This window comes from Microvirga yunnanensis, from assembly GCF_025460875.1.
The window spans coordinates 1-56,756 of the sequence record NZ_JAMXFI010000042.1 but is presented as its reverse complement, the minus strand read 5'-3'; the positions used below and the strand labels follow the sequence as shown (position 1 = coordinate 56,756).

General features: G+C 60.7%; 50 protein-coding genes, 1 tRNA gene and 2 pseudogenes (1 of these 53 running past the window's edge). 21 read left to right on the top strand and 32 right to left on the bottom strand.

All coding sequences use genetic code 11. The features are described 5' to 3' along the window. On the top strand, nt 1-347 hold the 3' end of the coding sequence (gene gcvA / locus NF876_RS20630) for a transcriptional regulator GcvA (RefSeq protein ID WP_262270508.1). It extends 586 nt beyond the left edge of the window; the window shows 347 of its 933 coding nt (coding positions 587-933); its start codon lies beyond the left edge, outside the window; its stop codon occupies nt 345-347. Between the two features lie 6 nt (nt 348-353). Here gcvA and olsA read toward each other — a convergent pair whose 3' ends face one another. The 14 genes and pseudogenes from olsA to fabA all read right to left on the bottom strand — a co-directional run bounded on the left by olsA (nt 354) and on the right by fabA (nt 14,946). Further along, a complete protein-coding gene (gene olsA, locus NF876_RS20625; protein WP_262270507.1) occupies nt 354-1,124 on the bottom strand; it encodes a lyso-ornithine lipid O-acyltransferase in 771 nt (256 codons plus the stop codon). Continuing rightward, nucleotides 1,121-1,495 carry a Fur family transcriptional regulator gene (locus NF876_RS20620; RefSeq protein ID WP_373371355.1) on the bottom strand — a complete coding sequence of 125 codons (375 nt, stop codon included), beginning with the start codon at nt 1,493-1,495 and terminating at the stop codon, nt 1,121-1,123. The genes olsA and NF876_RS20620 overlap by 4 nt, the downstream gene beginning before the upstream one ends. Nucleotides 1,496-1,626: 131 nt before the next feature. Further along, a complete protein-coding gene (locus tag NF876_RS20615; protein WP_262270505.1) occupies nt 1,627-2,112 on the bottom strand; it encodes a GNAT family N-acetyltransferase in 486 nt (161 codons plus the stop codon). A gap of 23 nt (nt 2,113-2,135) precedes the next feature. Continuing rightward, complete coding sequence (gene tsaB / locus NF876_RS20610; protein ID WP_262270517.1) at nt 2,136-2,819, bottom strand: tRNA (adenosine(37)-N6)-threonylcarbamoyltransferase complex dimerization subunit type 1 TsaB; 684 nt, start codon at nt 2,817-2,819, stop codon at nt 2,136-2,138. A 90-nt stretch (nt 2,820-2,909) separates the two neighbouring features. Then, nucleotides 2,910-3,425, bottom strand: a pseudogene (locus NF876_RS20605) (malonic semialdehyde reductase); the annotation flags it as partial. A gap of 318 nt (nt 3,426-3,743) precedes the next feature. Further along, nucleotides 3,744-4,304: a NifU family protein gene (locus tag NF876_RS20600; RefSeq protein ID WP_262270504.1), complete on the bottom strand. Its 561-nt coding sequence runs from the start codon at nt 4,302-4,304 to the stop codon at nt 3,744-3,746. 173 nt (nt 4,305-4,477) lie between these two features. Beyond that, nucleotides 4,478-4,975, bottom strand: coding sequence for a universal stress protein (locus NF876_RS20595; RefSeq protein WP_262270503.1), 498 nt, complete (start codon nt 4,973-4,975; stop codon nt 4,478-4,480). Between the two features lie 174 nt (nt 4,976-5,149). Further along, entirely contained in the window at nt 5,150-6,190 is a 1,041-nt protein-coding gene (trpS, locus tag NF876_RS20590) for a tryptophan--tRNA ligase (RefSeq protein WP_262270502.1), read from the bottom strand. 203 nt (nt 6,191-6,393) lie between these two features. After that, a complete protein-coding gene (murJ, locus tag NF876_RS20585; protein ID WP_262270501.1) occupies nt 6,394-7,917 on the bottom strand; it encodes a murein biosynthesis integral membrane protein MurJ in 1,524 nt (507 codons plus the stop codon). Between the two features lie 365 nt (nt 7,918-8,282). Further along, on the bottom strand, nt 8,283-8,909 hold the full coding sequence (locus NF876_RS20580) for a thioredoxin domain-containing protein (RefSeq protein ID WP_262270500.1): 627 nt from the start codon (nt 8,907-8,909) through the stop codon (nt 8,283-8,285). Nucleotides 8,910-9,017: 108 nt separating this feature from the next. Continuing rightward, a complete protein-coding gene (locus NF876_RS20575) occupies nt 9,018-11,657 on the bottom strand; it encodes a bifunctional diguanylate cyclase/phosphodiesterase (RefSeq protein WP_262270499.1) in 2,640 nt (879 codons plus the stop codon). A gap of 215 nt (nt 11,658-11,872) precedes the next feature. After that, nucleotides 11,873-12,703, bottom strand: a complete 831-nt coding sequence (fabI, locus tag NF876_RS20570) for an enoyl-ACP reductase FabI (RefSeq protein WP_315974411.1) — start codon at nt 12,701-12,703, stop codon at nt 11,873-11,875. Nucleotides 12,704-12,982: 279 nt separating this feature from the next. Continuing rightward, complete coding sequence (gene fabB / locus NF876_RS20565) at nt 12,983-14,206, bottom strand: beta-ketoacyl-ACP synthase I (protein WP_262270498.1); 1,224 nt, start codon at nt 14,204-14,206, stop codon at nt 12,983-12,985. A gap of 218 nt (nt 14,207-14,424) precedes the next feature. Next, nucleotides 14,425-14,946 carry a 3-hydroxyacyl-[acyl-carrier-protein] dehydratase FabA gene (gene fabA / locus NF876_RS20560; RefSeq protein WP_262270497.1) on the bottom strand — a complete coding sequence of 174 codons (522 nt, stop codon included), beginning with the start codon at nt 14,944-14,946 and terminating at the stop codon, nt 14,425-14,427. A gap of 238 nt (nt 14,947-15,184) precedes the next feature. On the opposite strand from fabA, the gene irr reads away from it, so the two are divergent. The 3 genes from irr (at nt 15,185) to NF876_RS20545 (ending at nt 17,156) form a co-directional block, all read left to right on the top strand. Then, entirely contained in the window at nt 15,185-15,655 is a 471-nt protein-coding gene (irr, locus tag NF876_RS20555) for a Fur family transcriptional regulator Irr (RefSeq protein ID WP_262270496.1), read from the top strand. 47 nt (nt 15,656-15,702) lie between these two features. After that, nucleotides 15,703-16,581 (top strand): EamA family transporter, encoded by an 879-nt coding sequence (locus tag NF876_RS20550; protein ID WP_262270495.1) that lies wholly within the window; start codon nt 15,703-15,705, stop codon nt 16,579-16,581. A gap of 125 nt (nt 16,582-16,706) precedes the next feature. Beyond that, nucleotides 16,707-17,156 (top strand): GNAT family N-acetyltransferase, encoded by a 450-nt coding sequence (locus NF876_RS20545; protein WP_262270494.1) that lies wholly within the window; start codon nt 16,707-16,709, stop codon nt 17,154-17,156. Here the strand turns inward: NF876_RS20545 and NF876_RS20540 are convergent. Then, nucleotides 17,146-17,292 carry a DUF3096 domain-containing protein gene (locus NF876_RS20540; protein WP_173948792.1) on the bottom strand — a complete coding sequence of 49 codons (147 nt, stop codon included), beginning with the start codon at nt 17,290-17,292 and terminating at the stop codon, nt 17,146-17,148. The two genes, NF876_RS20545 and NF876_RS20540, sit on opposite strands and share 11 nt — an antisense overlap. Nucleotides 17,293-17,365: 73 nt before the next feature. Beyond that, nucleotides 17,366-17,899 (bottom strand): SH3 domain-containing protein, encoded by a 534-nt coding sequence (locus NF876_RS20535; protein ID WP_262270493.1) that lies wholly within the window; start codon nt 17,897-17,899, stop codon nt 17,366-17,368. A gap of 276 nt (nt 17,900-18,175) precedes the next feature. Between NF876_RS20535 and NF876_RS20530 the strand changes: the two genes are divergently transcribed. The 3 genes from NF876_RS20530 to NF876_RS20520 all read left to right on the top strand — a co-directional run bounded on the left by NF876_RS20530 (nt 18,176) and on the right by NF876_RS20520 (nt 20,396). Continuing rightward, nucleotides 18,176-19,168: a 2-hydroxyacid dehydrogenase gene (locus NF876_RS20530; RefSeq protein ID WP_262270492.1), complete on the top strand. Its 993-nt coding sequence runs from the start codon at nt 18,176-18,178 to the stop codon at nt 19,166-19,168. 209 nt (nt 19,169-19,377) lie between these two features. Beyond that, nucleotides 19,378-20,103 carry a Crp/Fnr family transcriptional regulator gene (locus NF876_RS20525; protein ID WP_262270514.1) on the top strand — a complete coding sequence of 242 codons (726 nt, stop codon included), beginning with the start codon at nt 19,378-19,380 and terminating at the stop codon, nt 20,101-20,103. 14 nt (nt 20,104-20,117) lie between these two features. Beyond that, nucleotides 20,118-20,396: a hypothetical protein gene (locus tag NF876_RS20520; RefSeq protein ID WP_262270491.1), complete on the top strand. Its 279-nt coding sequence runs from the start codon at nt 20,118-20,120 to the stop codon at nt 20,394-20,396. Between the two features lie 6 nt (nt 20,397-20,402). Here the strand turns inward: NF876_RS20520 and NF876_RS20515 are convergent, their stop codons facing one another. Further along, nucleotides 20,403-21,656, bottom strand: coding sequence for a flavin monoamine oxidase family protein (locus NF876_RS20515; protein ID WP_262270490.1), 1,254 nt, complete (start codon nt 21,654-21,656; stop codon nt 20,403-20,405). A 92-nt stretch (nt 21,657-21,748) separates the two neighbouring features. Between NF876_RS20515 and NF876_RS20510 the strand changes: the two genes are divergently transcribed. Continuing rightward, entirely contained in the window at nt 21,749-22,480 is a 732-nt protein-coding gene (locus NF876_RS20510) for a sulfate transporter family protein (RefSeq protein WP_262270489.1), read from the top strand. 42 nt (nt 22,481-22,522) lie between these two features. Here NF876_RS20510 and NF876_RS20505 read toward each other — a convergent pair whose 3' ends face one another. Further along, a complete protein-coding gene (locus tag NF876_RS20505) occupies nt 22,523-23,629 on the bottom strand; it encodes a complex I NDUFA9 subunit family protein (protein WP_262270488.1) in 1,107 nt (368 codons plus the stop codon). A gap of 177 nt (nt 23,630-23,806) precedes the next feature. Here NF876_RS20505 and NF876_RS20500 point away from each other — a divergent pair. Both NF876_RS20500 and NF876_RS20495 read left to right on the top strand, forming a co-directional pair. Continuing rightward, nucleotides 23,807-23,891, top strand: a tRNA-Leu gene (locus NF876_RS20500). Between the two features lie 79 nt (nt 23,892-23,970). After that, nucleotides 23,971-25,728, top strand: a complete 1,758-nt coding sequence (locus NF876_RS20495) for a site-specific integrase (protein ID WP_262270487.1) — start codon at nt 23,971-23,973, stop codon at nt 25,726-25,728. 59 nt (nt 25,729-25,787) lie between these two features. Here NF876_RS20495 and NF876_RS20490 read toward each other — a convergent pair whose 3' ends face one another. From NF876_RS20490 to NF876_RS20480, 3 genes are all read right to left on the bottom strand, one after another. After that, a complete protein-coding gene (locus NF876_RS20490) occupies nt 25,788-26,327 on the bottom strand; it encodes an HNH endonuclease (RefSeq protein ID WP_262270486.1) in 540 nt (179 codons plus the stop codon). Nucleotides 26,328-26,949: 622 nt separating this feature from the next. Next, nucleotides 26,950-27,210, bottom strand: a complete 261-nt coding sequence (locus NF876_RS20485) for a hypothetical protein (RefSeq protein ID WP_262270485.1) — start codon at nt 27,208-27,210, stop codon at nt 26,950-26,952. 983 nt (nt 27,211-28,193) lie between these two features. Continuing rightward, nucleotides 28,194-30,326, bottom strand: coding sequence for a hypothetical protein (locus NF876_RS20480; protein WP_262270484.1), 2,133 nt, complete (start codon nt 30,324-30,326; stop codon nt 28,194-28,196). A gap of 261 nt (nt 30,327-30,587) precedes the next feature. On the opposite strand from NF876_RS20480, the gene NF876_RS20475 reads away from it, so the two are divergent. After that, complete coding sequence (locus NF876_RS20475) at nt 30,588-31,244, top strand: recombinase family protein (RefSeq protein WP_262270483.1); 657 nt, start codon at nt 30,588-30,590, stop codon at nt 31,242-31,244. 299 nt (nt 31,245-31,543) lie between these two features. Here the strand turns inward: NF876_RS20475 and NF876_RS20470 are convergent, their stop codons facing one another. Then, nucleotides 31,544-32,818, bottom strand: coding sequence for a radical SAM/SPASM domain-containing protein (locus NF876_RS20470; RefSeq protein ID WP_262270482.1), 1,275 nt, complete (start codon nt 32,816-32,818; stop codon nt 31,544-31,546). Nucleotides 32,819-33,208: 390 nt separating this feature from the next. Here NF876_RS20470 and NF876_RS20465 point away from each other — a divergent pair, with 390 nt between their 5' ends. Further along, nucleotides 33,209-33,469, top strand: coding sequence for a recombinase family protein (locus tag NF876_RS20465; protein ID WP_262270481.1), 261 nt, complete (start codon nt 33,209-33,211; stop codon nt 33,467-33,469). Nucleotides 33,470-34,033: 564 nt separating this feature from the next. Here NF876_RS20465 and NF876_RS20460 read toward each other — a convergent pair. After that, complete coding sequence (locus NF876_RS20460) at nt 34,034-34,501, bottom strand: calcium-binding protein (RefSeq protein WP_262270480.1); 468 nt, start codon at nt 34,499-34,501, stop codon at nt 34,034-34,036. A 2,095-nt stretch (nt 34,502-36,596) separates the two neighbouring features. On the opposite strand from NF876_RS20460, the gene NF876_RS20455 reads away from it, so the two are divergent. Together NF876_RS20455 and NF876_RS43190 are read left to right on the top strand one after the other, a co-directional pair. Beyond that, nucleotides 36,597-37,889: a site-specific integrase gene (locus NF876_RS20455; RefSeq protein ID WP_262270479.1), complete on the top strand. Its 1,293-nt coding sequence runs from the start codon at nt 36,597-36,599 to the stop codon at nt 37,887-37,889. Nucleotides 37,890-38,037: 148 nt separating this feature from the next. Beyond that, the gene (locus NF876_RS43190) at nt 38,038-39,060 is read left to right on the top strand and encodes a calcium-binding protein (protein WP_315975059.1); all 1,023 of its coding nucleotides are present in this window, start codon (nt 38,038-38,040) and stop codon (nt 39,058-39,060) included. 316 nt (nt 39,061-39,376) lie between these two features. Here the strand turns inward: NF876_RS43190 and NF876_RS20440 are convergent, their stop codons facing one another. The 3 genes from NF876_RS20440 to NF876_RS20430 form a co-directional block, all read right to left on the bottom strand. Beyond that, nucleotides 39,377-42,370, bottom strand: coding sequence for a bifunctional diguanylate cyclase/phosphodiesterase (locus NF876_RS20440; RefSeq protein ID WP_262270478.1), 2,994 nt, complete (start codon nt 42,368-42,370; stop codon nt 39,377-39,379). A 399-nt stretch (nt 42,371-42,769) separates the two neighbouring features. Next, nucleotides 42,770-43,399 carry a 2-hydroxychromene-2-carboxylate isomerase gene (locus NF876_RS20435; RefSeq protein WP_262270477.1) on the bottom strand — a complete coding sequence of 210 codons (630 nt, stop codon included), beginning with the start codon at nt 43,397-43,399 and terminating at the stop codon, nt 42,770-42,772. Between the two features lie 66 nt (nt 43,400-43,465). Further along, nucleotides 43,466-44,548 carry an adenylate/guanylate cyclase domain-containing protein gene (locus NF876_RS20430; protein WP_262270476.1) on the bottom strand — a complete coding sequence of 361 codons (1,083 nt, stop codon included), beginning with the start codon at nt 44,546-44,548 and terminating at the stop codon, nt 43,466-43,468. Between NF876_RS20430 and NF876_RS20425 the strand changes: the two genes are divergently transcribed. Beyond that, nucleotides 44,529-44,978 (top strand): hypothetical protein, encoded by a 450-nt coding sequence (locus NF876_RS20425; RefSeq protein ID WP_262270475.1) that lies wholly within the window; start codon nt 44,529-44,531, stop codon nt 44,976-44,978. The two genes, NF876_RS20430 and NF876_RS20425, sit on opposite strands and share 20 nt — an antisense overlap. A gap of 34 nt (nt 44,979-45,012) precedes the next feature. On the opposite strand, the gene NF876_RS20420 is transcribed toward NF876_RS20425, so the two are convergent. The 3 genes from NF876_RS20420 to NF876_RS20410 all read right to left on the bottom strand — a co-directional run bounded on the left by NF876_RS20420 (nt 45,013) and on the right by NF876_RS20410 (nt 48,153). Then, a complete protein-coding gene (locus tag NF876_RS20420) occupies nt 45,013-46,698 on the bottom strand; it encodes a sensor histidine kinase (RefSeq protein ID WP_262270474.1) in 1,686 nt (561 codons plus the stop codon). A 153-nt stretch (nt 46,699-46,851) separates the two neighbouring features. Beyond that, the gene (locus tag NF876_RS20415; protein ID WP_262270473.1) at nt 46,852-47,304 is read right to left on the bottom strand and encodes a Fur family transcriptional regulator; all 453 of its coding nucleotides are present in this window, start codon (nt 47,302-47,304) and stop codon (nt 46,852-46,854) included. A 198-nt stretch (nt 47,305-47,502) separates the two neighbouring features. Next, complete coding sequence (locus tag NF876_RS20410; protein WP_262270472.1) at nt 47,503-48,153, bottom strand: HAD hydrolase-like protein; 651 nt, start codon at nt 48,151-48,153, stop codon at nt 47,503-47,505. Between the two features lie 297 nt (nt 48,154-48,450). On the opposite strand from NF876_RS20410, the gene NF876_RS20405 reads away from it, so the two are divergent. Together NF876_RS20405 and NF876_RS20400 are read left to right on the top strand one after the other, a co-directional pair. Further along, entirely contained in the window at nt 48,451-48,657 is a 207-nt protein-coding gene (locus NF876_RS20405; protein WP_262270471.1) for a GlsB/YeaQ/YmgE family stress response membrane protein, read from the top strand. Between the two features lie 191 nt (nt 48,658-48,848). Next, nucleotides 48,849-49,346: a GNAT family N-acetyltransferase gene (locus NF876_RS20400; RefSeq protein ID WP_262270470.1), complete on the top strand. Its 498-nt coding sequence runs from the start codon at nt 48,849-48,851 to the stop codon at nt 49,344-49,346. On the opposite strand, the gene NF876_RS20395 is transcribed toward NF876_RS20400, so the two are convergent. Then, complete coding sequence (locus NF876_RS20395; RefSeq protein ID WP_262270469.1) at nt 49,331-49,540, bottom strand: hypothetical protein; 210 nt, start codon at nt 49,538-49,540, stop codon at nt 49,331-49,333. The two genes, NF876_RS20400 and NF876_RS20395, sit on opposite strands and share 16 nt — an antisense overlap. Before the next feature lie 239 nt (nt 49,541-49,779). Here NF876_RS20395 and NF876_RS20390 point away from each other — a divergent pair, with 239 nt between their 5' ends. The 4 genes from NF876_RS20390 to NF876_RS20375 all read left to right on the top strand — a co-directional run bounded on the left by NF876_RS20390 (nt 49,780) and on the right by NF876_RS20375 (nt 55,381). Beyond that, entirely contained in the window at nt 49,780-50,241 is a 462-nt protein-coding gene (locus NF876_RS20390) for an IS1096 element passenger TnpR family protein (RefSeq protein WP_262270468.1), read from the top strand. A gap of 151 nt (nt 50,242-50,392) precedes the next feature. Beyond that, nucleotides 50,393-51,931, top strand: a complete 1,539-nt coding sequence (locus NF876_RS20385) for an IS630 family transposase (protein WP_262270467.1) — start codon at nt 50,393-50,395, stop codon at nt 51,929-51,931. Between the two features lie 103 nt (nt 51,932-52,034). Next, entirely contained in the window at nt 52,035-54,866 is a 2,832-nt protein-coding gene (gene tnpC, locus NF876_RS20380) for an IS66 family transposase (RefSeq protein ID WP_262270466.1), read from the top strand. After that, nucleotides 54,863-55,381 (top strand): DUF6398 domain-containing protein, encoded by a 519-nt coding sequence (locus NF876_RS20375; protein ID WP_262270465.1) that lies wholly within the window; start codon nt 54,863-54,865, stop codon nt 55,379-55,381. Before tnpC ends, NF876_RS20375 begins: the two co-directional genes overlap by 4 nt. A 64-nt stretch (nt 55,382-55,445) precedes the next feature. Here the strand turns inward: NF876_RS20375 and NF876_RS20370 are convergent. Together NF876_RS20370 and NF876_RS20365 are read right to left on the bottom strand one after the other, a co-directional pair. Beyond that, a pseudogene (locus NF876_RS20370) lies at nt 55,446-56,555 on the bottom strand (pyridoxal phosphate-dependent decarboxylase family protein); the annotation flags it as partial. After that, on the bottom strand, nt 56,556-56,756 hold a 201-nt coding region (locus tag NF876_RS20365), incomplete at its 5' end, for a hypothetical protein (RefSeq protein WP_262270464.1).

The window sequence follows — 56,756 nt, the reverse complement described above, 5'->3', positions numbered from 1 at the left end:
ACGAAGCCGTCGGCGGGGTGCCGGACTACACCACCTGGGACCGCTGGCTCGCGGCTCTCGGCGTCACGGGTGTCGACACCTCCCGCGGCCCGCGCTTCACCCACACCTATCTCTGCCTGCAGGCCGCCGCGTCCGGCCAGGGCGTGGCCCTCGCCACCAACGTGCTGATCGGCGACTACCTGCAGGCCGGGCGCCTGGTTCAGCCCTTCCCGCAGCAGGTGAAGGGGGCCTACCAGTATTACGTGGTCTGTCCCGAAGCCACCGCCGACCGGCCGGCGCTGGCCGCCTTCCGGGCCTGGCTCATGGAGGAGGCGAAAGCGTCCGGCGTGGAGGCGACGCGGGGGTGAACGGCCTCAAGCCGCCTTCAGGGCGCGGCGCACCTCGGCCTCGGCGGACGCGGTGGCCTGCTTGCGGTTGCCGTTGAACGGGATCGGCTCGCCCCAGGTGACCACCACGTCGAGGGGGACGCCTTGGACGAACAGCTTCAGGTGGGGCGCGAGATCCATGTCGCCGTACCAGGCGATGAAGGGGCGCTCCCGCCGGGTCACGGGCAGGCCGTTGCGGCGTGTATACGCGATGGCGAGCGGCTGGAGGAACACCCGCTCGACGTCGTCATGCATGAGGGCCGTCTGGGCCGCGCCCACCAGGGACGAGCGGAAGGGCAGGAGGCGGTTGCCGTCGCTCGTGGTGCCCTCCGCGAACAGCACGATCACCTCGCCCTTGACCAGCCGGTGGGCGAGCGCGTCGTTCACCTCGGCGGTGGCCTTGCGGCGCTGGCGGTCGATGAAGACCGAGCGCTGGAGCCGCGCGAACAGGCCGACCACCGGCCAGCCCTCGATCTCGGATTTCGCGATGAAGGAGAGCGGGTGGAGGGAGCCGATCACCGGAATGTCGAGCCAGGAGACGTGGTTCGACAGGACGATGGTCGGCGCATCGGTCGGCGGTGTTCCCCGCTCGATCACGCGCACGTTGAAGATCGTCAGCAGCGCCCGGTGGAACCACACGGGCAGCCGGTGCAGCATGGACGACCATCCGAAGCGCAGAGCCAGCATCTGCCAGGGCACGAGCACGAGGCTGCACAGGCCGAGCAGAAGGAGCCGGAAGACGACGCCGGGTCTCGTCACGCGTCGTCCTTGTCGAGCGGCACCGCGTAGAGCTCGAGCCGATGATAGACGACCCTGTAGCCGAGCCGCTTGGCGATCTCGTTCTGCAGCGCCTCGATCTCCTCGGACCGGAACTCGATCACGGCGCCGGTTTCCAGGTTGATGAGGTGATCGTGGTGCTCCCGCGCGGCCTGCTCGTAGCGCGAGCGTCCGTCGCGGAAATCGAGCCGCTCGAGGATTCCCTCCGTCTCGAAGAGTTTCACCGTGCGGTAGACCGTGGACAGGGAGATGCGGTCGTCCACCTCGGCGGCGCGCCGGTGCAGCTCCACCACGTCCGGGTGGTCCTCGGCCGAATCGAGGACCTGCGCGATGATCCGGCGCTGGCCGGTCATGCGCAGGCCCTTGTCGCGGCAGGCGCGCTCGATGGCGTCCGACCGGCGCGTTTTGGCGGATATGCTGTTCCGTGTGACCAAGGCTCGAATGACTCCTTGCGGAGGCTTATAGGCGAGGGAAGCGAGGCGGGCTATAGGTCCAGGGCCATGGTCAGCGCGGCCACCGTCGTTCCATCGGCTTTCCGATAATAGCCGTCCCTCCGTCCGATGTCTCGAAAGCCCAGGCGGCGGTAGACGGCGAGGGCCGGCGCATTGCCTTCCTCGACCTCCAGGTGGATCCGGGCCACCCCCCGGCGCGCGAGCGCGTCGAGGTGGCGGGAGAGCAGCGGGCGGGCATGGCCCTTCCCCCGCGCCTCCGCGGCGATCGCCACCGTGATGATCTCCGCCTCGTCGAGCACGATCCGCGACAGGGTGAAGCCGACCGGTTTCGCCGTGCGTCCGAGAAAGAGGCCGTCGGCCACAACGCCGCGCTCGCCGAGCAGGCGCTCGAAGTCGAGGGTGCTCCAGGGGCGCGCGAAGGCCGAAGCGTGGATCGCTGCCAGACGGGCGGCCGCCTCGGTCCCGACGGCTTCGATGCGCGGGGCCGGCGGATGGATGAACCGGTCGAGAATGCTCATGGGGGGATGCTATGGCGGGGATGCTATTGCCGGGCGATCCGGGCCCCATCCTGCGGCTTGGCGTCGGGCTCGCGCAGGTAGAGGGGCTTCGGCAGGGCCTGGTTCGGATCGGCCAGCGCGCCGAGGCGGGCCACCCAGGCGATGTCGGGAAAGCCCGCGATGTCATTGATGTGGGCCTCGACCCCCTGAGCGCGGGCTTCGGCCGCCAGCATGGCCGAGGCGGATCCGGCGACGAGGATCGGGCCGGATCCAAGGAGCCGGATCGCATCGCGGTAGGTCATGAGACCCGGCGGGATGATCGTGCGCCCGCCCGGCGCGATCGCCTGGATGTAGATGTGGCCGTGCTTGGCGTCGATGGCCGCGGTGAAGAGCCCGCGTCGGTCGCCCACCATCAGGGGCGCCAGGAAGGCCGACAGGGTCGCGACCCCCACCACGGGAATGCCGGCCGCCAGGCCGATGCCGCGGGCGGCCGCGATGCCGACCCGGAGGCCCGTATAGCTGCCGGGCCCGACCGTGACGGCGACCCGGTCCAAGCTCTCGAAGCCACCCTCGACCTGGGCCGAGAGCCGGTCGAGCAGCGGCATCAGGGCCTCGGCATGGCCGCGGTCCATGGGGATGGTCTCGGCGGCGAGCGGCACGGGCTGCCCGGCTTCGACGATGCAGGCCGAGCAGGCGCCGAGGGCGGTATCGATGGCAAGGACGCGCAACATTCGTCTCCGTCAGGTCTGCGCCTTTCTTTAGAGCATGAGTCGGAGAGGAGGGAACCCGGTTTCTTGCCGCTCGACCGTCATGGTCCGTCAGGCGATGGCGCAGAAATCCTCGAAGGAGAGGCGCGGCTGGCGCGGATGGAGCTTCTCAGGGATGCCGTAGCCCAGATTGACAAGGAAGTTGGACTTGGCTTTCCCGTCCGGGAAGAACGCCTCGTCGACCCCGTGGCGGTCGAACCCGCCCATGGGGCCGCAATCGAGCCCGAGCGCGCGGGCCGCCATGATGAGATAGGCGCCCTGGAGGCACGAACCCTGGAAGCCCGCCCGTTCGATGGCTTCGGGCTTGCCGGCGAACCAGCCACGCGCCTCGGGGCTGTTGGGCGCCAGGGTGGGGAGCTTCTCGTAGAACGCCGTGTCGTAGGCGACGATCACGGTGGCGGGCGCGCTCATGGTCTGACGCACATTGCCCTCATCGAGATGAGGCCTCAGCCGCTCCTTGGCCTCCCGCGACACCACGAAGACGAAGCGGCCGGGCGAGGCATTGGCGCTCGTCGGGCCGAGCTTCGCAAGATCGGCGACCGCGCGCAGGGTCTCCTCCGGGATCGGGCGGTCCTGCCACTAGCGCATCGGACGGAAAAGTGGACCCGGTATTCACTAGCGTGGCCCTTCGGGTCACTTGCGCGGCCCGCTGGGTCCGCCTCATCCGATGCGCCGGTCAAGAGTGGGAGCCTCGGATGAATCCCAAAAGTGATGTCCACTTTTCACGTCCGAGGCCCTAGCGATGGGTGCGGGCCTGGCGGAAGAGCCGGTCGAGAGCGGGATCGGGCAGGGCGGGCAACGGGAGACTCCAAAGAAAAAGCGCGGCCGACGCAGCCGCGCTTCGAGGACTGAGTGTGCTTCAAGAGCTGAATGTCTTGGGCTGGATCAGACGGCCTGCACCTCGCGCACGTCCGGCAGGAAGTGGCGCAGCAGGTTCTGGATGCCGTGGCGCAGGGTCGCCGTCGAGGACGGGCAGCCCGAGCAGGCGCCCTTCATGACGAGGTAAACGGTGCCGTCCTTGAAGCCCCGGAAGGTGATGTCGCCGCCGTCGCCCGCCACCGCCGGGCGGATGCGGGTCTCGAGCAGCTCCTTGATGGTCTCGACCGTGGCGGCATCGGCATCGTCGAAGAACTCCTCGCCGTCCTCCTCCGTGGCCCCGTAGCCGTTGGCGAAGAGCGGCGCGCCGGTCATGAAATGCTCCATGATCGCGCCGAGGATGGCCGGCTTCAGGTGCTGCCACTCGCCGTCCGCCTTCGTGACGGTGACGAAATCGTAGCCGAAGAACACGCCGGTCACGCCCGGAACGGAAAAGAGCCGCTGGGCGAGGGGCGAGATCTCGCCCTGCTCGGGCGTCTTCGCCTCGAACGTGCCTTCCGGCATCACGACGCGGCCGGGCAGGAACTTCAAGGTGGCGGGATTGGGGGTCGCTTCGGTCTGGATGAACATCGCTTCTCTCGTCCTCTGCGCCGGTTCAAGGCCGGCCGAGTAGGGGTGTTAGAATCGTTCTAACAGGTTCCATGTCCAATGTGGAATGGATGCCGGCGGATTCCAAGGGGAGAATGGGTGTCCGGGCGGCATGCCGGGGCTGCAGGATCCGGCCGTGCGGCAGCCGGCGAAGGTCAGCCTGCCAGCGCGTCGATCTCTTCATCGGTCAGGCTGCCCGGCACGATCACGATGGGAACCGGGAAGGAGGCGGCCGAACGGCCGGCAAGGGTCGAGACCAGGGGGCCGGGTCCTTCCTTGGCGCTGCCCGCAGCCAGCACCAGGAAGGAGATGTCCTCGTCCTCGTTGATGAGCTTCATGATCTCGTCGGCCCGAACGCCCACCCGGATCACCTGCTCGGGATCGACGCCGGCGGCGCTGCGGGCCTCGCGGGCGGCCGCATCGAGCTGCTTCTGCGCCTCCTCGCTTGCCTCCTCGATCATCGCCTCGCCGACGCCGAGCCATTCGAAATTGTCGGGCGGATCCACGACCGCCAGCATGATCATGCTGGCGCCGGTGCGGGCCGTTCGCCGCGAGGCGAAATGGACCGCCCGGGCGCATTCCGGCGTCTGGTCGACCACCACCATGAATTTCGGGCGATGGCCCGATTCGTAGGATCGACGTTTGCCGCTCACAGCCAGCTCTCCTGCATCACCAGAGCATCGGCCCAAAAGTGGAAGGCACTTTTGGGATCGAATCCGATGCTCCATCTGTTCGCTGGCGCATCGTTTCCGCGGAAAACCGGATCCACTTTTCCGCACGATGCGCTAGATGCTGCCCTGCCGTCATGGCGAGAGCAAGCCCGACCATCAGCGCGCACGCACGAAGCCGACGATATCCTTGACGGCGTCCATGGTCACCGACGCAATGGCCCGGGCCCGGGCCGAACCGTCCGCGAGCACCGCATCGATATGGCCGGGATCGGCCATGAGACGGCGCATCTCGTCGGCCACGGGGGAGAGCTTCGTCACGGCCACGTCCACGAGGGCGGCCTTGAAGCCGGAAAACTGCGAGCCGCCATGCTGGCGCAGCACCTCGTCCGGCGTCGTGTCCATGAGGGCCGCGTAGATCGCCACGAGGTTCTCGGCCTCGGGCCGGGCCTTCAGGCCCTCGACCTCGCTCGGCAGCGGCTCGGGATCGGTCTTCGCCTTGCGCACCTTCTGGGCGATGGTGTCGGCGTCGTCGGTCAGGTTGATGCGCGAGTAGTCGGACGGGTCCGATTTCGACATCTTCTTGGAGCCGTCGCGCAGTGACATGACGCGGGTGGCGGGGCCCTGGATCATCGGCTCGGTCAGCGGGAAGAAGGCATCGCCGAAACCGTTCGCGGCAATCGATTCCGCCCAGTCGTTGTTGAACTTCTGGGCGATGTCGCGGGTCAGTTCCAGGTGCTGCTTCTGGTCCTCGCCCACCGGCACGTGGGTGGCCCGGTAGACCAGGATGTCGGCCGCCATCAGGTCCGGATAGGCGTAGAGGCCGACCGAGGCGTTCTCCCGGTCCTTGCCCGCCTTGTCCTTGAACTGGGTCATGCGGTTGAGCCAGCCGAGCCGGGCCACGCAGTTGAACACCCAGGCGAGCTCCGCGTGCTGCGGCACCTGGGACTGGTTGAACACGATGTGGCGCTTGGGATCGATGCCGGCGGCCAGGAACGCGGCGGTCACCTCGCGGATCTGGCGGGTGAGGTCGGCCGGGTTCTGCGGCACGGTGATCGCGTGCATGTCGACGACGCAATAGATGCAGTCGAAGCTCTCCTGCATGGCGACGAAGCGCTTGATGGCGCCGAGGTAATTCCCGAGATGGAGATTGCCGGTGGGCTGAACGCCCGAGAACACCAGCTCCTTGAACTGCGCCATCGTGTTGAACTCCGACAGAGGGCAGGCGCGGGTTTCAGAGTCAACCGCCAACCGCCCCGGATAGGTCTGACTTCTTGTCCCGGAGCGACGTGCGGGTCTTCCGCGTCCGATCGCTCCATCGAGGCGCGCCTTATGACAGGGCCGTGCCACGATGCAAGGGTTCTCGTGATGTTTTCCGGGTTCTCGTGATGTTTTCCGGGTTCTCACGATTGTTTCGTGAGCGCGGTCCAATCGTCCCGGGTCAGGGCGCCGGTCGCCACGGCGGCAAGGCCGTAGACCGCGAGGCCCGCCAGGCAAAGCCCCGCGAGGGACAGGGTGCCGATCTGCGGGAGGACGCGCGTGGCGGCCTCGAGTCCGAGGCCCATCGCGGCCGCCGCCGCGGCGATCCGCACCACCCGCCCGGCCAGGGCCCGGTCGGGCGACCAGAGGCTGTATCGGCGAAGGCCGACGGCCACGGCGGCTGCATGGCCCAGGCAGCCGATGCTCACCCCCAGGGCGATTCCGGCCGGGCCCAAGGGCCAGGCGAGGGCCAGGGCGGCCGCGACCGTGACGGCGAGGCCGAAGGCCGCCGCCGCGACGGCGGCCTTCAGGGAGCCGCGGGCGAACAGGGTCTGGCTCAGCACCTTGGCCGCGGTGGCGAAGGGCAGGCCGACGCTCAGGGCCATGAGCACCAGGGCGGTGCCCTCGGCGTCGGCGGATCCGAACGCGCCGCGCTCGAACAGCACGCGGCTCATGGGCCCGGCCAGGATGATCAGGGCGGCGCTCGCCGGCAGGGCGAGCAGAAGGGAGACCTCGATCGCCCGGTTCTGCGCCGCCACGACGGCCCGCATCTCGCCGGCCCGATGGCGGCGGGCCAGTTCCGGCAGGAGCAGGCTCGACCCGAGAGCCGCCATCAGCCCGAGCGGCAGCTGCACGACCCGCTCGGCGTAGTAGAGCCAGGACACGCCCGAAGGCCAGAACGAGGCGATCTGGGTCGCCGCGAGGAGGAAGAGCTGCACGGCCCCGCTGGCCGCCAGCACGGGAAAGCCGGCGAGAAGGAGGCTCTTCAGCAGCGGCGACCGGCGCGGCCTGCGCAGGCGCACGAGCCGGACACGGCCGCTCCGCAGGGCCGCAGCCACGAGAGCGAGCTGGATCAGCCCCGCGAGGCTCGACGCTCCCGCGAGCCAGGCGGCCTTCCGCGCGAGCGGGAGGGGCGCGACGACCTCCAGGGCCAGGAGCGTCAGGATCAGGCCGCCGTTGACGGCGAGCGGCGCGAGGGCCGTCGCGACGAAGCGTCCGTGCAGGTTCAGGATGGCGGCCCCGATGGACGCGAGGGCCGCACAGGGCACGATCGGGAAAGCCAGGCGGGTATAGAGCGCCACCAGGGCCAGGGTTCCGCCGTCCTCGTGCAGCCCCGGCACGAGCAGCAGGGCGAGCGCCCCCGCGCCGAGCTCCACGAGGGCCGTGAGCCCGACGAGCGCCAGCCCGAACACGCCCAGCACGTCGCCGGCCGTGACGGCGGCCTCCTCCGGCTCCAGGCGTCCGAGGGCCGGGATCAGGGCCGCGTTGAGCCCGCCCTCGCCCACGGTACGGCGGACGAGGTTGGGCAGGCGAAAGGCCGCGAGGAACGCATCCGCCACGGGCCCCGCGCCCAGGGCCTGGGCGAACAGCATGTCCCGGACGAAGCCGAGGACGCGCGAGGCCACGGAGCCGAGGCCGACCAGGAGCGAGGAGCGGATGAGCGACATGCCCGGGGCTTAACGGGTCCACCGACCGGCCGCAACTTTCCCCGCTCCGACGCGGGAAGGCGTGGTGCAGCCAACGGAACCTCCGCGTATGGCCCCCGCCCGTCCCGACGTCCTGACACCCTCCGCACGTCATCACCGGCCCTGTGCCGGCCATTCCGATCCGGTGAGGGTCGGCGCTTCAATCCATCGGGATCACCGGGACAGGCCCGGTGATGACACGGAGGGGCAGGGTCGAGTGGCGCGACTCTTCCCTAATCATGGCCGGGCTCGTCCCGGCCATCCCGATCCGGGAAGGCGCTGCGCTTCGAACGATCGAGATCACCGGGACGAACCCGGCGGCGACGGGAACGGGGACGCAGCGTTCGCTACCCTCTGGCCCGGGCGATGGCGTCGCGCTTCTGCTCTAGGCTCATGCCGCCGATATAGGCCTGCGTGCCGATCAGGAACGACGGAGTCGCGACGAGCCCGAGATCGTTGCCGGTCGCGAAGGCGTCCTTCATCCAGCCGGTGGTCGTCTCGCTGTCGGCGAGTTCCGTCATGCGCTTCATGTCGCCGCCGAGGCGCTCGGCCTCCGCCAGGGCCCGGGCTCCGTCGACCGTGCCGCGCAAGGAGAACAGGGCCAGGTGCAGCGGCAGGTAGCGCCCGGGGCCGGCGAGCTGCAGATAGGCCAGGGCCGCCCGGGTGGCGGCGACCGATTGCGGGCTCAGCACGGCGAAATTCACCAGCACGTAGGAGAGCTCGGGCTCGGCCTTGAGCAGTTCGGGCAGGGCCTGCGCCGAGCGTTTGCACCAGGGGCAGTTGTAGTCGAAATACTCCACCATGATCACGTCGCCATGCGGGTGGCCGAGGCGCACGGCCGAGGGCAGGCTCAGGGCGTTCTCTATCAGCTCCACCGGGATCAGCTGCGGCTCCGGGGCGGCTTGCGCGAGGACGGGAACTTTCGTGCCGGACAGGGCGAGGCCGGCGAGAACGACGCGGCGGGACAGGATCATGGGCGGAACTCACGTAAGGAAAGTCTCTCGTGCCGTCCGATCATGGCGCTGGCAAGGCCAAGGTTGGCTTTCTCGCGCCGCCGTGAAGCAGGGTGCCCGGGACGATCCTCACACGCCCACCCACGAGGTGACGAAGTGCGGCACGTTCCCGGCCGGCATGGGGCGGCCGAAATGGTAGCCCTGCACGAGATCGCAGCTCATGCGCTGCAGGAGCGTCGCCTGGAAGGCGGTCTCGACGCCCTCGGCCACCACCTCGATGCCGAGATTGCGGCCCAGGCTCAGGAGCGCCCGGACGATGGCGGCGTCGTCCGCATCGGTCTCCAGGCCGCCCACGAAGGTCCGGTCGATCTTGATCGCGTCGACCGGGAAGCGCTTGAGGTGCGACAGCGACGCGTAGCCGGTGCCGAAATCGTCGAGGGCGATCGTCACGCCCTCCGCGCACAGGGCCCGCAGGGCGCGCTCTACGTATTCGGCGCCGGAATCGAGAAACACGCTCTCGGTGACCTCCACCTCGAGGCAGCGGGCCGGCACCTCCATGCGTCTCAGGTCGTCGAGCACCCGCTCGGCATAATTGTCGCGCCGGAACTCGGCGGCCGACACGTTGATCGCGATGCGCCCGACATCGAGGCCCGCATCGAGCCAGCCGCGGATGTCTCGGAAGATGCATGAGCGCATGCGCTCGCCGATGGCGGTGCCGAGCTCGGTGTCGTTGAAGGCGGGCGCGATCATTTCCGGCGACTGGATTCCGCCGTCCGGATGATGCCAGCGCAGGAGCGCTTCGAACCCGCTCAGCGCGCCCGTGGCCAGCATCACCTTCGGCTGATAGAACGGCACGATCCAGTCCGATGCCACCGCCCGCACCGCCACGTCGAGGGCCGAGGCGGTCCGTTGCGACTCCTCGCGCATGGTCGCGACGAACATCCTGAACGAGCCGCGTCCTGAGGTCTTGCTGCGGTAGAGCGCCAGATCGGCCTGCTTCTGGAGCTCTTCCGGGCTCATGCCGGTGCCGACCGAAACCGCACCCCCGATGCTGGTGCGGCAGTCCAGCAGCTTGCCGTCTCGCTTCAGGGGCTCCTGCATGCGGGCCAGGATGGTGTCGGCCATCCGGGTCACGTCCCCCTCGCCGGCGATCTCCGGCAGGATGACGGCGAACTCGTCACCGCCGAGACGGGCGATCGTGTCCGCGGAGTCTGCGACGCTGCGCAGGCGCTGGGCGAACTCCTTCAGGAGAGCGTCCCCGGCATCGTGACCGAACCGGTCGTTGATCTGCTTGAGGTGGTCGAGGTCCATCACCAGAAGGCCTGTCGCCCGGGACGGACCCGAGGTTCCGTCGAGCGCCTGCTGCAGGCGCTCGCGGAACAGCCTGCGGTTGGCGAGGCCCGTGAGATCGTCGTGGTGGGCCGCCCAGCGGAGGGTTTCCTCCGTGAGCTTGCGGTCGTGGATGTCCTCCACCGTCCCGTACCAGCGGATCACGGTTCCGTCCCCGGCGCGCCGGGCCGCCGCCCGGGAGCGGAACCAGCGATAGGTCCCGTCCGCCATGCGCAGGCGATAATCCACGTCGAGCTCCTGGCCTGTCGCCAGGGAACGGGACCACCGGTCCAGGGTGAGGGGCAGGTCGTCCGGATGAAGCGACCGGGTCCAGCCGGAGCCGAGCGCATCGTCCATGGCCGTGCCGGTGCGATCGCACCAGCGCGACGAGACGTCGAGGAGATTGCCCTGCGGATCGGCCGTCCACGAAATCTGAGGATTGAGCTCGACGGAGTGGCGGTGATGCGCCTCGCTTTCGCGCAGGGCCGCGTCGTCCCGCTGCCGCTCCAGGGCCAGCGCGGCCAGATGCAGCACGGCCTCCATGCGCTCCATTTCGTCGCAGGTCGGGGTGCGGGGCTCGTCGTAATAGGAGGCGAACGTGCCGAGCACGTCGCCGGACCGGGAGACGATCGGCTTCGACCAGCAGGCCCGGAGATGGTGGGACAGGGCGAGTTCGCGCCAGGGCGCCCAGAGGGGGTCCGACGCGATATCGGTGACGATGACGCTGCTGCGGGTGTGAACGGCCGTCCCGCAGGATCCCGCCACCGGACCGGTCCTCAAGCCGTCGACCGCGGCATTGTAGGCGGCCGGCAGGCCGGGGGCGGCGCCGTGCCGGAGCCGTCCATGCTCCGGATCGTGCAGCAGGACCGAGCACCGCGCGCCGGGCAGCTGCGCTTCCGCCAGCCGGCAGAGCGCGGCCAGGATGTCCCCGAGCGCCTGGCCGGCGGCAACCATCTCCAGCACGCGGGCTTGACCCTGGAGGGTCAGCTCCGCCTCCTTCCGGTCGTGGATGTCTTCCGTGGTGCCGTACCAGAAGGCGATCGCCCCGGTGTCGTCGCGCCGGGCCGCCGAACTGGAGCGGCACCAGCGGAAAGCCCCGTCGGCCGTCCTGATCCGATATTCGCATTGATAGGGCGACCCGCTGGCGAGACTCTCGCGTCTGGACTGGAGCAGCCGGGGCAGGTCGTCGGGGTGGACCAGCTTCACCCAACCGTTGTCGACCAGCTGCTCGGGCGGCAGACCGATCCACTCGGCCCAGCCGGGCCCGACCTGAACCACCTTCCCGTCCGAATCGGCCAGCCAGGGAATCTGCCGGCTCAAGGCGAACGCATATTGATACAGACTATCGTCGATGCTCGGATTAATCCTCTGCGTCAGGAGCAAATCTTCCCGAGATGTCTCACGTGCCGAGGCGAGTCCGACGTCCTCATTCCAATGCATAGGGCAAACCAGGATGCCGCAAATATCGAATAAATTCTTGGCCTATATTGTGAGTCCTGTCCATCAGGGCGAACGGCGCGATCCGCCCTCTCCAGGGAGCTGGAGAAGCTGAACTCGACTGATGCTTTACAGGTAAGGTTAAGCGCGCGTCCGAGACCGGGGACGCCCAAGGCGGGAAGGCCAGCCGGAGCCCTTCCGCCCGTCGTCCGACCGCCTCAGCCCTCTTCCCCGGTCACGCCCGCGGCATCCTGGGCCTTGAGCACCTCGGGGCGCGGCATCGAGATGATGTTGTAGCCCGAATCCACGTAGTGGATCTCGCCGGTCACGCCGTTGGAGAGGTCCGACAACAGGTAGAGGGCCGAGCCGCCGATATCCTCGATGGTCACCGTCCGGCGCAGGGGGGCATGGGCCTTCTGGTAGGTGAACATGAGGCGGGCGTCCGAGATGCCCGCGCCGGCCAGCGTTCGCACGGGGCCGGCCGAGATCGCGTTGCAGCGGATCCCCTGGGGGCCGAGATCGGACGCGATGTAGCGCATGGAGGCTTCCAGGGCCGCCTTGGCCACGCCCATCACGTTGTAGTTGGGCATGACCCGGGTCGAGCCGCCATAGGTCAGGGTCAGGAGCGACCCGCCGTTCCTCATCCTCTTGGCGGCGCGCTGGGCGATTTCCGTGAAGGAGAAGCAGGAGATCACCATGGTGCGCGAGAAGTTCTCCCGGGTGGTGACGTCCACATAGGAGCCCTTGAGCTGCGACTTGTCGGAGAAGCCGATCGCGTGGACGACGAAATCGAGGTTCTCCCACTGCCGGTCCAGGGTCTCGAACACCGCATCGACGGAGGCGATGTCCTCCACATCGCAGGGGATCACCAAGCTGGAGCCGAGCGACTGCGCCAGGGGAGCGACCCGCTTGCCCAGAGCCTCGCCCTGATAGGTGAAGGCGAGCTCCGCCCCGTGCTGGGCCAGGGTCTTGGCGATGCCCCAGGCGATGGAATGGTCATTGGCGACGCCCATGATGAGGCCGCGCTTTCCTTGCATCAGACCGGTCACTTGGGTCCCCCTATGCATCGGCTCCATGGTGCGACGCCAATTGTTATGAAAGTGTGCATCGCGAGCCGGAATGTCGGTATGATTCAGCGTGTCCATGCGAGGTCCCCTTGGGTTCGTTGGGGCATCGCATGCAGCTGTCTCAGGTTTATGACGGTAGAGCATCGGACCCAAAAGTGGAAACCACTTTTGGGATTCATCCGATGCCCCCTTTTGAAGAGCACATCGTCCGAGCGGACCCGAAGGGCCACGTCAGTGACCCGCTTTCGTCCGCATGATGCTTTACCCGTTGAACCGGCTGAAGACGAGTGTGGCATTGGTGCCGCCGAAGCCGAAGGAGTTCGACAGGACCGTGTCGATCCTGGCATCGTCGATCCGCTTGCGGACGATGTTCATGTCGGCGAATTCCGGATCGAGCTCGTCGATATGGGCGCTCTCGCAGATGAAGCCGTTGTTCATCATGAGAAGCGAGTAGATCGCCTCCTGCACGCCGGTGGCGCCGAGCGAGTGGCCGGTGAGCGATTTCGTCGCGGAGATCGGCGGGCACTTGTCGCCGGCGCCGAAGACCGTGCGGATCGCCTCGATCTCCTTCTGGTCGCCCACCGGGGTCGAGGTGGCGTGCGGGTTGATGTAGTCGACCGGATTGTGGACCTCCTTGAGGGCCATGCGCATGCAGCGGATCGCGCCCTCGCCCGAGGGGGCCACCATGTCGTAGCCGTCCGAGGTCATGCCGTAGCCGACGATCTCGCCGTAGATCCGGGCGCCGCGCGCCTTGGCGTGCTCCAGCTCCTCCAGCACCAGCACGCCCGCCCCGCCGGCGATGACGAAGCCGTCGCGATTGGCGTCATAGGCCCGGGAGGCGCGGGACGGGGTATCGTTGTACTTGGTCGACATGGCCCCCATGGCGTCGAACAGGTTGGACATGGTCCAGTCGAGGTCCTCGCAGCCGCCGGCGAACATCACGTCCTGCTTGCCGTACTGGATCATCTCGTAGGCGTTGCCGACGCAGTGGTTGGACGTCGCGCAGGCGGACGAGATCGAATAGTTCACGCCCTTGATCTTGAACCAGGTCGCCAGCGTGGCCGATGCCGTGGACGACATGGCCTTCGGGACCGCGAAGGGGCCGATGCGCTTGGGGCCCTTCTCGCGGGTGATGTCGGCGGCTTCCATGATGATGCGGGTGGACGGACCGCCCGAGCCCATGATGATGCCGGTGCGCTCGTTGGAGATGTCGCTCTCCTCGAGGCCGGCGTCCCGGATCGCCTGGTCCATGGCCACGTGGTTCCAGGCCGTGCCCCGGGCGTGGAAGCGCATGGCGCGCCGATCGACGATCTCCTCAGGGTTGAGGCTGGGAGCCCCGTGAACCTGGCAGCGGAAGCCGTATTTCGTGTAGTCCTCGGCCTTGCTGATGCCGGACTTCGCTTCACGCAGGGAGGCCAGAACCTCCTGCGTGTTGTTGCCGATGGACGACACGATGCCCATTCCGGTGACGACGACCCGCCTCATAGCCTAACCTCTTCAAAGGATCTTCACTGCCAGCCTCAACCATTTCACACGTAAGGCCGAGGATGCGCATTCTCAACACTGAGCCATGCGAATGGGATGAAAGCGTGGTCCCAGGCTCGAAGGCCCTGCCGTGGCACGGCAGGGCCGGTTCTTTAAAAAAGAATGCGCTTTGTCAATACGATGGGACGCCCGTTGACGGTCGGTGAGCGCCAAAAGGCCTAGCCCCCCGCGGCCGCCTCCGCCTGGAACAGGCCGACGCGCATGTCCTTGGCCTCGTAGATCCGGCGCCCGTCGGCCTCCAGCCAGCCATCCGCGATGCCCAGCACCAGCTTCGAGCGGAAGACGCGCTTGAGATCGACCCCGTAGACGACCTTCTTGACGGTGGGCAGCACCTGATCGCTGAACTTCACCTCGCCGACGCCCAGCGCCCGGCCGCGGCCGGGGGAGCCGCCCCAGCCCAGGAAGAAGCCCGTCATCTGCCAGAGGGCATCGAGTCCCAGGCAGCCCGGCATGACCGGGTCGCCCGCGAAGTGGCAGGGGAAGAACCAGAGGTCCGGCCGCACGTCGAGTTCCGCCAGCACATGGCCCTTGCCATAGGCGCCGCCATCCTCGCCGATCGACGTGATCCGGTCGAACATGAGCATGGGCGGAAGCGGCAGCTGCGCGTTGCCGGGGCCGAACAATTCTCCGCGCCCGCAGGCGAGAAGCTCTTCATAGGTAAAGCTGGACTGGCGGGCCATGCCGGATGCCGATCCTTTCATCGCGTCGTCACAAAAGGCAGCCCCGGGGGACTCCCGAGACCTGATTGCCGGCTCTGGTAGCACAGGCTTGGCCATCCATCCAAGGGACCCGAGCCGGGATTCTTCCGTCGTGTTCGAGGAGCATGTCAGCCGTCATCGCAGGGCAGCCTTGCAGTCACCCTCTCGCTTTCTTATGATTGTGATGTTAGAAGCGCCCATCCCTCATTCAGTTCCGCCGATGACCGATCCTTTGTCCGCCTATATCGAGTCCACGACCACTCCGGCGTCCCGGAAGGGGTGCCCCGTGTCCGAGTTGCGGGACAAGCTGCGTCGCGTCGGCCTGCGCCCGACCCGGCAGCGCGTCTCTCTGGGCTGGCTCCTATTCGGCAAGGGCGATCGGCACATCACGGCGGAAATGCTCTTCGACGAGGCGTCCCGCGCCCGCGTCCCGGTCTCCCTGGCGACCGTCTACAACACCCTGCACCAGTTCACGGAAGCCGGCCTTCTGCGCCAGCTCGCCGTCGACGGCGCCAAGGCCTATTTCGACACCAATCCGACCGAGCACCACCACTTCTTCCTGGAGGACGAAGGCGAGCTGGTCGACATGCCGTCCTCCGGCCTCAGCGTCGCCGACCTGCCCGAGCCGCCGGACGGCATGGAAGTGGCCGGCGTCGAGGTGATCGTGCGCCTACGCCGCAAGGGCACCTGACGTCCCGCAGCCCGGCCTTCGAGCGAGCGGCCTCCCGGTCTTGACACATGCCGCTCACCCATAGCCTCGCCGCCCTTTTCGTCACGGCCCTCTGGGGCCTGAGCTTCGTCGTCATCAAGCTCGGGGTCGGCACCACGCCGCCGCTGCTGCTGGCGGCGCTGCGATTCCTGTTCGCGGCCCTTCCGGCCGTCTTCTTCGTCCCGCGGCCCAGGACCGATTGGCGCAACGTCGTCGCCTACGGGTTCTTCCTCGGCGTCGCCCAGTTCGGGCTGCTGTTCGCGGCGCTCGCCATCGGCATGCCGGCGAGCCTCGCCTCCGTGGTCATGCAGGCGCAGGTCTTCTTCACGATCCTCTTCGCGGCTCTCGTCATGGGAGAGCGGCCCGGGCCGCACCAGGTGATCGGCGGCCTCGTGGCGAGCCTCGGCCTTGCGCTCATCGCCGTGCCGCGCATGACCGGCGGAGGCGCCGTTCCGTTCCTGATGACCGTGCTCGCGGCCGCCTCCTGGGGCGTGGCCAACATCGTGTCGAAGCGGGCCGGCCGGGTCGACATGCTGGGCTTCATCGTCTGGTCGAGCCTCGTGGCGCCACTGCCGCTGGTCGGCCTGTCGCTCTGGCTCGACGGGCCCGGCCGGGTCATCGCGGCGCTGGCGCAGATCGACGGCGGCACCCTGGCGGCGGTGATGTATCTCGCCTATCCGACGACCATCTTGGCGTTCGGCGTCTGGGCCTATCTCCTGTCCCGCCACCCGGCCGCCACGGTGACGCCCTTCGCCCTGTTCGTCCCGGTGGCCGGGATCCTGGGCTCGGCTCTCATTCTCGGAGAAGCCATGCACCCGATCGAGGCCGTCGGCGGGGCCGTGATCGTCCCGGGCCTGGCGGTGAACGTCTTCGGGGCGAGGCTTCTCCGGCGCCTGCATCCGCACTAGCGCATCGTGCGGCCCTCTGGGTCCGCGCCGAACGATGCACCAGCCAAGCCTAGAGCATCGGACCCAAAAGTGGGTCCACTTTTGGGTCCGATGCTCTAGGCTTGATCGAGAAGGAGCGTCCGGGAATGAGCGTGTTGCAGATCGAGATCGCGTCCGCCGGGTCGGCCGAACTGGTCGAGCCGGTCAACCGGCTGCTCCCCCAGCTGACCTCGGCGCCGAAGGCCTTGGGCAGGGAGGATCTCGACGCGATCCTGGCCTCGTCCTCGTGCCTGCTCATCCTGGCCCGCTGCGATGGGCACGTGGCCGGGATGCTGACGCTCGGATGGTTCCAGGCCCCGACGGGCGCGCGGGCCTTCATCAACGACGTGGTGGTGGACGAGCACCATCGGGGCCGGGGCATCGGCGAGGCCCTCGTCCGGTCGGCGCTGGATCAGGCCCGTCGCCTGAACGCCAAGACCGTCGACCTCACGTCGCGCCCCGCCCGCGAGGCCGCGAACCGTCTCTACCGGCGGCTGGGCTTCGAGCAGCGGGAGACGAATTCCTACCGCTACCGCTTCGATGCGGTCAGCGGATGAAGCCGAAGCCCACAAGCGCATAGGCAATCAGGAAGATCGCCACGAAGACGTTGAGGAAGCGCGGCGCGACGATCGACGCGATGCCGAGGACCAGGGCCAGGATCGGCAGCAGTTTGAAGCTCAGGTTGAGGCTCATCGAGGCAGGCTTTCGGATGAATGGAAACGATATTGCCTTCTAGCGCCCAAAAGCTTGCCAAATCGGAAACGGGCTATTCCACGGTCTCGTTGGGATAGACGCCCCAGAGCTTCTCCTGCTGGATGAACCCGTCCACGTCGCGGGCACCGTCCATCACGATGGTGACGTGGCACCACCTGCCGTCGCAGCCCTTGATGTTGGTGATCACGCTCGGCTGCAGATGAGCCACCACGTTGCCCTTGTCGTCGGACCGGTCGAACAGGCTGATCGGCGGCTGGTTGCCCTTCGCCCACGGCATCACCAGGGCGGTGCGGCGCCCGGACAGGAGCGAGTGGAGGACCCATCCTTCCGTGCCCTCCGAATCGCGGATGCGCCGCCAGGTCTCGTACTCGGCGATGATCTCCACCGGCAGGCCGGCGCGCTGGAACACCCAGGCGGTCCTGTGATCCTTCGACGGGCCCTCGCGCAGGTTCACCCGGTCCGTCTTGAGGCTGACATAGCGCGGCACCGGCAGGCCCGTGCCGAGACGCCCGCCCGGCGGCTGCTGACCGAAGGCCGAAGCGGCGCTCAGGCCGACAAGAGCAAGGGCAAGGACGATCTTGCGCATGGTTCCCCCGGATAGTGGCTTTGTCTTGGGTTGAGGCTCTGGTAGAGAAGCTTGACGGATGCCGCCACGCGGCGGGTCGTCACCTTTGATCGCCGAAGCAGAGTTAAGAGAGCGTGAAACTCTTTAAACTTCGCGGGTTTTTGAGCGTGATCAGCAAAAGTGGCCACCGGTTTTGCGTTCGGTCGCGCTCTCACTTATTGAATTGTGCCTGATCGTGACGCCGAACCGCTCACACTTCGGCTGATCGGGCACCAGTGCTGGGGACGCTTGAAGCCGATGAAAAAGAGACCCGTCGTCGTTGTCACCCGCCGCCTGCCCGACGTGATCGAAACCCGCCTGCGCGAATTGTTCGACACGCGCCTCAACCTGGAGGACAGGCCCCTCTCGGCGCAAGAGCTCGCCGACGCGGTGAAGACCGCCGACGTGCTCGTGCCGACCATCACGGACGAGATCGACGCCGCGGTGCTGGAGCAGGCGGGCCCCAGCCTGAAGCTCGTCGCCAATTTCGGCAACGGGGTCGACAACATCGACGTGTCGGCCGCCGTGGCCCGGGGCGTCACCGTCACCAACACGCCCGGCGTCCTCACCGAGGACACGGCCGACATGACCATGGCGCTGATCCTGGCGGTCGCCCGCCGCATCCCGGAAGGGGCCCGGGTGATCCCGGACGGGAACTGGGCCGGCTGGTCGCCCACCTGGATGCTCGGCCGGCGCATCACGGGAAAGCGCCTCGGCATCGTCGGCATGGGGCGCATCGGCCAGGCTCTGGCCCGGCGGGCCAAGGCGTTCGGGCTGTCGATCCACTATCACAACCGCCGCCACGTGCCGCCGAGGATCGAGGCCGAACTCGAGGCGACCTACTGGGAATCCCTCGACCAGATGCTGGCCCGCATGGACATCGTGTCGGTCAACTGCCCGCATACGCCGGCCACCTACCACCTGCTCTCGGCCCGGCGCCTCAAGCTCATGAAGCCCGACGCCATCCTGGTGAACACCGCCCGGGGCGAGATCATCGACGAGGGCGCGCTCACCAAGCTCATCGAGGCCGGGGCCCTTGCGGGAGCCGGTCTCGACGTGTTCGAGGAGGAGCCGGCCGTCAATCCGCGGCTCGTGAGGCTCGCCAAGCAGGGCAAGGTGGTGCTGCTGCCCCACATGGGCTCCGCCACCCATGAAGGCCGCGTGGCCATGGGCGAGAAGGTCATCGTCAACATCCGGGCCTTCGTCGACGGCCACAAGCCGCCGGACCGCGTCCTGCCCAGCATGCTCTGACGGGTGCCGGGTCGGAACGCCTGGACCTCGTCCGGGGCCCGGGAAGGTTTTCCCGCACGACCCGGGCGATGCTTCCATGCCCCCGTCCGGATCGGATGACGGGAGCGGGGACCGGTGCGACCAAAATCCATCACGGGCATAAACATATGTGAGTGCGGCTGAGAAAGGAGATTGGCCAGAACAGGGATGTTCCTATCCCCATGGCCTTGATGACCAATCCCCTCATTCTGAAGCTCGAGACCTATGACAGGCTCTCCGACGACGAGAAGAAAGTCCTCGAGAACGCCATCGCCCGCATTCGCGTGGTCGAGGCCGACGACGACGTCCTGCGCGAGGGCGATCGCCCGGCGGAAAGCTCGCTGCTCCTGGAAGGCTTCGCGGCCCGCTACAAGATCGTCTCGAACGGCCGCCGGCAGATTTCGGCGCTCCATGTCGCGGGCGACTTCATCGACCTGCACAGCTTCCTTCTGAAGACCATGGACCATGGGGTCGTGGCGCTCACCAACTGCCGCATCGCTCTCGTTCCGCATGCGACCCTCGAGAAGATCTCTGACGAATATCCGCATCTCACGAGGCTGCTCTGGCTCAATACGCTGATCGACGGCGCCATCCACCGGGAATGGCTGACCGCCATGGGACGCCTCTCCGCGACCGCCCACATGGCGCATCTGATCTGCGAGCTGTACCTGCGCCTGAAGGTCATCGGGCGCGCCGACGGCGATACGATCCAGCTCCCCGTCACCCAGGCGGAACTCGGCGACACGCTTGGCCTTTCGACCGTCCATGTGAACCGCGTGCTCCAGGAGCTTCGCAAGGAAGGCCTGATCCGCTTCCAGGGCGACGCGTTGACCATTCTCGATTGGGACCGGCTGAAGAAGGTCGGCGAGTTCACCTCGACCTATCTCAGCCTCCAGAACGAAGATCGATCATCCTGACCGGGGTGCGAACGATGAATCACATCACTCTCCAGACGATGCCCGTCATGGCGGATGGCGGCAGTCACGAGGGACGGCTCGTCCTCGCGGACGGGCAGCTGGTGGCGGTTTTCAGCTGGGTGACCCCGGAGGAGACCATCGGCGGGCCGGAGCGGGCCGGAGGCTGGTTTCTGGAGGCCGGCTTCGGCCCTTGCAGCGCTCTGCTGAGCGTGACGCCCCCGGTCCTGGCCTCTCTCGACGAAGCCGTGACCTGGGTGCGCACGCGCCTCGATTCGGCATCGCCCGAGCCCTGACCCGGCTCAGCGCAGCTGCGCGATGACCTCCCTGGCCGCCCGCTCGCCCTCCTCCCAGGCTCCCCCGGCGGTGCCCCACTGGGCGCGCGAGAGCGCCTCGCCGGCGAACCAGATCCGGTCCCCGACCGGCGCCTTGAGGACGTCGCGGATGGCAGAGAGCCCCGGCGGCACCACGGCCCAGGAGGCGCGCGACCAGGAATCGTGCCGCCAGGCCGTCGCATGCACGGCGGCAAGGTTCCGGACCGCCCGATGGCCGAAATGCTCGGCCAGGACCTCGCGCGCATAGCGGAACGGCGCGTGAGGATCGCGCCGGTCGAAGCCGGCGGCTGTGGGCTGATCGAGCTCGAAGAAATGAAACGGGGTGCCGTCGATCCGCGTGAGGAGGCCTGGCGGCTGGCGGCTGGTTCCCGTCAGGCTCGCCAGCCGGTCCGCACCGCGAAAGGGCGCGTCGGGCCAATGCAGGACCACGTGTTCGTAGACGCCCTGCGTGAAGCCGTGGACGGCTTCCCCGACACGGCTGGGAAGCGCGGGCGCGAACCGGATCGCATCCCGCTGGAGCACGGCCATCGGCGCCGTTACGATGGCCGCCCTGGCCCGGAGCGTTCCCGCCGAACTGTCGAGTCTCACCCCCTGTCCCGACCAGTCGATGGCCTGGACGGCGGTGCCGAGCCGCACCGGGACGCCCTGGCCGAGGCGGCGCAGATAGGCGCCGAGACCACCGGCGATGAACAGGTTGTCCGCATATTCCATGCTCGGAAAGTCGTGCAGGCTGACCTCCTCGAGGGGCCGGCCCGACACGAGGCCGTGGATGGCCGCCACCCGCTGCCCATGCGGCCCCAGGGGCGGAAGCGACCTCGCGGCCGCCTGGTCCTCGCGCGCCGTCGCCGCCTGGGTCATGGCCCGGTCGGCCCGGTCGAAGGCCCGGTCGAGAGCCGCGCGCTCGGCCCGGCTGCCCGGCCTGCCGCGCACGAAGACATGCCCGTCCGCTGGCGCCCGGCGCAGGGGCTCTGCGCGCAGGCGCCCGAGCCGGACCAGCGGATTGATCGGTCCCGCATGGAGCCAATGGGCCCCGAGATCGACCGGGTGGCCCCTGAAGCGGCGCGTGACCGTGCGCCCGCCGGGGCGGTCCCGGGCCTCCAGGACCGCGACCGTCAGGCCGGCGGCCAGCAGGCGTCGGGCCGCCGCGATCCCGGCGCTGCCCGCGCCGACGACCGCCACATCCAGATCGGCATTCGCGCTCCCCGACGTTTCAGACGACACGATGGACCCACCTCTCGCTTTGCGGCGGCCTCGTTCATAAGTAAGGTCCGCTGTCCCGATCAAGGGATGCCTCGTCAGGAGACGAACGACCGATGCTGATCCAATCGATTTTCGCCGCGGCCCGCGAGGTTTTCTCGCCCGCGCTGCGTGGCATTCTCTGGAAGTCGATTGGGTTGACGGTGGCGCTGCTCGTTCTGGTCTGGCTCGGGCTGACCAAGCTGTTCGACATCTTCCTCACGAACCACGAGCTGAGCGCCAGCTATCCGATCATCGACAGCTTCGCGTTCTTCCTGGCGGGATTCGGCCTCTTCGTCGCCCTGGTCTATCTGCTGCCGGCGATCTCGGCCATCGTGGCGGGCTATTTCCTCGACGACGTGGCCGAGATCGTGGAGCGCAAGGATTTTCCGGCCGATCCGCCCGGCCGGGCCCTGCCCTTCGGAACATCCCTTCTCTACGGCATCCGCTTCGCCGGCCTGTCCCTGCTGGTGAACCTCGTCGCCCTGCTGCTGTTCTTCATCCCGGGCATCAATATCGGGGCGTTCTTCATCGCCAACGCCTATCTGCTGGGTCGGGAATATTTCGAGCTCGCCGCCGGCCGGTTCTGGCCGGCCGAGGACGTGGCGCGCCTGCGCGCCGAGCACCGGGGCACCGTGCTGGCCGCCGGCGCCGTCGTGGCGGCCCTGGTGCTCGTGCCGGTGGTGAACCTGATCACGCCGATCTTCGGTGCGGCCCTGATGGTGCACCTGCACAAGAGGCTCACGCAGGGGCGGGCGCAGCGGGCCCAGGTGCGCCGGCCGGCCCCTGCGTCGATCGAGAACACCTGAAGGATCAGACCCAAAAATGGGTCCATTTTTGGGTCTGATGCTCTAGCGGCTCGACGACTGGCCGACGGCCGGGCCGGTCGCCCGCTCCGGGTGGAAGTCGGATCCGGGCCCTCCCGAGCGCGGGGCGAGCAGGTCGGGCGTGTTGCCCGGAGGGGCGTTGCGCCTGAGATCGAACTGGCCGGTCTTGCGGAAGCGCAGGAGGTAGCTCGGCACGATCGCCTCGATGGTGGTGGGCGCAACGCCGAGCCCCTGGAGCGTGCGGCCTTCGCGGAGGGCGCTGTCCGAGACCACGTTGTCGGTCTCGAGGAGGATGGCCTGGTCGCGGGTGGTCACGAGCTCGTTCGGGATCAGGCCGAGGGTCGCCCAATCGAGGGTCCCGAGGACGCTGCCCACGGTCCTGGCCAGGTTGCCCGGCAGGGGCACGATGGCGCGCTTGCGTTCGGTGACCTCGAAGACGAATTCCATCATCTGGCGCATGGTGCGCGTCTCGGGACCGCCGAGCTCGTAGACGCGACCGCCCGGCACGGCGCCGTCCACGGCCCGCAGGACGGCCTCGGCCACGTCGCCGGCATAGACCGGCTGGAAGCGGGTCTCGGCCCCTGGCAGCGGCAGCACGGGGAGCATGCGGGCGAGCGTGGCGAAGCGGTTGAAGGAGCTGTCGCCGGGCCCGAACATCAGCGAGGGGCGCAGGATCACCGCGTCCGGCCGCTCCGCCAGCAGGGCGGCCTCGCCCTCGGCCTTCGTGCGGGCATAGGCCGATTCGGAATTGGCATCCGCGCCGATCGCCGAGACATGGGTGAAGGACACGGCCTTGCGGGCGAGCCGCGCAATCATGGCGGGCGCCCGGGCCTGGAGCGCATCGAAGCGCTGGCGGCCGGTTTCCTGCAGGATGCCCACCAGATTGACCACATGGTCCGCCCGCGCCACCGCGTGAGCCACCGAACCCTCGTTGCGCAGGTTGGCGTGGATCGGATGGATCTGCCCCACCTTGCCCAGGGGCAGGAAGTTCGCGAGGTTCGGCTGGCGGGTCGGCACGAGGACGCGATAGCCGCGCTCGGCCAGACGGCTCACCACGTAGCGGCCGAGAAAGCCTGATCCGCCGAACACGGTGACGGTTTGCTGCTCAGGCGTGCGAAGGGCACCGATCATGAAACTCTCCTGCCCGGCGAAGGGCTTGCATGGAGCTTGGGTGTGAAAGTCAGAATGTCTCTAGTCAAACGCCGCTCCCCTGTGAAGAGGTGCATGGGAAGAAAGCGCATCGGTCGCATTTTCAGTGATTGACGTGCCGCCAGAAGCACCGTAAACGAAGCCTCGCCGACGAGGCATGCCCAGGTGGCGGAATTGGTAGACGCACTGCTTTCAGGTAGCAGCGGGTAACACCGTGGAGGTTCGAGTCCTCTCCTGGGCACCATCCAACCCTTAAGTGGTTGAACCATTGAGATTTCAGGGTTATTTGGTCTGTGACCGGTGGACAAAACCGGTGGACACCCATGAAGTTTCGTATGCCCGCAATGGCCCGTCGATCTGACTCCAAACATCACCAATTCGAGCGGCGAGTTCCCCAAGACATCATTGAGCGTGCCCGAGGACAGCTTGTCGTTATCGAGTTGCCTCCGCTCAAAGGCGCAAAGGGCACCACGGTTCACACGACGCTGGGCCAGAGGGTGAAGTTCTCCCTTAAGACGCCTGATAACGATGTTGCGGCGGCCAGGACCGGCCTTGTTCTTGCCCACCTTGAGAAACAATATGACGCCATTCGGCAAGGCCCAAAGCCTTTGAGCCAAAAGGAGGTCATCGCTTACTCCGGTGAAGCCTATCGGCTTTGGGTTGAGAGGTTCGAGGACAACCCTGGACCGGTGGCCGAATGGTCAGCGTGGAAGGCGTTTACCCGCGCCGCGATGGAGGGGCGAATCCTCTCTGCTCCAGCAGCTAGCACTGATTCCCTCCCAAATGAGACTGAGGCGGCTCGGTTGCAGTTTGGCGAGGACCTAACGGCAGGGATCAATGCCTTACCTCGCTCTGACGATACCACCGCGCTAGAGCAGCGATTCGGACAGGTTCTATCGTGGGTCCTGACCAAACATGCCCTCCATGTTGATGCCGCGACACGCATGGCTCTACTCAGAGCGACGGCACAAGCTTCCCATCTGGCAGCTTTCCGCCTCAAGAGAGCAGCGGACGGCGATTACAGCCCCGATGACAACGAGAAGCGGTTCCCGGCCCTTCCGGTTAATGGTCAGCAATCACCAATCACTCTGACTGACCTATTCGATCGGTGGATGAAGGAGACGAAACCAGCCGGAGCTACAATCACGACTTGGCGCTCAGTCATGAAACACCTTAAAGCCCATCTAGGCCACGAGAACGCAACCCTCATCACAGAGCAGGATGCAATCGCCTGGAAGGATGCGGCTATCGCGAAGGGCCTCAAGCCCAAAACGGTTAATGACAGCTATTTGGCAGCCGCCCGCCGCCTGTTTTCCTTTGGGATGAGCAATCGGCTTGTTTCGTCCAACCCATTCGCGAAAGTGAAGGTTGCGAGCAAGCGCCAAGCCGGACAGAAGAAGCTCCCTTATTCAAATGATGAGGTTGCCAACCTGCTTACCCTAGCCAGAGCAGAGACAAATCCTGCGCGGCGATGGCTTCCTTGGTTGGCAGCACTGACAGGCGCACGAATTGGAGAGCTTGCACAGGCATGGGGTAGTCAGGTGCGTGAAGTTGAGGGCTTCCACATCTTAGACATCAAGCCCGCTCCTGACGGCGGGTCGCTCAAGAACGAAGGGTCTGAGAGAACGGTCCCGTTGCATCCGGCGCTCATTGCCGAGGGTTTTCTGGACTTCGCAAAGGCCAAAGGGAACGGCCCTCTCTTTTACGCAGGACAGGCACGTAAGCGGGAGGGCGATAGTAACCGCCATGCGTCGAAGGGCGTCACGAACCGCCTATCAACGTGGATTCGGGACCAAGGATTCAATGATCCTCGAAAGGCTCCCGCCCATGCCTTGCGTCACTGGTGGAAATCAGCCGCAGCTCGTGCCCGTGTCCAAGAGTCCGAAGCCGATGCAATACAGGGCCATGCCGGAAAATCCGATGCGGCCACCTACCGGCACTTCGACATTGCTACACTCGCGGCAGCCGTTTCGGCTATTCCGTCTCCGCTGGATGGAGATACCAGAGGAGGAGCGCAGAAGACTCCTGAGGCTTCGCAAGGCGCTCTCAGGCGGCCATCAGAGCCTCCCCAGCTACCCTAGCTCAAACGGCAAGTATCGCCTGTATGGCGCTCCCTGAAGCTCGGAGAGTCTATCTGAAATCAATGGACCGTAAGGTTGCCTTGGAGTCGTTCAAAGACCGCTTGGATTGTCTCTATCGAGGGCTGATAGGTTGGGTCTGTTTCGACACGATGGAGAAACCCTTGAGCCGCGAGGGCCTCTAGGGAGTCCTGCTCCTCACGGTCGTCAACAAGCTCCACAAGGTGATCCTTTGCGATCTTGAGAACCTCGGGCCCAATATCGTGCTGCCACTCACCAGCGATCACAGCCTCAAGAACCTCATCATTGGTGAGACGGCGCTTTGCTGAATTGAATGACCGACGCACGACTTGAAGATTGTGAACGGCATGAAGGCCGCCTCGCTGGATAGGAACGATATGATCCACTTCCCACCGTTCACCAGTAGCTCGTGAAAGCTCCCTAGCTTCGCGGTAAATTGGAATGGTGGCCGTCACCACATCGACAATAGGTGTGCCCTCGGGAACTCGTGCGCCCCTGTCCCTGGCGCTATTCCACGCAGACCAAGCTGCGGTGGCGTCATAGTGTTTTAGCCGATAGTTCCTCATCTGCTTGCGCTTCATCTCCCTACACTTCGTGGGGTTATCAAGCTCCCACTTGCGTACCCGCTGCCGATTGCACTCAACACAGGCACCATTCGCTACGTATCGGCCATCGAAGTGACCATGAAGGCATGGGGCCCCAGGCTGATAGATGCGGAGTCCTCGGGCTTTGGCTTCCTTGCGGGTCTTGGGTGTATCTTGAGGGGAAACTGCCTCGCAACGGATGGAATGGTGGATGTCAAAATTAGTATTAGTGTTCATTCTTATTGTTCTTATTTTTGTTATTAGTTTTAATCGTTAGGTTATTCTGCGCCATTAAGCATTGGGCTGTGGTTGTAAAAGCCTAACCTATGGGGCCAATACTCCATAGATATCCGCTTTTGCCTCGCCCTGAGAGAGCCTTAAGGAGTTTTAGAGGCGTCGAAGTCGTTGGGTCTAACCCTAAAGCCTGTGAAGTTTTCAGCTTCGCAGAGGACACACGCTCCGTTCTCTATGTTCCTGGGAGCCACATGGCCCCTATGGCACTCCTTGGTCGTCAGGAAGTGCTGACGGCCCTGTGCCTGAGCCTCAGAGCGGCTAATGGGTTCAAGGAGAAGGAGCGGATTATCCGTGAGTTTCCCCACATCGTTGCGGTACGTCCCCATCACGACAACCGGCCAATGTTCGGCACGGATACGTAAAGGTCGGGCGTGGTTCTGAGCTTGCCGGAACGAGCTTCGTCAACGAGAACCTGTAGAGCTACGCCAACAATAATCGACGTTGAGACTGAGAAGGGGTAGTTGTCCTCATAAGATCGACGGATTTCCTCAAGATTTGCGGTGTCTGTCGCGGTTAGGCGGAAGCCGTGGTTGATTAACTCCTGCCCCCGCTTACGGTAGACCGTAGGTTTATCTCTGCGTTTCATGCATTATGTCTCCCTCTATTAATTAAAGATATTATACAATTGAAAAAAGAAAGACGGCCCCTATTGCCTAAACAACAGAAGGCGGCCTCAGTTAGAACCTAAGATGTTCATAGGAAAAGAATAGGTGATCTAAAGCCTATACCTACCTTCAGAAGCGCCCCCATCATCGCTGGCCTGCACAGGGAGCCAGGAAGGAGCAGCGTGGCTCGACCTGGGATCAGCTAGGGGTACGCCTCTGAAGGGAGGTATTGATTGTCGCGGAGAGAGGTTATCTTGGTAGTAGTTTTGGGAGTGAAGCTCAAAGGTTCGATCTTATGAGTCTACTAATAATCTCAAGTTCAATTACCACTAGACCATTACAAACCATAAATTGAGCATTTACTGAGCTTAAGACTCTTAAGATACTTGAGACTCCCCCTTACCCCCTCAAACATATTCATTCTGTGACCCTCCCCCTGTGTCGCAGTTTTGAATGTGTTTGTTTTTCTATGGCGATAAGTGCTCTGGTAGCTCCTCAGAGTTCATAGGAACCCACGGCGCTCTCCCTATAGGTGTCCACTTTTGCAGCGGCTCCATCCTTAACCGTAACAAAAATGCATTTTGACGACAGGGGATCGAGAACGCGCCCTCCGTACAGGCCGATTTTCCGCGTAAGCGCCGTCGTCCTTAAGGCTGGCAATTTTACAGAGCGGCTCTCCCTCCATAACCGTGCCAAAAATGCAGAGCGGCTCGAAACGGCCTCTCGTCCTTAAGTGTCCCAAAAATGCAGAACGGCTCTCCCTCCATAAAGTCAATAAAAATGCAATCATGTTTCAAAATAAGCCCGTGGAGCGCCCCAGGAGCCTCCCGGCTAGGTGTGTACCAGCCAAGCTGTCCATCAGGCTCTACGGCCTTCCTACGCGATCCCAGGGGCTATATATTAACGCACGAGAGTCACAGGCCGATGAGGAGCCAATGATTTCTCACTGGCCCCTCTTTCAACCTCACTCCCGATAGGTAGACCGGATTACAGGCTCGTGTGCTAACCACGCATCCCAAGCAGCCGAACGCTTCTCAAAGGGAAGCTCGTTAATTGCTTCCTCTGCGAACTCCATCGCCTCTCGATAGGAACGCGCTTGCTTATTCAAGCGGTTGATAAGAGCCTTCACGGTGTTGCTGTGTCGATCAACGACAACACCCTCAAGAGCGTCTCCAAGATCGGCTCTGGAATCCATGTGCGCCCTGGCCTTAGCCACGTACCGACCAACATTGACGATACCGGCCTTGGGACGCTCAATCGTGTAGCCACGAGTATTGATCTTGATGGTGTCGCTCGTGCTGGATTCATTAGGGCCTCTAGGAGAGTCACTAGCGCCCTTTCTAGGCCCTTGTGGACCCTGGGTAGCCGCACGAGCCTGACGAGTCTCCAAGGCCGTTAAAACGGCTTCCCTGAGGACTTCGCTTGCGTCTGGTGAACGTTGAGGCCGCGCCTCCATCACTGAAGGCGAGACAAGCTCACGAACTTGGTTTGCTCGACTAGCGGTGTCGGCCACTTGCCTGAGTGTTTCCACGTCACGCGATGCGTCCACATCATCACGGCTGAAGCGGTCAACAAACTGCCTTACAGGATTCCGTGAGCCGCTGATCGCATCCACGGCACGAGCCGAACCATAAGCCGCCCCTTGAGCCGCTAGGACCTTTGCAAGAGCCGCAGGGGCTAGGCCAATCTTTAGAGCGATTGGGGCTTCAGCGAGTGTCAAGGCCGCAGTAGCGCCCCCAAGCGTCCGCTTTGTCCGATCCTTAAGCCACGAGGCCGGATTGATTGTTTCTTCCATGAGAGGCTTGGAGGAGACACCACCAGCGAAATAGCCCTCCTCGTAACGGCCCTTCCTCTTGAGTTGGTTGAGTGTGTTGTGTTCCTCAAGAACAGAGAGAAGGCGCTGACCCTCCTCCGTGCCTCCTAGCCGATCCCTGAGTTCGCCAATGCGCCCCTTGGGAAGCACATAGCCTCCATCAAGTGTCGCCTCTGCGGCATCCACGAGGCTACGAGCATCAGCGTTCCCCTCAAGAGCTTGGGTTTTCGCAAGAGCCGCATCACGCTTGACGATGCTCTGTACGGCCTCAACAGCATCGTAAGAGGTCTTTGCGTTCTCAGGCTCAATATCGACCGCTTGGAAACGCCTTGCCAATTGAGCGGCTCTAGCAGGGTCCATATCGGAATAGCGCACAGCGTTTGTAACGTCACCGACACCGCGCACAGCCCTTACGGCTCCTCCTGTGGCTCCTGAGAGAGCAGCCGAACCCAGGACCTCGTGAGGGCTGATATCCAGCCCCCTCTCTGTCCCTGCGGTGATGGCCGCTTGGTCTATCACGGACCCTGCCGCTCCTGCGGCTGCTTCTGCTCCTGTGGCCTTGGCAATCTGACCGGGAATCTGCGTAAGGACTTGCGCCCCTGCTCCCTTGGTTACTCCTGAGAGCGCCGGGTTGAGGCCAAGGCGTCCGAGAGCCGCTTGAGCAAGAGCCGATGTGCCAGCAATGCCGTAATCTGCAAGCGAAGCCTCGTGTCCCGGCTCTTGATTCTCTAGCCGAGCGTCCATCGCGGGACCAAAGTTCCTTGCGGCGTTGGAAACCACAAAGCCGGTGCCTCCGGTCAAAGCCCCTGCCGCTAGGTCAGCAGCGAGGCCAGGCGAACCCTCAAGGATCGTGCGAGGCAACGCGCTCCAACCAAAGCCGCCAATTCCCCTGTCCTTATCCTTGGGATCGAAGAAGTCAGCAGAGGCGGGACGATAGTTCTCAGGTGCGATAGACCTCCCAAGGTCCGTCACTGTGTCTCCAAGGGATTCGATGGCGTCTGTGTCCGTGGCCTCTCCGATCCAATGGGCTGTGCGTCCAAGCCCTACAGCAGCATTAGCAGCGCCGTACTGAATAGCCTTCCCTGCTTTCTCCCAAGCCCCCATGCGGTCCATAGGGTCCTCATCGTCAAGCAACACGGCTCCCTCTGGTAGCTCATCAAGCTTGAAACCTTTAGGCAGTTGAGCGGGGTTTCCGCCATCATCCAGAAGAACGGCCCCCTCTGGTAGTTCATCAAGCACAAAGCCCTCAGGGAGCCTCGCATCATTATTCTCCTTGGTAGTCATTCAATCTTTCCTTTTATTATTATTGTCTCGGCTTGTGCCAAAGTATCTTTAGGTTAGTCTCAGTTATAACTATTGGTAGGCGCTATTCTCCTTCCTCAATCATCGCTTAGGCTCGTGAGCTACCTCCCTCACCAACCAAGCCGCTCCTTAATGAAACTTTGCTTCACAAATTATCTTGGCTGAAGCCTTGAAGGACCCGTTGTGAAATCTGTAAACGTCCATATATTAAGTTCACAAGCGGCACACGAGGGGGAGAGATAGATGGCTGACGGAAACTTCGTTGCTTATTACCGGACCTCTACTCGCTCTCAGGACTTGGGCATTGAGGCACAGAAGGCCGCTGTCATCTCGTGGCTCAACGGAGGCAATCACTCTGTCATCGGCGAGTTCGAGGAGCAGGAGAGCGGCAAGAACGACGAGCGCAAGCAGCTTCAGGCTGCAATCGCTCTCTGTAAGAAGCGTAAGGCCACTCTCGTCATCGCCAAGATGGACCGGCTTTCGCGTGACCTCGCGTTCATTGCGAACCTCATGAAAAGCGGTGTTGAGTTCGTGGCTTGCGACAATCCCCATGCCAACAAGCTCACCATCCATATCCTTGCCGCCGTGGCCGAGCATGAGAGGGATATGATTGCCAAGAGGACCTCTGAGGCCCTTCAGGCTCTCAAGCGTTCTGGTAAGCGCCTCGGCTCTCCTGAGATTGAGAAGGCACAAGCCAGGAGCCGGGAGGTAAGGAGCGCAAAGGCTGACCAGTTTGCCGCGAACGTCATACCAATAGTTGAAAAACTCAAGGCCCAAGGATTCACCTCGCTGAGGGCTATTGCCTCGGAGCTGAATGAGCGGCACATCAAAACCTCTCGCGGTGGCGATTGGTCAGCCAAGCAGGTGCAGCTTGTGTTAAAGCGTGGGTATTGCGCCTAAAAAATATATGGAGGCTACTTACGCGATGTGATCTCTGTCTAACCTTTGGCTGGTGCTGTGACAGGAGCACCTAAGGCTCCGCTACAGCAGTTTCCCATCGCCTCACCTTGGTCGAATTTCGCTGCACCAAAAGCTGGAGCTAGAACACGGATGCCATCGGGCACGTTCCCATCTTGCATAGACCGCAGCACACGATCAACTGCTTCCGGAGATAGAGCGCCACTGCAACAATTGCCCATAGGGGCTGCATGCCGCGCCTCGATGCCTTGTTCAGGTGTATCAGCCATGGGTGTCTTCCTCTAATCAAGTGTTAAGCGCACTAATTCGCCGAGAACCACACCTTCGGGATTGCACTTTACCTTCCCGACCTCATCAAGATATGCACAACCTCCCATGCAAATTGGTAAAAAGCGACAGTCCCGACAGTGGGGGTCATCCCACGGCTGGCGCTCATGCACAAACCGGCGGCGCTCCGTCTCAGACGCGATGGTTCCGTCTTCACTTAGGGTCGCCAGCGCCTTATCCGTTCCCGTGGTGCAATGATAAAGGTTTCCATCGGTGCCGAACAATACGGATGACGGTTTGTCAAAGGCACAGTTGACATCTATCGGTTGAATGTGCGGCGTCGGGTAGCCAAATCGCTTCATCACTTTCAGGCACTCGATAAGGACATTTCCAAACTCTTTCAGCGACTTAAAGTAGAGTGAAGTGCTACTTGATGATCCGCCGTGATCCTTCATCTCATTTAAGTACAGGTGGATATTGTGTGGACCGAGGCCGCGATCTCGAAAGTCTGTAAGGAGTTCAGCCAATCCTGCTGCATTCATTGGACTGACATTCACCCTGACGAAAGTAGTGAAACCGCGATCAACTGACCTTCTAAGTGCATCTAATACGAGATCGTAAGTCCCCCGTCCGTCCTTCCGGATGCGCAGTTGATTATGGTCTTCCTTGCGACCATCTAGTGTAAACTGAATCTGTTCAACACCTAATGACGCAAGCATAGTCGCAGCATCATCATTGAATAATGCACCGTTTGTAGTGATACCAGCATAATAAGGCTTATTTAGCTTATTACAAAGGCTAAGTAGGCGCTTTGAAGTACTTTCAATCCGCTTCATCATAAGAAGCGGCTCTCCACCAAACCAGTGAACTTTCAAAGATCCGTACTCTGGCAGATTCTGCTCGATGAAGCTAACGGTCTTATCGATAGATTCCTCGCTTAAGCTAGCCTTACCATGCTCTTGATAACAATAAGTGCATCTAAAATTACAAGCATTCGTCAGAGAATACGTGACGTATAGAGTTTCTTTAGAATATCTTCCTGTTATGTGGCGTTTCTTTATCTGTTCAAGTTCATCAACATCTTCCTCAATCAATATACCTTGCGATATACAGAAATCTCGAAGCTCTGCGTCTTCAGTCCCATTCGGATCAGAAAGGATGTGCTGAAGATCAGCTATTCGTGCCGAGGAGAAGCTGTACGTTCCTCCAGTAAATGTATTCATAGCCACATGACTTTGCCCGTTAGGATCTGGGTAAAGCAGAAAGTATCGTGATGGCTTCAGGGCCATAGAAACCCCCGATGCTGACAGGGCTATCAAGTAAGAATATTAGAAAAAGAACATAAAGGCAATGATCGAAGGCAACATGCTTGATGAGTGCTACATGATCTCGCTGTAATTGTGCGCGGCATAGTCCACGATCCGGGTCCAGCGTTTGGACTAAGGCTGGCTAGAAATTTCAAGCTTTGGTCGGGGCGACAGGCTGGCCGCATCACCCGATTTCGTCAGCGCAACCAAAGTCCTATTCCTTATGAAGTCATGAACTCGTTCCCCCTGATCGTATCGACGCCGGCCGGCCAACTTTTCGTGGAGATCTGCAAGGCCGCGTGCAGCGCGCGTCAGTCAGTGATACTCCTTGAGAGATAAACATGCGCGGGGTGTGATATGGGACGAGTATAGATGCCTCGTGCGCCTGCGGCGTGTAGCCCTGAGATTGAGAAGGCACAGGCTAAGAGCCTAGAAGTGAGAACGGCAAAGGCTGGTCAGTTCGCAGCCAACATCCTCCCCATCATTGAGAAGATCAAAGCCGGTGGAGCCACGACCCTGAGGGCTATTGCCTCTGAGTTGAATGAGAGGAACGTCAAGACCTCTCGTGGTGGGGAATGGTCGGCCAAGCAGGCACAGCTTGTCTTGGAGCGTGGGGCTAATGTCCAAGGATGAGGGCTAGGCCCTACCTACCCTACATGGTGCACAGGTAGACCACGCGAGTTGCGAGAGCATAGAGGTCCTGTGAGCCGGGGCTTCTCGTGGTTCTGGTGAGGAGCTTGAGTCGTTTACGGGTCCCTCGTTGGCGGTTGAGCGTTCTTAGCCCCCCATACCCGTAGTTCCAAAATCCCGGTAAACCCTCGACGTTGTTGTTTAGCTCTGCCGTGCAGGGTCATGATTTTTGAGAGCGGGTCCCATCCACGGCTCATAGGATTCCGCAAGCCCTTAGGCTTCGTCTTAGGGTATCCTCTTTGGGTCCCGTCTTAGGTTCACCTTGGGTCCGATCAGAGAGCGGGTCCCATCCAGCGAAGAGAAGTTGCCGGCCCCCAACACAAAGTACCAGTTGTTCGGGTACTCCATGCGTCTATATGGATGCTGCTGGTTATTCTAAGCTGACGCATTATTCTAAGCTGACGCATCGAGAACATGAAAGGCCCCGAGATCATTGGGGCCTTTCTTCGGGTGACTTGCGTATGCCGTCCTGCGCCGGAGCAAATACCGGGAGGCATTATGCTTCTGTCAGATGAGGACATTTCCCCAATCATACTGCGCTGCCGATTGGATTGTGAGATGGTCCCTCAACTCGGATGGTTCGGTAAACAGGAACTCAATTGTGTCATTATACCCATCAAGCAAAACAAGCGTGCTGCTGCCTAAATCGATATATTGCGGCGTTACCCCATAGAGGACCCAAGTATCTCCCTCCTGTGGCCTGTAATCCGCAACGGTGTCGTTTCCGTTGCCGAGAGTAAAATGGAAGGAGTCAGCACCGTCATCGCCTTTGAGGTAATCATCTCCGTTATCTCCATAGATTTTATCAGCGCCGAACCCACCAGAGATGAAATCGTTACCTCGCCCTCCATGAACTGTGTCATTGCCGGAATTGGCTATTACTTTGTCATTCCCGGCCCCGGCTCTAATCAAATCAGAGCCATTTGTTCCTTGAAGGTTGTAATCACTGCTATTTGTCCCGTTAATAGTAGCCATAGTAAGCTCCTATGGTTTCATAGCATTTGAGGTCAACACTTCATTTTAAACTCAATAAGCGAAGCGAGCCAGCACAAAAAGTCGAAATGTTCGCTCAAAACTAGTAGTAAAAATTGATTACTTATTGAATGAAATCATAATAATACATGTAATTTCCTGAGAGTTATGGCCGTTAGGATCAATCTCATTCATTCGGCTACTTAGATCCCACCCCTACAAACACCCGCCATCATCTTCCCTGAGAGCCTATCGCCTGTGGCCGTCGTGGTGTGTTGCGTCACCAAGAGCCGATTACCGCCTTTCCTATAGATCGTGTAGACCCACAGGGCTTCTTGGAGGGTGCTGGCGATAGTTACGATGGCACCATCGGTAAGACGCATCCCCTGTTGTGAGAACTGCGCACCCCCGGCTCCTCGGGAGTTCTGCATAATCATCTCAACCGCAGGGTTCTCATCGGACCAACGGAAGGTCCACGTCGCACCCCTCACTTGGTCGTTGTCTAGCTCTACCTGAGAGCCTGTGTCGTCCAAGCGCACCCCACTGATATTCTCACAGACCGCAGTGTAGGTCCTGCTAAGGGCCGGAGAGCATAAGCTCATACAAGCCGCGACAGCCCACAATCCCACTTTCATACCCATAGCTTCCCCAAGCCCTGATGGTTCTAAGGGAGGAAGCTTAAGCGCATGATGATTCCCGCCTACAGGGCAGGTGCGGGGTTATCCCCAAGAAGGCATTGTGATCCCGGCGCTTTCCATAAGGATGATTGTCTAGGAATCTGTGCAGAACACAGGAACGTAGTCCAGAATTGTCGGGAACCCAACAGACAGCTTGAGCTTGGCTGCGTAGGTGAACAGTACCGGCATCACGGTTTGCCCCATGTACGACACGGGCCGGCACCTCCAGCGCTCCCTTGAGGCCAAGGGGCGCTTTCTTTTTGCCGATACACCGGCACAACATCTCGGCCCTTTCGAAACCGACCCGGAGACGGCGAAGCTTGGCTCGGGAAAATTCGCGGAACGGATTCTCAGAGGAGTCTCTGTGGCTTAGCTAGTTTTCCACATTCTTAACACTCTCCACACTATATATAGTTGGAACCGTGACCCGCGACGCAAGTTCTTGACGTAAAGGGGGTCCGAAATTTAATTTCGTTATTGCTCGGGCCAGCGCAGAACGGAGGCGATTCGGAGGCCCCTTAGAACAAGGTATAAAGAGCGCACAGGGGCTCACCAGAGACCTCAAGTTTCCCCAACGCTGCGGCTGCTCCCAACAAGCGAGCTTCAGCAGTCGCTGAAGGATAGTCGGCATGAGCCACTATCAATCCGTAGGGGAAATCCCATGAGACCTCCCAAGAGCCCTCTAGCCTGCCCGATCCACATGCCTGTCAGTGTCACCGACTACGTGCGCTACAGGTTGGGAAAATGGGAGCATGTGCGCTCTCACTGCCGGGGAATGCCTAAGCGTTAGCCTAAGCACCCCCCGTAGTGCGCAGTCTGGTTGAGGACAAAAGGTTGGACGCCTTCCTCACCCGGACATCAGAAGGGGGCGAGAAATCGTCCCCTTTTTCTCTGCTCTGAGTAGAGCAAAAGTAATTGAACAACCCGTTAAACACTCAGCGAATGTACGGTTCCCGCGTACTTTGGCTTATCAACCGAATGTTGACAAGCGGGCAACAGTAACGCGACCTAACGCAAATCAGGCCCGTAGCAGGGGGGGGTTAAATTTCCGTCCCGGCGCAGACGCTTAAGAGATAAATTGGTGTTCAGACGCTGTGGACAAGGACGCTTAGGTGGATCGAAGGTATGCGTTCCAAGCAAACATAGGTCCTAGTCAACCAGCCCTAGTCCCACATTCGCTCACATCAGCTTGCCAGCAGCGTTACGCTTCTTCCGTTGTGCTTGACCGGTGGACAAAAACGGGGGACAACGAGTTACCGGCAGATCAAAAAAGCCAGCAATTTCAATGCTAGCATAGGTGGGGCGACAAGTCCTCTCCTGGGCACCATCCTTTCCTGATGGTCCAACGCCTTTCTAATCAACGATTTCCCTAATCCTTCAACGCTCTTGCAGGTCCCTAGTCTCACACAGGGGTCTCACACATGGCGTTCACAATGGCTCGTCCGTGGAAGGACACGAAGACGGGCAAACTCCACCTTCGACAGCGTACCCCGAGCGATATGAGGAGCCTCAAGGGCACCTTTGTTACCCTCCCGCTTGGTAGGCATCTCAAAACGGTCAAGATCGGTGAAATGGTCCAGATGTCCCTCCATACGAGGGACGCCTCCGAGGCCAAGCGGCTACACTCCGTTGCTGACGCGGCCCTGAGGCGGTTCTGGGAGGCACACCGGACCGGAACCGAGATCAGCGTCTATCCCGACCTTAACTCAATTCCACCCTGGATTAATCAGCGAGCAGCCGCGATGGTCTCCCCTGCACCTTTGGCTGAGGGGGGCCTTCTCACAGTCAATGCCCTACTTGAGAGATGGCTCGCCTATCACTTCGATAAGAAGGCTAAGAACACGCTGAAGCGGTACAAAGCCAGCTTGAGGTCGCTTGCTGCGTTCGCCAAGGAGGCTGACGTCCGATCTCTTTCTGGGGATGATCTCCACGCTTGGGCGGAGCATAGGCGCGATAAGGAAGGCGTTAGCCCCAGAGCCGTGAATAAGAACGACCTTGTTGCAGCAAGTTCGATGTTCAAGTGGGCAATGGACAGGGCTGCGGGGAGGGTGCTTATCAGCAATCCTGCCGCAGGGGTTCGCTTGGATGAACCCAAGATGGTGGTGAGACGAGAGCGGACCTTCAGGCCCATTGAGATGAGAGCAATCCTGAGAGCTGCCCTGGATGTGAAGCCTCATCCCAAGGACCTTTCAATCTCCAACGCTGCTCGTTGGTGTCCTTGGTTGGCTGCTTACTCTGGGGCTCGGATCGGGGAGCTTTGCCATCTTCGCGGGGCAGACATTTGGATAGAGGAGGGCACCCCTGTCATGCACCTCTGGAGGACGAAGGCTGGCATTCCCCGAAAAGTACCCGTCCACGCTCACCTGATCGAGCAGGGCTTCTTAGAGTTCGTGAGATCCAATGGCAGCGGCCCGCTGTTCTACAATCAGGAACGGCATCGAAAGGGAGCGCAAACTGACCCTGCCGAAATCCGAGCACAGCAACTCGCCATATGGGTGCGTGAGGCAGCCGGATTGAAGGACAGAGACGTGGACCCGCAGCATGGGTGGAGGCACTCTTGGAAGACCATTGCTCTAGGAGCCGGAATCGAGGAGCGTATTCGGGACGCTATTACAGGTCACAAGGTTGCGTCCGTGGGTAGGAAATATGAGGCACCTCCTGTAACAATGTTGGCTAAGGCTATGGAGAGGTTCCCGCGATATCAACTTGCTTAAAGGTTCAAGACTGCAATGCTCTTAGGGACTGCGGCGGAGGGCACTTGCTTCGATGCCGGAGCAGTTGAGAACTTAGGACAAGTCTGTGAGACTGCAAGCGTAGCCTTAAGTACGCCCAAGAGCCTCCATGCTGGTCCGATCCCCCCTCATGATCTTCAATCCCGATGGCTCAGCCTCGACGGGGGAGTTCGTCGTGGCAGAAGCATGGTACGGATACGTATCCGCAACAGTGCTGGCGAATGGGCAGATCGTTGTCTCGTGGAGAGAAGACGAGATCCCCGACAGTAGCTCGCCAGCACTCTATACTATGGACAACTTTTTCCGGATCATCGATCCTAACCGGGCACCCACAGATATCGCCCTCGCTGGTAGCACGATTGTTGAGAACAGCCAGCCGGGATCAATCATTGGCAGTCTCTCGACAAGTGATCCGGATGTGAATGAGGCGCACACCTATGTGTTGCTCGAAAATGCAGGCGGACGCTTCACCCTCTCCGGCAGCCAGCTTGTGGTAGCCAATGGCACACTGCTCGACTACGAGCAGGCTGCCATCCATCAGGTGACTGTGCGGGTGACGGACCACAGTGGAGCCACCTTCGACAAGAGCTTCACGATTTCTGTGGCCGATGTGTCGAACGAGACAAGTACCGGCTCTACGGGAGCCGACCGACTTGTGGGCGGCGTGGGCAATGACAATTTGTCGGGTGGGCTCGGCAACGACAGCCTGACTGGTGGCTCTGGGAACGACAAGCTCTCGGGCGGGTCCGGCAATGATACTCTGAGCGGCGGCACCGGGAGCGATACACTGTATGGCGGGGCAGGCAATGACGTGCTCACGGGCGGCTCAGGCAAGGACGCCTTTGTCTTCGACACCAAACTCAACAAGTATAGCAACCGCGACACAATCACGGACTTCCGCGTGATCGATGACACCATCCGTCTCGATAACGCCGTCTTCACGAAAGTGGGGGCCAACGGCACCCTCAAGTTCGGGGCTTTTTACGCCAACCTGACTGGCAAGGCGCATGACCGGGATGATCGGATCATCTATGAGAAGGATACAGGCAAGCTGTTCTATGATGCAGATGGCACTGGATCGAAGGCGGGGGTCCATTTCGCCACCATCGGTAAGAAGCTAAGCCTGACCAACAAGGACTTCTACATCATTTGACCCAGAAGCCCCGGAGCAATCCGGGGCTTTTCTTTATCGGCTGGTTGTGCAGAAGGGCAGCCGGGTAGCTCCGCAGATTGCCGACACCCGTGGTCTTACGACAAGACAGCGCCGAGTTTCTCACCAGACGGTTCGAAAGAGGTTGGAGTCAGGACGTTCGACCAACTGCCGAGAGACTTTCTGATTCTCTCAGATCAGCCTGGATTCCGATCCGTCTCAAACCGTTTTATCTCGAACAACGAGAGATCGAGTTTGCCGCTGCCTTGTGGGGTACGATCCGAAAAATGATTTAACCACGTGCCAGCGCGTGTCCTTGTTATTTCTCGACAAGAAACAGCCGCTTTGCTGAAGTCTGCTGTGGGAACCAGCCAGACAGAAATCCCGGCACATCTGCGCCAGCCATCGGACTGGCATAGAGATACCCCTGAGCGCTGCCACAGCCCATCTCCCGCAGTCGCTGCGCCTGTCCGGTGGTCTCAACGCCTTCAGCCGTGACCTTCAGGTTCAAGCTCCTGCCGAGGCCCACGACCGCCGTAACGATGGCCTCGTCGTCCGGGTCCTCCTCGATGTCTCGTACAAAACTCCGGTCGATCTTGATGTGATCAACCTGGAATTGCTTCAGGTGAGTCAAAGAGGCATAGCCCGTCCCGAAATCATCGAGAGCAATCTGGACCCCTCGCGCACGGAACCTGTCCAGAGCGTCGGAAACTGCATGGGATTGTGCATCGAGCAGCACCTTCTCGGTGATCTCAATCTCAAGGTGCTTGGGAGGGACCTTCGCAAGATCAAGAATGCGAAGGATGTCCTCGGCTAAACCCGGTTTGATGAACTCCACCTGAGACAGGTTGATCGCCACATGGCCGAAGCTCAGGCCAGTATTGAGCCAGCGACGCATCTCCGAGGTCACTTTTCCAATCAGGCGCTTGCCGACTGTGGTGGCAAGCTCTGGATCGTCAAAAGCATCGGCGAAGTTGCCGGGCGTGAGAAGTCCTCTGGTCGGATGCTGCCAGCGAGCAAGGGCCTCGAAGCCAACGATCTCTCCCGTCGCAAGGCAGACCTTGGGCTGGTAGAAGGGCTGGATCTGATCGAGAGAGATCGCTTCCCGCATCTCTCGTCGGAGAGCGACCCGTTGCTCGGTCGCGGCTCGCATTTCGGGCGAGTAGGTCACAACGCGATTTCGACCTTCGGCCTTGGCCCGGTACAGAGCCATGTCCGCATCCTTCATCAACTCGGCAGCTTCCGAATGGTGGTCCGGGAAGGTCGCGACCCCGATGCTTGCACGGCTGGCAATCATCTGGCCTGCGTAGGGCACAGGTTGGCTCAGCTTCTTGGCGAGACCTTCGGCCAGCGTGGCGGCATGCTCCAGGCCAGTTGAGCCCGCCAGCAGAACGACGAACTCATCCCCGCCGAATCTTGCGACAGTGTCACACTCTCTCGCTATCGAGGACAGTCGCGCGGCTGTTTCTTTGAGCAGCGCGTCACCCGCATCATGTCCGAACGAGTCGTTGACATCCTTGAACTCATCCAGGTCGATCACCAGCAGGCTGATGCTGGTTCCATGTTGCTTGGCCTTTGCAAGAGCCTGATCAAGCCGCTTCTGGAACAGCATGCGGTTCGGCAGACCTGTCAGCGCATCATGGTTCGCCGACCGCCAGAGTTCACATTCGGCGGCTTTGCGGTCATGAATATCGGAGAGACCTCCCACCCACTCCCGGATCGAACCGTCCGGATTTCTGATGGGGACGGCTCTGCTCAGCATCCAGCGGTACTCACCGCACTTGTGCCGCACACGACACTCGGCCTTGTAGGCGGTTCCCGATGCGACTGCTTCGAGCCATGCTCGCGTGATGCGATCTGTATCGTCGGGATGAAGCGTATCGATGCTGCCTAGCCCGGCAGCCTCGCGATCACTCTGTCCGGTGATATCCTCCCATCCTCTTGTCTCAGTAATCAACCCGTCTGGTGTGGCGACCCAAAGCACAACGGAACTGGCCTGAAGGAGGGCGCGATGCCGCTCCTCCTGCTGACGGATATGCTCCGCAGCATACTTCTGCTCATGAATGTCCTTAATGGTCCCAACCCACTCCTGGACAGCACCATGCTCATCGAGCATCGGCACTCCCTTGGCGAGAACCCACCGAAACTCGCCATCTGGGTGCCCGACCCGGAACTCGGCCACCACAGATTGGCGGCAGGCCAAGGCTTCCTGCCAGGAAGCCATGACCCGTTGCCGATCAGCCGGGTGAACTGCCTTTAACCAGCCATTGCCATGACCCTCACCAGGGGCTTGACCACTGAGAGCTTGCCAATCTTGAGAGTTACTGATCAGAGAACCATCAGACTCCGCACGCCAGACCAGCGCAGTGCTTGCCTCAATGAGGGTGCGATAGCGCTTCTCGCTTTTCGCAAGAGCCTCCTCGGCTTGTTTCCACTCATGAATGTCAGTGTTGGTCCCGTACCATCGCCGAACCCGCTCTTGAGGATCATAGGAGGGTGTCGCACGAGACAGAATCCAGCGGTATTCACCAGAGTGGTGGCGCTGGCGATAGCGACACTCATACGGCACGCCTGTTTGGAGGGAGTGCTGCCAGAGCGCTGTGATTTGTTCCCGATCCTCGGGATGAATGAGACTGGTCCAATGGTTTCTCTCGGCGAAACCGGGCTCGGCTCCCGTGAACTCGTACCACCGCGTATTTTTGTGATCGATGCGTCTGTCCGGGCACGCCGACCAGATCATCTGCGGCAGCGCATCGGTGAGCGTAATCAATTCCCTTTGGTGTTCCTCAAGGACCCTGTTGGCCTGTCTGAACTTGAGTTGGCTCATGACCGCATTGGCAAGGGCGGGAAGCGCCTCCCTCTGTGCGGGAGTGAGCCCCGCAGGACGGGCTTTGGTATCAAAAACGCAGAGCGTGCCGAGAGGCAGGCCCTCTTCGGTGATCAGGGGAGCCCCGGCATAGAAGCGGAGGTGTGGCTCACCTGTGACCAGTGGATTACTGGAAAACCGTGGGTCCTTCGTCGCATCCGGAACAACAAACAGGTCCGACTGAAGGATTGCCTGAGCACAGATGGCGATCTCACGTGGGGTTTCTCGAACACCATTCAGGCCGATCTCACACTTGAACCACTGCCGCTGCTCGTCGATCAGGGAGATCAGGGCTACTGGAGCATCACAGACGTGCGCGGCCACCTTGGTGAGACTATCGAACGTAGTCTCTGGCTCGGTATCGAGAACCTTGAAGCTGCGAAGAGCCGCCAGCCGGTCCGCCTCAGCCCAGAGGGGAACGCTGCTCTCGGTACCACAAATTGACATGGAGATCTGCCCAATAGAACATTATTTCTTTTGATCTGGGCAGGATTATACTTCGAAGGGCATGCTGAGGCGAAGTGCGGAAGTGTCTCAGTTGCCGAAATTCGTTAATGCCTCGTCCGGGAGCAAACCGTCTCTTACCGATGGAGCCCCCACTCAATTCCTCGGGAAGGATGATCTGGCCGAGACGGGCAGGGTGCCTGCCGAAACTTGGCCGCTTGCTGGCCGACCACGGCCTTGCGAACCGTTTGATGGTCACCCACATCGAAGATGTAGGAGATCGGTCATGCTGAAGCGTTTGTCCGCCCTTGTCCTGCCCACGATGATCACGTGGGGCGTTATCCTATCCATCAGCGTCGTGTCTGCTGGCCCGGCACTGGCGAGCAAGATCATCGGAAACGGCTAAGCTTGAGGCTGACCCGACCCGCTGGCGTCAATCAGAGCGGGGTGTGCCCCCTTCGCCCATGCCAACGCCTCTTCCAGGCGATCATCGCCCCAGAAGATTTCCTGCCCGACAACGAATGTCGGAGAGCCAAAGACCCCAAACTGGCGTGCAGCATCCGTTTCTTGGTCGTATTGTGCCCGCGTCTCAGGGGAGTTGGCGAGGCTGATAACCTCGTCAGGATCTTTTTCATGTGCCCTGATGATCGCCCGCAAGCTCTCATCGGCTCCGAGAGCCTGCCCTTCAAACCATTTTTCGAAGCTCGCCAGGGTGTATTCTCGTCCCCAGCCGTGATTGAAAGCGACAATCCCCACCCTGTTCGCCAACTGGTCTGGATCAGTCGGCCAGATCGGGGGCTTCTCGAACGGAATGCCGTGCAGCCGGGCGCGTCTTTCAACGTCACGGAAGATATAGGTCATCTTGGTTGGCTGAGTTCGTAGGGAGTATCCCTTCTCAGTCATGAGATCTCGGACACTGAAAGGTCTCCACTGAACCTCGACCCCAGCCTCTGCTGCCAATTTGTCGATCCACATGACCGAGAGGTAGGCGTAGCAGCTTCCAAAAAAGTAGAAGAAGTCCATCTGGGGCATTTCGCCTCCTGGTCTGCGGCAAGTGCACCTTCTTTGCCGCGCCACGAGAGCGGCGCAGCAGCGATTTTACTCCGGCAGACCAGCTTTCGCTAAACCTCCAATGTAGAGGTCCATCATCCATTGGTGTCGAAACTTGCTCGTCCGTGAGAGCGAGAGGCTTGAACTCGGCTGCGCCTTCAGCAGATCCGCTATGATCTCACGAGCGTCTTCGATTCGGTCAAGATGGGCCAGGGCGGCTGCGAGATAGCGGCGGGTTACATTGTGCGATGGGGCTTCACTCAGCACCTGCCGCCCCAGCCGTACGGTCTCCTCGAACTCACGCGCAAAGAAATAAGCCGTCGCCAGGGCACTCCGGGTTATTGATGTCCGAGGGTCAACAGGGCTCAGGCGCTGGGCAACCAAAAGCTGCTCGATGCCTTTTTGGCTTTCCCCACCATAGATATAAACCCATGCGGCAGGTGAGCGGACTTGAATGGAGTTTGGGTGGATCTGGAGAGCGCGGTCGGCGAGGTCGAGCGCTTGGTCAAAATCACCCGCAAAGACTGAGTACGCCCACGCACCAGTTGCCAGCGCCACCGCATTCGAGGGATCAGCAGCAATGGCCCTGCGAGCATACTCGCAGGTCAGCCGGTGACCTTCCTTTTGGTCCGCAATCCATCCGTTGAGTGTGCGCCGACCCGTGCAGTCGGCCAGTGCGGCGAGCGCGTCACTATAACTTGGGTCCTTCTCGACCGCTGCCTTGAGGAGAGATTCTGCCTCACGAAAGCCAGCTTCACTGTAAGTATATAACGGCGGGAGTGCCCGCAGATAAAGGTCGTAGGCATCCAGACTACTCGTGGGCTTCGTCTGGGAGCGTTCAATTTCTGCGAAGCGCAAGCTCGGCTCGATGGCACCGACAACACTTTCAGTTATTCGGTCCTGCAACTCGAAGAGATCGGAGAGGTCTCCGTCGAACCTGTCGGCCCAGACGTGCCGTCCCGTTCCGGCCTCGATCAACTGCCCCGTGATCCGCACGCGATTGCCTGCACGTCGAATGGAGCCTTCAAGAACGTAGCGAACACCGAGTTCCCGTCCGACCTGCCTGATATCAACGGCTTTCCCCTTGTAGGTGAAGGACGAATTCCTCGCGATGACAAAGATCCACCGCACTCGCGACAAAGCCTTCGTGGCACAGGACCCAAAACCCGAATTGCGCCCACTGGGTTCGGCTGCATGGTATCTCAAACTGATATGGAACCACCCCATGACCGAAGTTCACCAGCAGATCGAGGATCTCGAAGCTGAGATCAACTCCTTGTCGGACGCCGCCGAGCAGTGCCGGAAGGGTATGGTCGTGGCGAAAGTGGCCGTTGGGGGAGGCATCGTGTTGTTCGCGGCGTCTCTTCTCGGGCTCATCCGGCCCGATGCAATCGTTCTCGTCGTTGGGATTGCTGCCGGGCTCGCCGGAATAGCGTTCTACGGATCGAGCCGAGGCTCCTTGGAACGACTCACTGGGGACATCAGGGCACTTGAAGCGCGTCGAGCCGAGATGATCGACGCAATTGATCTGACAGCCGTAGGTGGGGTGAAAACGGTTTGACGAGACGAGAGCCGACACTTCCACCCGCTCAGGATCACAGTGGCTCCGAGACAACCTGAGTTTCGATCCGATCTTCAATGTCCAATGGGATCGTGAACACCGCCTGAAGTCCATCTTCATTGTAGGTCATATCAGCCATCCCCTGAAGCTCCCCAACAATCGTCTGGTTAATCAAACGGGAGCCAAAGCCCTTACGTGTTGGCGGAACAATGCGGTCCTGGCATCGCTCCCGCCAATCCAACCTCAAAATGCCGTCCGCTACAGACCACCCGATCCTGATACTTCCCCCTTCAGACCGAAGGGCTCCGTACTTGCTGGCATTCGTTGCCATCTCGTGGATGGCCATCCCGAGCCCGATGGCCACTTTGCTCGTCAGGGCGACAGCAGGGCCGCTGATCGACAGGCGTGATCCGACCCGGAACGGCTCCAATTCCTTCGTGAGCAGGTCCCGCAACTCGACACCAGACCATGCTGATGCAGTGAGCAAATCGTGGGTCGCCGAGAGGGCAAGCAGGCGAGCAGAAAAGGCTTGTTCAAAGGCAGCCATGTCCTGCGAGTTCCTGATCGTCATCCGGCTGATGGCCTGGACGGTGGCGAGGGTGTTCTTCACCCTATGGTTCAGTTCCTGGATGAGGGTTGTCTGCTGGTCTTGCCGGTTGCGCAGGATCTGCGCTGTGCTCCGCATGATCTCGGCAACGTTGTTCACCTCATCCAGGGATGTGCGGGGAAAATCGATTACCTTCACGTCGCGCATGGCGGCAGCTTTGACTTGCAAGACATTGATCGCCTCGGTGATCCGCCGCCCCAAGAGAGACGCAAGGGCCAGAGCCATCAGCAGCGACATAACAAGAAGCGTCAGACCAATAGCGATGATGTTTTGGCGTGGTGCTTCATAGATTTCAGGCAGGGCCGATACACCGATCAACCAGCCGGTGCTCTCCATGCGATGATACGCGCCAACAACTTTTGTTCCCTCCAAGGTGTAGACATCCTTCCAGAGACCGCCTTGGCCGGGCGGCACGTCCTTACTGATCTCCCATCCTCGTTGCGCCATCGGTTTGCCGACCCATTGATCATGCGTCATGGACCGGGCGAGAATTTTCCCGTTCCGATCATTGATCGCGGCGATCCACCCTTGCGGCGCGTTCTCCAGAAGCTTCCTGAAGTAAGTGGCTGGAACTCCTATGGTCAGCGCAAACCTGACTTCGCCTGTGACGGCGGGCACCCGAACGGGGACCGAAAGCGTGACCGCCCACTGCTTGGTGACCGGTGCCCAGATCAGATCGGATGTATAGGGACGCCCCTCGGTGAAGATCACTGGGTCTCCGCGCCCAACAAAGGCGGGCAGGCGTGCTCCGCGTGGTGTTCTGGTGTTGATCAGTTGCTGGCCGTTTCGGTCCCGAACCGTGAACCATACGTCTGGTGGAAGGGTTGTCTGCTCAAGCCGAGACCGGAAGTCATCCATGTTGCCTTCAAGCAGGTTCGGACTGGTGGCCAGTACGTCCAGGGTGGCTTGGAAGGATGCGAGGCGGTTATCTATCTGTGAGGTGATGGATTGCGCCTGCTGCTCGGCCAAGCGGTCAATACGCTGCCCCTCCTGACGCACGTAAGCCCATCCAATGAAGCCACTCACGAGCAGGATTGGAAGGGTGAGGGCCAGGGCATACAGAAAAAGGTGCCCAGTGATCGAGCGGACTCGCCGAATGGAAAACCGGCTCATCGATAGTCCACGCCATGTTCTCCGTGGGCGAAGGTCCAATCTTGATTGAGTAACATGGACCGGTCAGACGATGATAGAGCTATCTCTCCCACATTGGACCCAGAAGTGGTCTCCACATCTGAGCCCAATCTCCAGCCGAATACATAGTCAGCTTTAGCGGGCGAGTTCGCCTTCCACTTCGACGAAGGGAAGTGCGGACTTGAAGCCAGCCTGTTCGGCAGCCTTCCGAATGGCCTCAGCCACGTCTGCGGAGTGGACCTCGACTGTCTCGCCTGTCTTCGAATCCACAAACATGATCTTCGTAGCGTTCCCTTCCGGCTCGCCATGAGAGACCACATACGAGTTCTTCGTAGCGAGCCGATGGACGAGCCCCGCATCGCGGAGGAAGTCGAGGGCGCGATAGATTGTAACGGGGGCTAAGCGCTTCCGGTCGCTGCTGAGGCGATCAACGAGATCATAGGCTCCCACAGGGTCTCCACTCTGGACGAGTTCGCGGTAGACGCGCTCTCGGATCGGCGTCAGACGTAGATTCTTCTCGCGGCACAGATCTTGCGCACGACGGAGGAGATCTTCACCTGCCTGCTTCTTGGTGGTTTGGGCGCTCATCAGTCTTGCTCCTGTTATTACGCAACAGGTATGAGCATAGGCAGAAAACTGCCCTTCGACAACGTGCTATCATTGCTCGGCACGCAGCCCTTTGTGTATAATGGTTTAGTTCCAAACAAACGAGCCAAGCGCTATTACTCGATGCGCCCTCATGGAGTGGAGCGGAGCCAACGCATCATTTCGTCCAGCGGGTTTTCGTCAGATGGGAAGTAAATCCCGAACAATGCCGGCCAGATCATATGGAGTCGGGCATAGGCTGGTTGCTCCAGCCTGCATGAGTTCTGCCTCATCGCCATAGCCCCACAGGGTTCCCACAGCAGGGATGGCGTGTCGCCCTGCGGCCAACATGTCATTGGCGCGATCACCGACCATAATCGTTCGACGCGGCTCGATCTGCTCGACGCCGATGATGTGCTCGATCAGCAGGCCCTTGTCATCGAACTTGCCTTCGAGGTCTGCCCCATAGACGCGCTCGAATAGATCGGTGAGACCGAAGTGCTCAATGATCTTCTCGGCAGAGCCCACGGGCTTGGCCGTACAGACGAACAGGCGAGCCGGAAGGGCATAAAGAGCCGTAAGTGCCTCGTGCATGCCTTCGTAGACAGTGCCACCAAGCAGCCCGTTCGCCCAGTAGTGTTCACGATAGAGGCTAACCGCTTCCTCCACGTCCTGGTCGGGTCCAATTAGTTTCGGGAACGACCGTCGCAAAGGTGGACCGACGACCCAGGTTAGGTCGTCAGCCGGTGGGCATTCTGCACCCAAGCACTCTAATGTGTGCTGATACGATTCGATGATCCCCGGTGCCGAGTCGTAAATAGTGCCATCAAGGTCAATCAGAATCGCAAACACGGTAGCTCCTGTGTCAAACGCGGGGATACATGGTTTCTAAGCGAGCGTGGAAAGCTCATCCAATGAGACCTTCTCAACTCCGTTTCGGGATTCCTGTCCAGCCTGGATGATTGGTGGACTGCCAACCATATTGGAGGCATGCCAAGGAAGCCAAGAAACGGGCCGAACCGCTCGCAGACGAAACGAAAACCAGCATCGCCGTCCGGGTTCCGATCGCCCGTTCGCGTCGGCATTGATCGCGAGGCGCTGGCGGCATTGGATAAGCGTGCTATCGCTGCCCAGGTTGGGATCGGGGTTATGGCAGGGTGGCTGGCAAGCTGGCTCGTCGGTGGTTCCGGCCTTCTCCAGTATGTCGTCACTGGCCTCGCAGGATCACTCATTGGTGGATTCCTCCTGGAACGCCTGGGCATTGATCTGGGTATTCGTAATCAGACGGCGAGCCGCATTGTCACCGCAACTTTAGGGGCGGTAATTGTCGTCCTCTTGGCCCGTCTTATTGGCTGACGGGAAGGGCTCCCATCGATTGTATTGGCTTACCGGAGAGCCTATTGCTGGACGCTTATTGTAAGTCGCCACTAATATGGATTGTGGACCTCTGCCTCTCAGCAGGAGTATAGGAGGTCACAATCCTCAAACCGTTTGAACCGTCCGGATTAGGCTGATCAGCCCATCTCCCAATCATACCCGATTCCATGATGATCGATCTTCGCCCGGCTCGTCCGGCTGACTATGCTTTCGCTTTCGCCCTCTACCTTGAGACCATCAAGCCCTATGCCAGTGCCTGGACTATTTGGGTCGATGAGGAACAGGAGATTTTATTTTCAGACCTTTGGCGTCCGGACCATACCAGAGTCATCGTCGTTGATGGCAAGGATGTCGGATGGGTGGAGATCCGGCAGACCGGGGACGAGATCTTCCTGAAGCAGCTTTATGTCGCCCCAGCGTATCAAGGGCGAGGGATTGGCACGCATGTTGTCCAGCGACTGCTGGACGACTGGGCCGAAACCGCGGCGTCGATGGCCCTGTTTGTGCTCAAAAACAACCCAGCCGTTCGGTTCTACAAAAGACATGGCTTCAAAGTCGTAAGGCAGACCCACACCACGTTCGTGATGCGTCGCGCGATCACCGAAGAACCATGCACCTTGCTGCCTGAACGAAGGAAAGGTTCGGTGCTGAGCTACGCCGCCTCCTGATCGTCCACTTGCTTGCTGGATGAGCGTCCGCGACTGAGATCGTTCAAATCGTTTTCCAGGATCTCCCGTAGCCGGATCAGGGCGTCGCGGTGCCTTGTTTCGACTTCTGCCAAACGGATCTTCTCATCGATCAGTCTCAGCATAGCCAGCATGTCAGCTTCAGGCATGATCCAGCCGCGCGTTTCGTGACGCATGATTGAACCTCCAGGTGTGTACCGCAGCCACGTAGTGATCGAAGCTTGACCATTCAAGATGCCGCCAGTCACTCCCGCAGCTTGGTCGTGTGGCCCGCAAGGTACCCATCCTAAAGATGGTTAGAAGCGCTGGGTGGACTATGTTCGAGCGAAAATCGTTTGAAACTGGGACAGGCGTGCCAGGATCGATGAGGGGAGGGCCTCATATCATGGGTGTGGTGGCGAAGGAGGAGATCTGAATGACCGAAGCTGATACCCATATCGTCCGGGTCACTCTCCAGGGCGAGCCGACCATCTACCGGGAAATCGAGGTTGGAAGCCGTAAAACTCTCAGCAATCTGGCTGAAGCCATCGTGCATGCCTTCGGCTTCGAGTTCGATCATGCCTTCGGCTTCTACTCAAAGCTCACGGGCCAGGACGTAATGCGCTCCCAGCCAAAGTACGAATTGTTCGCCGACATGGGTGAGAGGACAGAGGCCAAGAGCGTGAGGAAGACCCGCGTGGCCGACGCCTTCCCCGACGTGGGCCACAAGATGCTGTTCATGTTCGACTACGGCGACGATTGGCGGTTCGTCGTCGAGGTCATCGGCCTGGGCCAGAAGATCGCGAAGGCCCGTTACCCAAAGGTGCTCAAGAAAGTTGGCAAAGCTCCGGAGCAGTATGGCGACTGGGATGATGAGGACGAGGGGGACGAACTCTGAGGCGTGTGGGCTGGCGCAGGATCTCTCAAGGAATTCCCAAAATCGTTTGAAGAGGGTCGGGGGCCAAGCCGCTCGGTGAACTGGGGAAAAGGTCGAAGGACGGTCGAAAGGAAACCCGGTTCACGTGCGGTTGTCTGCGAGGAGAGCTTCGATGGCAGGCAAGCACATCAACAGGTCCCAGGTAGATCTCTATCTTGCTTCAAGAGAGCAGATGACGCAGGTAAAGGCGGCAGCACTTGCACATATCAGTGTATCATCTGCACGTCGTATCGATAATGGGTCCTGGCACCCTTCTCCACCAAAAGGAGACCGAAGGAAGAAGTGGCTCCCGTTGTGGCATAACGTTTGTGTGCCCTACATGGTCGCCAATCCGCACACTGCGGCCCATGAGTTGGTTCAATTTGTCGCCTCGCTGAACGAGTATGAGACAACACCCGCCTTGAGGCGAGCACTTCAAAGGAGGGTTAAGAAGTGGAAGGGGATGAACAATATCGCCACTGTTTCGCTTGAACGAACATTCCACATCCTGAGAGCCGCTCATCAAGGGGTTCTGATAGTTTCCGAATTGTCGGACGTGGCAAAGAGCCATAGGTCCATTAATGAGATACTTTCCGTCTGCAAATCAGGTCGTTTAACGGGGCGCAACAAAGCTCTTTTGGCGCTCGCATTGCTTCAAGCCCTTCCTCTTAGCCACGTTCAGAAGTACATCCAGGTTAGCATTAAGACGCTTTATCGATGGAAAGGTCTGTTCGTCGCCGCAGGCTTTAGTACATTGATCGCACCAAGGCAGCGACGCAATCTCATGGTCAACAGGAGCGATCTTAAGGACACTATTTTTAAGGTTCTCCATGAACCGCCCGTTCTGCATGGGTTTCCAAGGACAAACTGGCGGGCTGTCGATCTGAAGCAAGCATTACAGACCCAAGGGTTGAGGACTTCTCTCTGGACCATCCGCCGCATCATACGGGCCGCAAAATACCAATGGCGAAAAGCTAAAATCGTTCTGACAAGCTCTGACCCAGATTACCGCGAGAAAGTTGATTACATCAAAGGAGTCCTCAAGGTCCTTTCGGACGAGGAAAGGTTCTTTTTCGTTGATGAATTCGGCCCGTTCCGAATTAGATCCATGTCGGGAAAGCAGCTTTGCAAGCAGGGAGAGATTCCGTCAGTGCCGCAGTGGCAGAAGGGGCGAGGAACCCTAATCATAATTGGCGCTCTTGAGATTAGCTCAAACCAGATCTCCCATTTTTACTCAGAGAAGAAGAATACTGCCGAGATGATAAAGATGGTCGAGCATTTGCGCCGTGAGTACAAGGAGGCGAAGAAGCTGTATATTTCGTGGGACGCAGCCTCGTGGCACATATCCAAGAAGCTTTCAGATCGTATTGAGTTTCTCAATGGATGGACCTTCTACCATAGCGCTCCGCTTATTGAGCTTGCGCCACTCCCATCGAGGGCACAATTGTTGAATGTGATCGAGGCCGTCTTCAGTGGGATGTCCCGCGCCGTGATCCATAACAGCAACTTCGAGAATGTTGAGGAAGCTAAAGGTCTAATCGACCGCTATTTCGCGGATCGCAATCATCGCTTCAAGGCAGATCCTCAGCGTGCGGGAAGGAAAATTTGGGGTCGTGAGCCGTGCTTGGCTGTATTCAAAGAGGAAAACAACTGTAAAGACCCTCGATATTAGGCGGCGAGGCCACGCAATAGATAGTTGGAACGTGGGACGGCGACGTAGCGCTCCAATCCTATAACGCTCAAAAACCAGCGTCGCTGAGTGTATGATTGGGTGCATGGGTCCGCATGCGCCGATTACCGATACTGTGTTCGCGGCATCTCTCCGTTGCGAGACGAAGGCATTCCTGCTGCTCGACGGAACTGTGCCTACTGATCCTGAAATCCAAAACTGGCAACAACGTATCGCGAATTCGTACAAGGTCAGCGCCTTGAAACGGCATTGCACCAGTGTTCCTAAGAACGAGACTTGCGTTGGCATGCCTTCGCTCCGGGTATTTCGGGAGCGACATTACGGATTGATTCTCGACCCTGAGATCTCGTCCCCAGAGGTTCAGATCCAAGCTCACGCGTTGGAGCGAATACCTGCCAGTCGCAGCGGGCCGGATACCGTATACCGTCCAGTTCGGTTCCTCCCGAACGAGAAACTGGTGCCCTTAGATAAGCTTCTCGTCGCACTGGATGCCCTCGCTCTGTCTCGACTGACGGGTAGGATGCCGCCCACAGCCAGAATCGTTCACGGCTCAGGCCATCGGTCTACGGTGGTTCAGTTGCCAAAGTTGGTCAAACAGGTTCGTTCACTCGTCAATACGGTAAGGTCACAATACGCATCAGGAACACCACCCTCACTGGCCCTCAACAAACATTGCCCAGAATGCGCATTTCGGTCCCGCTGTCGTCAGATCGCCATCGAGAAAGATGATCTGAGCCTGCTGACCACATTGAGTGAGAAGGAGCGGAAAAAGCTTATCCGCAAGGGCATCACGACCGTCGCCCAATTCTCATGTACGTACCGGCCCAGGCGGCGATCAGCACGGAATAGGGCGACGACGATAAAGCACGAGCCCGCACTGAAGGCATTAGCGATCCAGGCCAATCGCATCCATGTCGTGGATGCTCCGATCTTCGGCATGCCATCCGGCGGGGTTTACCTGGATGTGGAGGGAGTGCCGGACCGAGAGTTCTACTATCTCGCTGGAATGAGGTACCTGCGTGACGACACGGACGTTCACCTTGCGTTTTGGGCGGACGATCCATCGGGCGAGCGGGAAATGTGGGTGTCTCTCTTACATGCTCTCGCACAAATTCCTGATGTCCGCCTCGTGCATTACGGGAGCTATGAAACACAATTCCTCAAGCGGATGAAGGAGCGATACTGTGAGAGTTCGGAAGACAATGAACTCGTAGATCGGCTGATTGCCACATCGACAAATTTGCTGAGTCTGACCTACGCCCACATCTACTTCCCAACCTACTCGAACGGTTTGAAAGAAATCGCCAATTACCTTGGATTTCATTGGTCAGAAGCTCACGCTTCCGGTGTCCAAGCGCTAATGTGGCGATCTGAATGGGAAGCCTCGCGAGAACCGAAGCTTAAGCAAAAGCTGCTGACCTACAATTCTGAAGACTGCGCCGCCGCGCAAAGGGTGGCCGAAGCAATCTACGGCATCTGCTCAGAGCAAACTATTGCAGCATCTCAGTCGAACAGCACGAACGTCAGCTTGATGCAGGATGATCACCTGCGAAAATTTGGCAAGCTCAGTTATGCACTTCCTGAGTTCAAGAGCATCAATGAGGCCGCATATTGGAATTACCAGCGGACCAAAGTTTACGCACGTTCAAACAAGCGCCTTAGTCGAGCATCAAGAACCCAACCTCAGCGGGGAAAAGCAAATGCCATTATTGATAAGACAATTCAGGTCGAAGCGGCGCGACCAGAGCGCTGCCCTCGCTGCAATTCGAAGCGGCTATACATCAACGGACATTATGGCTCCACTGTACAAGACCTGCACTTTTCACGCACAGGAGTCAAACGCTGGACCGTTCGTTACAAGTTCCTCCGATATCAGTGCTGGACATGTAAGAGAGGTTACAATGAGCTTCCACGCCAAGAGAGCTTCGGCAAGAGTCTGAAAGCCTATGCGCTTTACCAGATGATTGAACTTCACGTTCCACAACACGCCGTTGCCCGAAATCTCAACACGCTCTTTGGATTCCAGTTTTCGGCGAAAACGATCAATGCCATCAAAGCCAGTTCAGCAACCCAGTATCAGGAAACATATGAGCGTATCCTTCAGCGGATCGTTGCAGGAAAGCTGGTTCACGCCGATGAGACTCAGGCAATAGTCAAAGGAGCATCCCAGTATGTCTGGGTATTCACAAGCCTTGAGGAAGTTGCCTACATTTACAGCGACACGCGGGAGGCTCATACATTACAGAGAGTACTTCACGACTTTGACGGCGTTCTCGTTTCCGATTTTTATACTGCGTACGACTCCATTGACTGCCTGCATCAGAAATGTCTCATCCATCGCTTGAGAGACATCAATGAGGATGTATTCAAGCATCCATTCAATGATGAGATGGTAGAGGTCGCTCACGCTTTTGCCGCTTTGATCAGGCCAATAGTGGAAACCATTGATCAGTTTGGATTAAAGGCCCGACACTTACGCAAGCACAAGACAGCAGTTGAGCGGTTCTATCGAGTACTCGCAAAGCGGAACTATCACACCGAAGTTGCAGGCAGTTACAAAAAGCGGTTTGAGAAGAACCGAGGCAAACTGTTCACGTTCTTGGATTATGATCACGTACCCTGGAACAATAATAATGCAGAGCATGCCATCAAGGCATTCGTGCGACTCCGCAATGTAATTGGTGGGATGAGCACACCCAAGGGCATGCGCGATTATCTCGTGCTATTGAGCATTTGCGAGACGTGTAAATACAAAGGTATCGGCTTCCTGGACTTCTTGCGGTCTGCGGAGATGGATGTTGATACCTTTGCTGCCCATACTGGTAGAGCGAGACGTACAACCAGGACGCCCAACGCTAAAGCCAGAGGAGGTGGCGATCAGGAGGCGGCGCACAGTGTTAGTAATGGTTTGATATGACGAAATTCACCCATTCCCGGTCGGTGCCCAAGAGTATGCAGGCCCTCTACGAGACCATCACGGGCCTGACGGATGCCTTCTGCCGAGAGCACCTGAACGACGAGTACCTTGAACTGGCGCGGGATATGGCGGCTGCTCTGTGCCGAAAGCGACCAAGCCCAGTCGTCTCAGGACAGCCCCGCACCTGGGCCTGCGGCATCGTCTATGCTCTTGGCCAGACGAACTTCCTCTCAGACAGATCCTTCAAACCGTTTATGACCATGGCTGATGTCTGTGCTGGGTTCGGGGTCGGCCAGAGCACGGCCAGTGCGAAAGCGCAGACCATTTCACGGGCGCTGAAAATCAGTCCGCTCAATCCGGAATGGTCGTTGCCGAGCCTGATAGAGAGGAATCCACTGGTCTGGATGGCCGAAGTCAATGGCTACCTCGTAGATCTCCGTGAGATGCCGCGCGAGGTCCAAGAGATCGCCTTCGAGAAGGGCATGATCCCGTATATACCTGCTGATCGGGATTGAAGGCAGTTGACGCGGGGTAGCAGTTACACGCCCCTCCCTGCATCTTTAGGAATGAGGGAAGCCCTCAAACGATTTTATGAACCCCGTGTTCTTCCTGTACAGCACGCCACGCCCGGCAAACCGCGTCGATAGTACGGTCTGCATCCGCTTCGGTGGTTAGACCTGAGGTCACCGATACACGCATAATCCAATGACCGCGCCAAAGGGCTCCACCCATGAAGCAGGTGCCGTCCGCCTGGATGTACCGGATCGTCTCACGCGTCAGGTCGTCCCCGACTTCCGGCAGTTCATCTGCTCCGAAACGGACGATGACCTGATTGAGCACAACCTCGTTCAGCACCCGCAGCCCCGGTTCAGCGGCAAGGCCATCAGCAATACGCCGGGCAAGCTGGCAGTGGCGTTCCACCATGGCTGAAATGCCGTCGCGCCCCAGATGCTTGATCATCGCCCAGGTGGCAAACCCGCGTGCTCGCCGTGACAGTTCTGGGACAAAATGGGTGGGGTCGCGCTCCCCCTCGGACACGGGCGGCAGGTAACTGGCTGCGATGGTCATGGCCCTGCGGTGAGCCTCTGCATCGCGCACGATGGCGTACCCGCAATCGTAGGGTGTTTGAAGCCATTTGTGACCATCCGTAGCCCAAGAGTCTGCATCTTCGGCAGATGCCGTGAGAGAGGCTCTCTCAGGGCAGGCGCGAGCCCAGAGCCCAAACGCTCCGTCCACATGCACCCAAGCTCCATGGGCTTGGGCAGCGGGGATCAGATCCGCGAGAGGATCGCAGGCTCCGGTGTTGATCTGCCCGGCTTGCATGATCGCTATCACTGGACCGGAGCAGCCTGCGAGAGCCTCACCAAAGGCAGAGGACACCATCCGTCCGGCCTCATCGGTCTTTACTCGGGTCACACGCTCGTAGCCCAAGCCCAGAAATTGCAGGGCCGAGAACACCGTTGCGTGGGCGTCTTCGCCGATCACGACGTGAATGGGCGGGGCACCGAACAATCCTTTGGCCTCAACATCCCAACCGACCCGCCTCAGAACCTCGCCACGTGCGGCGGCAAGGCAAACAAAGTTCGCAACGGTTGCCCCGGTCACAAACCCAACCGAAGCCTGTCGTGGAAGGTGGAGTAGATCCAGCAGCCAGCGGGCGGCAATGGCTTCTGCCGCTGATGCGGGAGGCTAAGGCGCGGCGATCAGGGTGGAAGTTGAGCGGCGATCAGAATGAGAGGTGACGGTGCGATCCGTACGGATCGCACCGTCTGGCCGTCGCGGCCGACCGGGTAAGGAACAGGCTTCTTCACGACCAAATGAGGAATCCACCCTTTGCCCGGCCGCCACATCACCGACTGCCAGATGAGACTCTACATGAAGTTCCGTCAC

Bases quoted from the DNA above. Each gene is read 5' to 3' on its own strand.
- NF876_RS20425 (WP_262270475.1), top strand. From the start codon at position 44,529: ATGACAAAGATCCACCGCACTCGCGACAAAGCCTTCGTGGCACAGGAC.
- NF876_RS20505 (WP_262270488.1), bottom strand. From the start codon at position 23,629: ATGATCGGTGCCCTTCGCACGCCTGAGCAGCAAACCGTCACCGTGTTC.
- NF876_RS20620 (WP_373371355.1), bottom strand. From the start codon at position 1,495: ATGACCGGCCAGCGCCGGATCATCGCGCAGGTCCTCGATTCGGCCGAG.
- irr (WP_262270496.1), top strand. From the start codon at position 15,185: ATGACCGATCCTTTGTCCGCCTATATCGAGTCCACGACCACTCCGGCG.
- NF876_RS20420 (WP_262270474.1), bottom strand. From the start codon at position 46,698: ATGAGCCGGTTTTCCATTCGGCGAGTCCGCTCGATCACTGGGCACCTT.
- NF876_RS20600 (WP_262270504.1), bottom strand. From the start codon at position 4,304: ATGTTCATCCAGACCGAAGCGACCCCCAATCCCGCCACCTTGAAGTTC.
- NF876_RS20480 (WP_262270484.1), bottom strand. From the start codon at position 30,326: ATGACTACCAAGGAGAATAATGATGCGAGGCTCCCTGAGGGCTTTGTG.
- trpS (WP_262270502.1), bottom strand. From the start codon at position 6,190: ATGGCGCAGTTCAAGGAGCTGGTGTTCTCGGGCGTTCAGCCCACCGGC.
- NF876_RS43190 (WP_315975059.1), top strand. From the start codon at position 38,038: ATGATCTTCAATCCCGATGGCTCAGCCTCGACGGGGGAGTTCGTCGTG.
- NF876_RS20540 (WP_173948792.1), bottom strand. From the start codon at position 17,292: ATGAGCCTCAACCTGAGCTTCAAACTGCTGCCGATCCTGGCCCTGGTC.
- NF876_RS20525 (WP_262270514.1), top strand. From the start codon at position 19,378: ATGACCAATCCCCTCATTCTGAAGCTCGAGACCTATGACAGGCTCTCC.
- NF876_RS20615 (WP_262270505.1), bottom strand. From the start codon at position 2,112: ATGAGCATTCTCGACCGGTTCATCCATCCGCCGGCCCCGCGCATCGAA.
- NF876_RS20495 (WP_262270487.1), top strand. From the start codon at position 23,971: ATGAAGTTTCGTATGCCCGCAATGGCCCGTCGATCTGACTCCAAACAT.
- NF876_RS20575 (WP_262270499.1), bottom strand. From the start codon at position 11,657: ATGCATTGGAATGAGGACGTCGGACTCGCCTCGGCACGTGAGACATCT.
- NF876_RS20415 (WP_262270473.1), bottom strand. From the start codon at position 47,304: ATGAGCGCCCAAACCACCAAGAAGCAGGCAGGTGAAGATCTCCTCCGT.
- NF876_RS20475 (WP_262270483.1), top strand. From the start codon at position 30,588: ATGGCTGACGGAAACTTCGTTGCTTATTACCGGACCTCTACTCGCTCT.
- NF876_RS20490 (WP_262270486.1), bottom strand. From the start codon at position 26,327: ATGAAGCGCAAGCAGATGAGGAACTATCGGCTAAAACACTATGACGCC.
- NF876_RS20485 (WP_262270485.1), bottom strand. From the start codon at position 27,210: ATGAAACGCAGAGATAAACCTACGGTCTACCGTAAGCGGGGGCAGGAG.
- NF876_RS20395 (WP_262270469.1), bottom strand. From the start codon at position 49,540: ATGCGTCACGAAACGCGCGGCTGGATCATGCCTGAAGCTGACATGCTG.
- NF876_RS20385 (WP_262270467.1), top strand. From the start codon at position 50,393: ATGGCAGGCAAGCACATCAACAGGTCCCAGGTAGATCTCTATCTTGCT.
- NF876_RS20550 (WP_262270495.1), top strand. From the start codon at position 15,703: ATGCCGCTCACCCATAGCCTCGCCGCCCTTTTCGTCACGGCCCTCTGG.
- NF876_RS20470 (WP_262270482.1), bottom strand. From the start codon at position 32,818: ATGGCCCTGAAGCCATCACGATACTTTCTGCTTTACCCAGATCCTAAC.
- NF876_RS20535 (WP_262270493.1), bottom strand. From the start codon at position 17,899: ATGCGCAAGATCGTCCTTGCCCTTGCTCTTGTCGGCCTGAGCGCCGCT.
- NF876_RS20405 (WP_262270471.1), top strand. From the start codon at position 48,451: ATGGCAGGGTGGCTGGCAAGCTGGCTCGTCGGTGGTTCCGGCCTTCTC.
- NF876_RS20530 (WP_262270492.1), top strand. From the start codon at position 18,176: ATGAAAAAGAGACCCGTCGTCGTTGTCACCCGCCGCCTGCCCGACGTG.
- NF876_RS20580 (WP_262270500.1), bottom strand. From the start codon at position 8,909: ATGATCCTGTCCCGCCGCGTCGTTCTCGCCGGCCTCGCCCTGTCCGGC.
- NF876_RS20375 (WP_262270465.1), top strand. From the start codon at position 54,863: ATGACGAAATTCACCCATTCCCGGTCGGTGCCCAAGAGTATGCAGGCC.
- murJ (WP_262270501.1), bottom strand. From the start codon at position 7,917: ATGTCGCTCATCCGCTCCTCGCTCCTGGTCGGCCTCGGCTCCGTGGCC.
- NF876_RS20390 (WP_262270468.1), top strand. From the start codon at position 49,780: ATGACCGAAGCTGATACCCATATCGTCCGGGTCACTCTCCAGGGCGAG.
- NF876_RS20455 (WP_262270479.1), top strand. From the start codon at position 36,597: ATGGCGTTCACAATGGCTCGTCCGTGGAAGGACACGAAGACGGGCAAA.
- tnpC (WP_262270466.1), top strand. From the start codon at position 52,035: ATGGGTCCGCATGCGCCGATTACCGATACTGTGTTCGCGGCATCTCTC.
- NF876_RS20510 (WP_262270489.1), top strand. From the start codon at position 21,749: ATGCTGATCCAATCGATTTTCGCCGCGGCCCGCGAGGTTTTCTCGCCC.
- NF876_RS20435 (WP_262270477.1), bottom strand. From the start codon at position 43,399: ATGCCCCAGATGGACTTCTTCTACTTTTTTGGAAGCTGCTACGCCTAC.
- fabB (WP_262270498.1), bottom strand. From the start codon at position 14,206: ATGAGGCGGGTCGTCGTCACCGGAATGGGCATCGTGTCGTCCATCGGC.
- NF876_RS20465 (WP_262270481.1), top strand. From the start codon at position 33,209: ATGCCTCGTGCGCCTGCGGCGTGTAGCCCTGAGATTGAGAAGGCACAG.
- NF876_RS20400 (WP_262270470.1), top strand. From the start codon at position 48,849: ATGATCGATCTTCGCCCGGCTCGTCCGGCTGACTATGCTTTCGCTTTC.
- NF876_RS20440 (WP_262270478.1), bottom strand. From the start codon at position 42,370: ATGTCAATTTGTGGTACCGAGAGCAGCGTTCCCCTCTGGGCTGAGGCG.
- NF876_RS20520 (WP_262270491.1), top strand. From the start codon at position 20,118: ATGAATCACATCACTCTCCAGACGATGCCCGTCATGGCGGATGGCGGC.
- fabA (WP_262270497.1), bottom strand. From the start codon at position 14,946: ATGGCCCGCCAGTCCAGCTTTACCTATGAAGAGCTTCTCGCCTGCGGG.
- NF876_RS20545 (WP_262270494.1), top strand. From the start codon at position 16,707: ATGAGCGTGTTGCAGATCGAGATCGCGTCCGCCGGGTCGGCCGAACTG.
- NF876_RS20460 (WP_262270480.1), bottom strand. From the start codon at position 34,501: ATGGCTACTATTAACGGGACAAATAGCAGTGATTACAACCTTCAAGGA.